At 61.0% G+C, this 49,585-nt stretch carries 49 protein-coding genes and 1 riboswitch (1 of these 50 running past the window's edge); of the genes, 29 read left to right on the forward strand and 20 right to left on the reverse strand.

Going from position 1 to position 49,585, the window contains the following annotated elements; all coding sequences use genetic code 11:
• Positions 1-177, reverse strand: partial view of a MarR family winged helix-turn-helix transcriptional regulator gene (locus tag LKX83_RS18720; RefSeq protein WP_227883814.1) — the 5' portion only. Its footprint begins 270 nt before the window's first position; 177 of the gene's 447 nt are visible here — the first part of the coding sequence; its start codon is at positions 175-177; its stop codon lies off the left edge, out of view.
• Positions 178-380: 203 nt separating this feature from the next.
• Between LKX83_RS18720 and LKX83_RS18725 the strand changes: the two genes are divergently transcribed.
• From LKX83_RS18725 to LKX83_RS18735, 3 genes are all read left to right on the forward strand, one after another.
• Complete coding sequence (locus LKX83_RS18725) at positions 381-1,388, forward strand: aldose 1-epimerase (protein ID WP_227883815.1); 1,008 nt, start codon at positions 381-383, stop codon at positions 1,386-1,388.
• 719 nt (positions 1,389-2,107) lie between these two features.
• Entirely contained in the window at positions 2,108-2,440 is a 333-nt protein-coding gene (locus tag LKX83_RS18730) for a hypothetical protein (RefSeq protein ID WP_227883816.1), read from the forward strand.
• Between the two features lie 48 nt (positions 2,441-2,488).
• A complete protein-coding gene (locus tag LKX83_RS18735; RefSeq protein ID WP_227883817.1) occupies positions 2,489-3,313 on the forward strand; it encodes a VanW family protein in 825 nt (274 codons plus the stop codon).
• 105 nt (positions 3,314-3,418) lie between these two features.
• Here LKX83_RS18735 and LKX83_RS18740 read toward each other — a convergent pair whose 3' ends face one another.
• Positions 3,419-4,258: a helix-turn-helix transcriptional regulator gene (locus LKX83_RS18740; protein ID WP_227883818.1), complete on the reverse strand. Its 840-nt coding sequence runs from the start codon at positions 4,256-4,258 to the stop codon at positions 3,419-3,421.
• A 153-nt stretch (positions 4,259-4,411) separates the two neighbouring features.
• Between LKX83_RS18740 and fabF the strand changes: the two genes are divergently transcribed.
• The 4 genes from fabF (at position 4,412) to LKX83_RS18760 (ending at position 7,163) form a co-directional block, all read left to right on the forward strand.
• On the forward strand, positions 4,412-5,659 hold the full coding sequence (fabF, locus tag LKX83_RS18745) for a beta-ketoacyl-ACP synthase II (protein WP_227883819.1): 1,248 nt from the start codon (positions 4,412-4,414) through the stop codon (positions 5,657-5,659).
• Positions 5,660-5,803: 144 nt separating this feature from the next.
• Positions 5,804-6,133: a DUF2087 domain-containing protein gene (locus LKX83_RS18750; RefSeq protein WP_227883820.1), complete on the forward strand. Its 330-nt coding sequence runs from the start codon at positions 5,804-5,806 to the stop codon at positions 6,131-6,133.
• A gap of 95 nt (positions 6,134-6,228) precedes the next feature.
• The gene (locus tag LKX83_RS18755; protein WP_370639099.1) at positions 6,229-6,717 is read left to right on the forward strand and encodes a MerR family transcriptional regulator; all 489 of its coding nucleotides are present in this window, start codon (positions 6,229-6,231) and stop codon (positions 6,715-6,717) included.
• Between the two features lie 2 nt (positions 6,718-6,719).
• Entirely contained in the window at positions 6,720-7,163 is a 444-nt protein-coding gene (locus LKX83_RS18760; protein WP_227883863.1) for an SRPBCC family protein, read from the forward strand.
• Positions 7,164-7,468: 305 nt separating this feature from the next.
• Here LKX83_RS18760 and LKX83_RS18765 read toward each other — a convergent pair whose 3' ends face one another.
• Both LKX83_RS18765 and LKX83_RS18770 read right to left on the reverse strand, forming a co-directional pair.
• Positions 7,469-7,621, reverse strand: a complete 153-nt coding sequence (locus LKX83_RS18765) for a hypothetical protein (RefSeq protein ID WP_227883822.1) — start codon at positions 7,619-7,621, stop codon at positions 7,469-7,471.
• 93 nt (positions 7,622-7,714) lie between these two features.
• The gene (locus LKX83_RS18770) at positions 7,715-9,313 is read right to left on the reverse strand and encodes an MFS transporter (protein ID WP_227883823.1); all 1,599 of its coding nucleotides are present in this window, start codon (positions 9,311-9,313) and stop codon (positions 7,715-7,717) included.
• A gap of 161 nt (positions 9,314-9,474) precedes the next feature.
• On the opposite strand from LKX83_RS18770, the gene LKX83_RS18775 reads away from it, so the two are divergent.
• Positions 9,475-10,362: a LysR family transcriptional regulator gene (locus LKX83_RS18775; protein ID WP_227883824.1), complete on the forward strand. Its 888-nt coding sequence runs from the start codon at positions 9,475-9,477 to the stop codon at positions 10,360-10,362.
• Between the two features lie 84 nt (positions 10,363-10,446).
• On the opposite strand, the gene LKX83_RS18780 is transcribed toward LKX83_RS18775, so the two are convergent.
• Positions 10,447-10,602, reverse strand: coding sequence for a DUF1540 domain-containing protein (locus tag LKX83_RS18780; protein ID WP_227883825.1), 156 nt, complete (start codon positions 10,600-10,602; stop codon positions 10,447-10,449).
• 158 nt (positions 10,603-10,760) lie between these two features.
• Here LKX83_RS18780 and purT point away from each other — a divergent pair, with 158 nt between their 5' ends.
• The 3 genes from purT (at position 10,761) to LKX83_RS18795 (ending at position 13,692) form a co-directional block, all read left to right on the forward strand.
• On the forward strand, positions 10,761-11,921 hold the full coding sequence (purT, locus tag LKX83_RS18785; RefSeq protein ID WP_227883826.1) for a phosphoribosylglycinamide formyltransferase 2: 1,161 nt from the start codon (positions 10,761-10,763) through the stop codon (positions 11,919-11,921).
• A gap of 132 nt (positions 11,922-12,053) precedes the next feature.
• Positions 12,054-12,476 carry an Rrf2 family transcriptional regulator gene (locus LKX83_RS18790; RefSeq protein WP_227883827.1) on the forward strand — a complete coding sequence of 141 codons (423 nt, stop codon included), beginning with the start codon at positions 12,054-12,056 and terminating at the stop codon, positions 12,474-12,476.
• A gap of 187 nt (positions 12,477-12,663) precedes the next feature.
• On the forward strand, positions 12,664-13,692 hold the full coding sequence (locus tag LKX83_RS18795; RefSeq protein WP_227883828.1) for a zinc-binding dehydrogenase: 1,029 nt from the start codon (positions 12,664-12,666) through the stop codon (positions 13,690-13,692).
• A gap of 102 nt (positions 13,693-13,794) precedes the next feature.
• On the opposite strand, the gene LKX83_RS18800 is transcribed toward LKX83_RS18795, so the two are convergent.
• The 6 genes from LKX83_RS18800 to LKX83_RS18825 all read right to left on the reverse strand — a co-directional run bounded on the left by LKX83_RS18800 (position 13,795) and on the right by LKX83_RS18825 (position 21,547).
• Positions 13,795-15,681, reverse strand: a complete 1,887-nt coding sequence (locus tag LKX83_RS18800) for an LTA synthase family protein (RefSeq protein ID WP_227883829.1) — start codon at positions 15,679-15,681, stop codon at positions 13,795-13,797.
• 420 nt (positions 15,682-16,101) lie between these two features.
• Complete coding sequence (locus LKX83_RS18805; RefSeq protein WP_227883830.1) at positions 16,102-16,710, reverse strand: PBECR4 domain-containing protein; 609 nt, start codon at positions 16,708-16,710, stop codon at positions 16,102-16,104.
• Between the two features lie 648 nt (positions 16,711-17,358).
• Positions 17,359-17,796 (reverse strand): MarR family winged helix-turn-helix transcriptional regulator, encoded by a 438-nt coding sequence (locus tag LKX83_RS18810; RefSeq protein ID WP_227883831.1) that lies wholly within the window; start codon positions 17,794-17,796, stop codon positions 17,359-17,361.
• A gap of 63 nt (positions 17,797-17,859) precedes the next feature.
• Complete coding sequence (locus LKX83_RS18815) at positions 17,860-19,956, reverse strand: multicopper oxidase family protein (protein WP_227883832.1); 2,097 nt, start codon at positions 19,954-19,956, stop codon at positions 17,860-17,862.
• Positions 19,957-20,078: 122 nt separating this feature from the next.
• Complete coding sequence (locus LKX83_RS18820; RefSeq protein WP_227883833.1) at positions 20,079-20,999, reverse strand: DUF4097 family beta strand repeat-containing protein; 921 nt, start codon at positions 20,997-20,999, stop codon at positions 20,079-20,081.
• Positions 20,996-21,547, reverse strand: a complete 552-nt coding sequence (locus LKX83_RS18825; RefSeq protein WP_227883834.1) for a DUF1700 domain-containing protein — start codon at positions 21,545-21,547, stop codon at positions 20,996-20,998. Before LKX83_RS18825 ends, LKX83_RS18820 begins: the two co-directional genes overlap by 4 nt.
• Positions 21,548-21,889: 342 nt before the next feature.
• Here LKX83_RS18825 and LKX83_RS18830 point away from each other — a divergent pair, with 342 nt between their 5' ends.
• From LKX83_RS18830 to cyoD, 5 genes are all read left to right on the forward strand, one after another.
• Positions 21,890-22,129 carry a hypothetical protein gene (locus tag LKX83_RS18830; RefSeq protein WP_227883835.1) on the forward strand — a complete coding sequence of 80 codons (240 nt, stop codon included), beginning with the start codon at positions 21,890-21,892 and terminating at the stop codon, positions 22,127-22,129.
• A gap of 266 nt (positions 22,130-22,395) precedes the next feature.
• The gene (gene cyoA / locus LKX83_RS18835; RefSeq protein ID WP_370639100.1) at positions 22,396-23,424 is read left to right on the forward strand and encodes a ubiquinol oxidase subunit II; all 1,029 of its coding nucleotides are present in this window, start codon (positions 22,396-22,398) and stop codon (positions 23,422-23,424) included.
• A gap of 14 nt (positions 23,425-23,438) precedes the next feature.
• Complete coding sequence (locus LKX83_RS18840) at positions 23,439-25,397, forward strand: cbb3-type cytochrome c oxidase subunit I (protein WP_227883836.1); 1,959 nt, start codon at positions 23,439-23,441, stop codon at positions 25,395-25,397.
• On the forward strand, positions 25,397-26,011 hold the full coding sequence (cyoC, locus tag LKX83_RS18845) for a cytochrome o ubiquinol oxidase subunit III (RefSeq protein ID WP_227883837.1): 615 nt from the start codon (positions 25,397-25,399) through the stop codon (positions 26,009-26,011). Before LKX83_RS18840 ends, cyoC begins: the two co-directional genes overlap by 1 nt.
• Position 26,012: 1 nt before the next feature.
• On the forward strand, positions 26,013-26,372 hold the full coding sequence (gene cyoD, locus LKX83_RS18850; RefSeq protein WP_227883838.1) for a cytochrome o ubiquinol oxidase subunit IV: 360 nt from the start codon (positions 26,013-26,015) through the stop codon (positions 26,370-26,372).
• Positions 26,373-26,829: 457 nt separating this feature from the next.
• Here cyoD and LKX83_RS18855 read toward each other — a convergent pair whose 3' ends face one another.
• Positions 26,830-27,618, reverse strand: coding sequence for an SDR family oxidoreductase (locus tag LKX83_RS18855; protein ID WP_227883839.1), 789 nt, complete (start codon positions 27,616-27,618; stop codon positions 26,830-26,832).
• 151 nt (positions 27,619-27,769) lie between these two features.
• On the reverse strand, positions 27,770-28,666 hold the full coding sequence (locus LKX83_RS18860; RefSeq protein ID WP_370639101.1) for a cation diffusion facilitator family transporter: 897 nt from the start codon (positions 28,664-28,666) through the stop codon (positions 27,770-27,772).
• 156 nt (positions 28,667-28,822) lie between these two features.
• On the opposite strand from LKX83_RS18860, the gene LKX83_RS18865 reads away from it, so the two are divergent.
• From LKX83_RS18865 to LKX83_RS18880, 4 genes are all read left to right on the forward strand, one after another.
• Positions 28,823-29,320 (forward strand): CcdC family protein, encoded by a 498-nt coding sequence (locus LKX83_RS18865; RefSeq protein ID WP_227883841.1) that lies wholly within the window; start codon positions 28,823-28,825, stop codon positions 29,318-29,320.
• A gap of 261 nt (positions 29,321-29,581) precedes the next feature.
• Positions 29,582-31,039 carry a circularly permuted type 2 ATP-grasp protein gene (locus LKX83_RS18870; protein WP_227883842.1) on the forward strand — a complete coding sequence of 486 codons (1,458 nt, stop codon included), beginning with the start codon at positions 29,582-29,584 and terminating at the stop codon, positions 31,037-31,039.
• A 14-nt stretch (positions 31,040-31,053) separates the two neighbouring features.
• On the forward strand, positions 31,054-32,004 hold the full coding sequence (locus LKX83_RS18875; RefSeq protein WP_227883843.1) for an alpha-E domain-containing protein: 951 nt from the start codon (positions 31,054-31,056) through the stop codon (positions 32,002-32,004).
• Positions 32,001-32,894 (forward strand): transglutaminase family protein, encoded by an 894-nt coding sequence (locus LKX83_RS18880; protein ID WP_227883844.1) that lies wholly within the window; start codon positions 32,001-32,003, stop codon positions 32,892-32,894. Before LKX83_RS18875 ends, LKX83_RS18880 begins: the two co-directional genes overlap by 4 nt.
• Before the next feature lie 121 nt (positions 32,895-33,015).
• Here the strand turns inward: LKX83_RS18880 and LKX83_RS18885 are convergent, their stop codons facing one another.
• A complete protein-coding gene (locus LKX83_RS18885) occupies positions 33,016-33,993 on the reverse strand; it encodes an aromatic ring-hydroxylating dioxygenase subunit alpha (RefSeq protein WP_227883845.1) in 978 nt (325 codons plus the stop codon).
• A gap of 318 nt (positions 33,994-34,311) precedes the next feature.
• On the opposite strand from LKX83_RS18885, the gene LKX83_RS18890 reads away from it, so the two are divergent.
• Positions 34,312-35,652, forward strand: coding sequence for a uracil-xanthine permease family protein (locus tag LKX83_RS18890; RefSeq protein ID WP_227883846.1), 1,341 nt, complete (start codon positions 34,312-34,314; stop codon positions 35,650-35,652).
• 189 nt (positions 35,653-35,841) lie between these two features.
• Positions 35,842-35,941: riboswitch (purine riboswitch) on the forward strand.
• Between the two features lie 214 nt (positions 35,942-36,155).
• Positions 36,156-37,592: an NAD(P)/FAD-dependent oxidoreductase gene (locus LKX83_RS18895; RefSeq protein ID WP_227883847.1), complete on the forward strand. Its 1,437-nt coding sequence runs from the start codon at positions 36,156-36,158 to the stop codon at positions 37,590-37,592.
• A gap of 371 nt (positions 37,593-37,963) precedes the next feature.
• On the opposite strand, the gene LKX83_RS18900 is transcribed toward LKX83_RS18895, so the two are convergent.
• A complete protein-coding gene (locus LKX83_RS18900) occupies positions 37,964-38,464 on the reverse strand; it encodes a DUF5946 family protein (protein WP_227883848.1) in 501 nt (166 codons plus the stop codon).
• Positions 38,465-38,661: 197 nt separating this feature from the next.
• On the opposite strand from LKX83_RS18900, the gene LKX83_RS18905 reads away from it, so the two are divergent.
• The gene (locus LKX83_RS18905; RefSeq protein ID WP_227883849.1) at positions 38,662-39,597 is read left to right on the forward strand and encodes a carbohydrate kinase family protein; all 936 of its coding nucleotides are present in this window, start codon (positions 38,662-38,664) and stop codon (positions 39,595-39,597) included.
• Positions 39,598-39,847: 250 nt separating this feature from the next.
• Here LKX83_RS18905 and LKX83_RS18910 read toward each other — a convergent pair whose 3' ends face one another.
• Positions 39,848-40,978: a YeiH family protein gene (locus LKX83_RS18910; protein ID WP_227883850.1), complete on the reverse strand. Its 1,131-nt coding sequence runs from the start codon at positions 40,976-40,978 to the stop codon at positions 39,848-39,850.
• 117 nt (positions 40,979-41,095) lie between these two features.
• On the opposite strand from LKX83_RS18910, the gene LKX83_RS18915 reads away from it, so the two are divergent.
• A complete protein-coding gene (locus LKX83_RS18915) occupies positions 41,096-42,013 on the forward strand; it encodes a LysR family transcriptional regulator (RefSeq protein ID WP_227883851.1) in 918 nt (305 codons plus the stop codon).
• 115 nt (positions 42,014-42,128) lie between these two features.
• Here LKX83_RS18915 and LKX83_RS18920 read toward each other — a convergent pair whose 3' ends face one another.
• Positions 42,129-42,770, reverse strand: coding sequence for a DsbA family oxidoreductase (locus LKX83_RS18920; RefSeq protein ID WP_227883852.1), 642 nt, complete (start codon positions 42,768-42,770; stop codon positions 42,129-42,131).
• 210 nt (positions 42,771-42,980) lie between these two features.
• Here LKX83_RS18920 and LKX83_RS18925 point away from each other — a divergent pair, with 210 nt between their 5' ends.
• Complete coding sequence (locus LKX83_RS18925; RefSeq protein WP_227883853.1) at positions 42,981-43,406, forward strand: RrF2 family transcriptional regulator; 426 nt, start codon at positions 42,981-42,983, stop codon at positions 43,404-43,406.
• Positions 43,407-43,524: 118 nt separating this feature from the next.
• Positions 43,525-43,839, forward strand: a complete 315-nt coding sequence (gene trxA, locus LKX83_RS18930; RefSeq protein WP_227883854.1) for a thioredoxin — start codon at positions 43,525-43,527, stop codon at positions 43,837-43,839.
• 134 nt (positions 43,840-43,973) lie between these two features.
• Here the strand turns inward: trxA and LKX83_RS18935 are convergent, their stop codons facing one another.
• Positions 43,974-44,684, reverse strand: a complete 711-nt coding sequence (locus LKX83_RS18935; RefSeq protein ID WP_227883855.1) for a hypothetical protein — start codon at positions 44,682-44,684, stop codon at positions 43,974-43,976.
• A gap of 263 nt (positions 44,685-44,947) precedes the next feature.
• On the opposite strand from LKX83_RS18935, the gene LKX83_RS18940 reads away from it, so the two are divergent.
• Positions 44,948-46,201: a molybdopterin-dependent oxidoreductase gene (locus LKX83_RS18940; RefSeq protein WP_227883856.1), complete on the forward strand. Its 1,254-nt coding sequence runs from the start codon at positions 44,948-44,950 to the stop codon at positions 46,199-46,201.
• A gap of 775 nt (positions 46,202-46,976) precedes the next feature.
• On the opposite strand, the gene LKX83_RS18945 is transcribed toward LKX83_RS18940, so the two are convergent.
• Positions 46,977-47,120, reverse strand: a complete 144-nt coding sequence (locus LKX83_RS18945; protein ID WP_227883857.1) for a hypothetical protein — start codon at positions 47,118-47,120, stop codon at positions 46,977-46,979.
• A 51-nt stretch (positions 47,121-47,171) separates the two neighbouring features.
• Here LKX83_RS18945 and LKX83_RS18950 point away from each other — a divergent pair, with 51 nt between their 5' ends.
• Both LKX83_RS18950 and ychF read left to right on the forward strand, forming a co-directional pair.
• Entirely contained in the window at positions 47,172-48,125 is a 954-nt protein-coding gene (locus tag LKX83_RS18950; RefSeq protein WP_227883858.1) for a DUF6612 family protein, read from the forward strand.
• A gap of 121 nt (positions 48,126-48,246) precedes the next feature.
• Positions 48,247-49,347, forward strand: a complete 1,101-nt coding sequence (gene ychF, locus LKX83_RS18955) for a redox-regulated ATPase YchF (RefSeq protein ID WP_227883859.1) — start codon at positions 48,247-48,249, stop codon at positions 49,345-49,347.
• On the opposite strand, the gene LKX83_RS18960 is transcribed toward ychF, so the two are convergent.
• The coding region (locus LKX83_RS18960; protein ID WP_227883860.1) for a hypothetical protein at positions 49,344-49,585 on the reverse strand (242 nt) is incomplete at its 5' end. The two genes, ychF and LKX83_RS18960, sit on opposite strands and share 4 nt — an antisense overlap.

The raw sequence follows: 49,585 nt of genomic DNA on the forward strand, positions 1-49,585 counted from the left end.
GCGTACCCGCTGCGCCAGCTCCCGCTGGCTCAGGCCGTCTTGCTCGCAGAGGCGGAACAGTACGGGAGGCTGGCCGGGGTAAACCTCGTATTCGTGGATGAGCCGATCGGTCTCCCGCCGGTGAAGCTTTAGGACGTGGCGCATCATATGGGTGAGCGAGTCCGGAAAGGGGGGCATGGCAGGCCTCCTATATTTAGTTAGTCGACTAATATAAATGTAGAAGGGAACCCGTCGTTTGTCAATCGGTACTTGCGCTGGCGGTTTGCTTCGTTTCGGCATGAAGTTTTGGCGGATCGGGATGTCCGGCAGGGGCATTTATGCTATGCTAGGGGGGATATGTACGTACAAGCACACTCATGGCGCAGGAGGAAGCGTTGACGATGGAAAATCGAGCATACGAGGGGATATACCAGGGGGAACGGGCCGTGTGGCTGCAGGCCGGCCCTTACGAGGCGGCGGTGCTGCCGGATACGGGGGCGAATCTGATCGCCTTCCGCGACAAGGAGCGGGGCTACGCGTTTCTTCGAGAGCCCGAAGCGGCGGAAATGGAAGCGTTTAAGGCGCGCCCGATCGTGCACGGCATTCCGGTGCTGTTCCCGCCGAACCGTTACGAGGACGGGAAGTTCGCTTGGGAGGGCCAGGTCTATCAATTCCCGGTAAACGAGCCGGATCGGGGCAATCATCTGCACGGTTTTTTGAGCGACATCCCGTGGCAGGTCGACCAATTCGGCGCCGACGGGCTGGAGAGCCGAGTGACGCTGTCCGTCCGGATCGATCCGTCCCACTCGGTATATGCCCGTTTTCCGCACGCCTTTACCGTCCAGCTGCAATATACGCTTAGCGCTCTAGGCCTGCATCAGCGCGTCTTCGTCCGCAACGACGGCGAGAACCGGATGCCGTGCCTGCTCGCCTTCCATACGACCGTGAACGCGCCGTTCGTGCCGGGAAGCACGCCCGCGGACCATACGTTCAAGCTGACGGTCGGCGAGCGCTGGGAGATGGGGGAAGACGGCCGCATGCTCCCGACCAAGCGCAAGCTCGCGCTCACGCCGGGCGAGGAGCGGATGAGAGACGGCGCCCAGTCGCCGTTCTTCGAGCCGATGGACAACCACTACACGGCACGGCCGCAGGACGGCCGCAACCGGATGGAGCTGCTCGACACGCGCGTCGGCGTGAAGCTCGTTTACGATATCGGCGCGGGCTACAAGCAATGGATGATCTGGAACGACGGCGCGAAGGGCGGCTATTTCTGCCCCGAGCCGCAGATCAATCTCGTCAACGCCCCGAACATGCAGCTCTCCGCCGAGGAGGCCGAAGCCGTCGGGCTGATCGGGCTCGCGCCGGGAGAAATCTGGGAAGAGACGAGCCGCTTGTACGTGATCGGTTAAGCCGCAAGTTCCAGCAACGCCGCAAGCTCGACCAACGAACCAAGCGCCGCGAGTTACTTCGCCGACGCTTGGTTCTTTTTCGCTATTAGAAGAGGCAGGATCTTTCCACTCATGACGGCTGCCTCGGACGCGTGGCAATCTGCGAGGCTGGTTTCGAATGAATCAGTTGGGTCTTGGTGCAAATTCGTCGGATTCTGGCTGATGGTTCGCCACTGGTGGATGCCAATGGGTCTTGTTTGCACACGGTTCGGGTCGCTCAGTCAATTAGTTGCATTCGTACATCTAATTAGGACCATTTCGGGAGGGTGGAGCGGTTTACTTGTAAAAGTGCATCTAATTAATCGTAAATCCGTCCTGTACGCAAAAAACGGATGATTTAGTTGTACGATTGCAACTAAATGATCGTTAAGCAGGCAATATAGCAAAATTAGATGTACATTTGCATCTAAATCGTTGATGCGGGATAGGCAACACGGAAAGCGGATTCCGGCGTTTTCTGCTTCGCGTCTGCCGAAGGTAAGAAGGGAGGTCGGAGGGCTTTCGCTTGCCCATCATTTGTTGAAGAAGGAAGCTGAACGCGACCGGGCCTTGTTTCGTCTGTATACACAAATAGGAATTGTGTACCACGCGAAGAAGCTTTCGATGGAGACGCTGGGGGTGCGCCATGAAGGGTAACGCTTGGAGAAAGAAGCTCGTTTATATGGTTCGGCGGGTTGGCGTTGCTGACGCTAATCGTCTTGGTGCTCGGCCGGATCGGGCATACGCAGTGGAACTTCGAGCGGCAGCTCCATCGGCAGTTGAACGCGCTGCATTCGCCCGATCAAGTAAACTACGTTTCCGACTTGTCCGCCATTCAAGAAATAAGCGCGGCCAAACGCCCCCTATCCGTCAGGATCGTATCCCAAGCTAAAGATTCGGAGCTGTACGCGCAAAATCTGGTCGTCGATATCGAAGGAAAGCGTTACGAGGTGAGATTGATTTGCTATACCTATCCATTTAGCCGCGCGTTTTTCGAAAAATGGACGTTGATCCAAATAAACGAGATCGTCTAGCTAGCTCCCTTGGTTCGTACCGAGAAAACTTGGAAAGGAGAATCGCGTTTGACCCCTTCGCTGAAACCGCTCAAGCGCAGCCCAATCCGCATTTATCTCGGCAAGAAATATTACCGGATGAAAAGATACGCCTCCTGGTACTTCGGCGGCAAGCGGTATGCCAAGCTGCGGGATCCGTCGAAACGGCTGCTCCACGTCGCGTTCGCGCACCGCACGGTGCTGCTGCGGAAGCTGCGGGCCGTGGATATGCAGCTTCAGATCAACAAAGCGGAAAATTTGCGGATCGCGGTCCGGCGGCTGGACGGCGTTGTTCTGCAGCCAGGCGAAACATTCTCCTATTGGCGCCTCATCGGCGATACGACGAAGCGCAAAGGGTATCTTGACGGGATGATTCTCTTTTACGGCAAGGTGACGACGGGCGTGGGCGGAGGGCTGTGCCAGCTGTCGAACCTCATCTATTGGATGACGCTGCACACACCCCTTACGGTCACGGAGCGGTACCGGCACAGTTACGACGTCTTTCCCGACGCAGGCAGAACCCAGCCTTTCGGCAGCGGGGCGACGTGCGCCTACAATTACCTCGACCTTCAAATTAAGAACGAAACCGATCAGCCCTATCAGCTCGCCGTCCGGGTGACCGATACGCACCTGGAAGGCGAATGGCGGACGATGCAGGCGCAGGATCGCCGCTACGAGGTGTATGAAAAGGAGCACTGGGTCACGCAGGAGTACTGGGGCGGCTATATTCGGCACAATCGCATCCACCGCAAGGTGTACGACCGCGCCCAAGCGACCGTAGACGACGAATTCGTCGCCGAAAATCACGCGATCATGATGTACGAGCCGATGCTCGGCGCCGGAAGCGAGTCCTGACGAAGCCCCGCCGGCGGCGGTATCCGCGGCTATTGCGGCGATGGCGAGGTCCCGTGCTTTGTACGAAGACGTACGAGGCGCGGGGCCTCTTTCCGTACGACGGCTTCATTCGCCGACGAGGCGCCGAAGCTTCGTCTCCGTCGGGGTATGGAACGCCGGCGTATAGACGCTCATGCGGAGGTCGGCGCTGCCGTGCACCTGCAGCGAGGTGAGGTCGAACAGCATTTTTCCGGCTTTCGCGTGGCGGAACTCGAGCACCACCTCGGGCGCGCTGTTGACGCGGCTGTCGTGCCACAGCCGCTCGAAGTCGGGGTACAGCCCGCTCATTTCGGCGAGAAACCTGTCGTACCAGTCGTCCTCCACGTACTGCCCGTAATAGGCGCGAAAAATCGCGAGGAACCCGCTCGCGAATTGCTCCCAATTCACCGCGAGCCGGCGGAATTCCTTGCGGGCGAACAGAAGGCGGATCATGTTGCGCTGCTCGGGCGGGACGGCGTCGAAGTCGAGAAAGACATGAGCGGCGGCGGCGTTCCAGCCGACGATCTGGCAGCGGCGGTCGGAGATGATCGTCGGGCAGTACCGCAGCTCGGCGAGAATCTTCTCGAGCGACGGCGTGACGCGCGGCGCCGGCTCGGGGACGTGGAGCGCGGTGCCGATGCCGCTGTCCGAAGCCAGCGCGATCAAGTACTTGCGCTCGTCCGGCGTCAGCCGCAGCGCTTCGGCGATGCTGTCGAGGACGGAGAGCGAGGCCTGGATGTCGCGGCCCTGTTCCAGCCAGGTATACCACGTGCTGCTCACGCCCGCGAGCTGCGCGACCTCTTCGCGGCGCAAGCCCGGGGTGCGGCGGCGGGTGCCTTCCGGCAGCCCGACCGACTGGGGCGTCAGCTTGGCGCGCTGGGCTTTGAGGAAGGCGGACAGCGCCTGCAATCTCGTTTGGGTGTTCATCGGGTGGAGACCTCCTGTGGACGAAGCCGGATGATGGTAGCTATTATACCAGGATAAACGATAACTTGTAATAGGATACTTCGTGTGGAAAGATGGGAGGTACAAGAGATCCGGGAACGCCCTGGCGCGAACTCGGGCAAGGAGGGAACCGATATGGAAAGAGTCGTTATTACCGGCATGGGCGCGATTACCCCGCTCGGCCAAGACGTCGCGTCGTTCTGGAGCAAGCTCGCCGGAGGGGAGTCCGGGATCGGCCCGATCGATACGTTCGACGTGTCCCGGCACAAGGCGAAAATCGCCGGCCTCGTGCGGGATTTCGATGCCGAAGGACGGTTCGGGCGCAAGGAGGCGCGGCGGATGGACCGCTTCTGCCAGTTCGCGGTCGCGGCGGCGGAAGAGGCGGTGGCGCAGGCCGGGATCGATATGGAGCGAATCGACCGGGAACGGATGGGCGTCTACGTCGGGGCGGGCATCGGCGGGTTGCAGACGCTGCTCGACAACGACGGCTTGCTGCGCGACCGGGGACCGGAGCGGGTCAGTCCGCTGCTCGTCCCGATGATGATCGCGAACATGGCCCCGGCGATGATCAGCATCCGGTTCGGCACCTACGGGCCGACGCTGGCGCCGGTCACGGCCTGCTCGATCGGCAACACGGCGATCGGAGAAGCGGCTCGTCTGATCCGCGGCGGAGAGGCGGACATCATGCTGGCAGGCGGGGCGGAAGCGGCCGTTACCGATATCGCGCTGGCCGCGTTCGGCAACTCGACGGCGCTGTCCTTGCGCAACGACGCCCCCGAACGGGCGAGTCGGCCGTTTGACGCCGGACGCGACGGCTTCGTCATGGCGGAGGGCGCCGGGATCGTCGTGCTGGAGTCGCTGTCCCATGCGCTGCGCAGAGGGGCCCGCATCCACGGCGAGGTGATCGGGTACGGCGCCAGCTCGGACGCTTATCATATCGTGGCGACCCATCCGGAGGGCCGGGGCGCCTACCAGGCGATGCGCGCCGCGCTTGCGAGCGCGGGCATCCAGGCGAAGGACGTGGACGTCGTCAGCGCCCACGCGACGAGCACGGACATTGGCGATCTCTCCGAGACCATGGCGATCAAGAAGCTTTTCGGCGAGGAGGCGTACCGCGTTCCGGTCACGGCGAACAAGTCGATGACCGGGCATATGCTGGGCGCGTGCGGCGGGATCGAAGCGATCGCCCTCGCGAAAATGCTGCAGGAGGGCGTCGTGACGCCGACGATCAATCTGGAGACGCCCGACGCCGAATGCGACCTGGACTACGTACCCAACGAGGCGCGCCGCGGATTGGATCTGCGCATCGGCTTGTCCAACTCGTTCGGCTTCGGCGGCCACAATGCCGTCATCGTCCTTCGACGATACGAGGAGAAGGCCTGAACCGCAGAAGATCGAATCGCTACAGCAACAAAGCCGTCCGCCGGATGCGGACGGCTTTGTTTTTGATGGGAATGACGCATTGCGAAAATAAGGTCCATGTAATATGATGTTTGGTAAATAACCAAACGAATTGAGGTAACGTCTATGAATTATTTCGAAAAACGCGTTTCGGTCACGGAGGCGGAGCGAGCGGAGCTGGTCCGGCGATTTTTCAAAGACGGTCCGGACGGCAGGCTTACCCATATCCCGAAGAAGGAGAAGCCGAAGCTCGTCGTTCTGCATCACGTGGTTCATCTATTCGAAACAGGCAGAACATATACGGAAAAGGAAGTGAACGCCCTGCTGCAAACGCGGTTCGAGGACTTTGCGACGCTCCGCCGGAATTTGGTGGATTATCGCTTTTTGGCCCGGGAGCCGGACGGCAGCCGCTACTGGCTGGCCTCGGACAAAAAAGAGGAGGGAGAAGGGGCTTGAGCATTACGCGACGTAATGGTTTATATTAGGGGTACCGGTAAAATACGATCGCGCGAATCGAGGGGATGATCATCTCAGGCCAAACCTATTGGAGAGTGGGAGAGTTGGCTAAGCTGACGGGGCTGACGATCCGGACGCTGCGGTATTACGACCAGATCGGATTGTTCTCCCCGTCCGGCTATTCGGAAGGCGGATACCGTCTGTACGACCGCTCCGATCTCCCGCGGCTGCAGCAGATTCTGGCGCTCAAGGAGCTGGGGCTCACGCTGGAGGAGACCAAGGCGATCCTGGCGGACCCCGGGTACGATCCCCTCGAGGTCGTCACGCTGCAGATCGCCCGACTGCGCGACCAGATCGGCCGTCAACAGCGTCTGATGAGAGCGCTGCTGAACGTCTCGGCGCGAATGCGCGCCGGCGAGCAGCCGACGGTGGAAGGATTCGCCCAACTGCTCTCCATGATGAACCAATCGCACGAATCTTACTTTGCGGAGCGTCGGACGAGCATCGACCGCAGGCTCGACCGGCTCGGCGGCTGGCTCGCCGGGGAAGCTCCGCCAACCCCACAAGAGGAGGAAAGACCATGACTATGTCCGATCGATTTGCCACGCATGACACGTTCGTCATTGAGAAGTCCTATGAAGCCGCGCCGGACCGCGTATTCGCCGCCTGGTCCGACGCCAAAGCCAAATCCGGCTGGTTCACGAAGGCCGACACGTTCGAGTTTCGCGTCGGAGGACGGGAGACCAGCCGCGGCGGACCGCCGGAAGGCCCCATTTTCACCTTCGAAGCGACCTATCACGAGATCGTCCCTGGCGAACGCATTGTCTATGGCTACACGTTGGATATGGGGGAGATCCGAATTTCCGCCTCCGTCGTCACCGTCGAATTCAAGCCCGCCGGCGCCGGGACGCAGCTGATCTTCACCGAACAGGGCGCCTTCCTCGACGGTCATGATTCGCCGAGCGCCCGCGAGCACGGGACGAACGTCATGCTGGACACGCTCGGTGCCCAGCTCCGGAACGCGGGTTGAACCCGGCTGGATCCTAGAACGGATCAATGAAGATATCGATGTGCCCCGATAGGACTCCAACAAACAACGATCACCTTCCACGTCCGTTTCGGACGTGGTTTTTCTGTCGTTTGGCGGAACGAGCCATTGGGGTGATGAACCCCGAATGAGGGTTCGTTCTGGTAATCGGTTAACTCTAACGGACGTAATAGCGCTTATTCAGCTCAAAATGCTCCTTTTCAATTTCTAACGGTTGCTGACGAGCTTATTCGGGCGGATATTCACCAAAGCACTCTAGTTTGTTCAAATAGCGTTGCTTAGAACCGTTAGAATTTTATAACGCTAATATTTCCAATGATAACCTCTCTGGCACCCGTTAAATAAACCGCACCAACTGCACCAACCGCACCAACTGCACCAACCAAACCTAAACTCAAACGGTTATAAAAGCCCTTATTCAGCTCAAAATGCTCCTTCATAACGATTGCTGTTGAGCTTTTTTATCGGTTTTTTCATCAAGAAAACCCGCAACCGTCGGTTGCGGGTTTTCGCCATTGGCGCCGGGTACGTTGTCAGCCTCTCGCCTCCGGCTGTGCGGCACCGACAGGCCGTCCGCCTAAAGACTCGGCGGCCGAACGGCGGCGCGCAGCTGCGAACAGCAGCACGACGATCGCCGCGCCCGCGATGGTCGCCGCGGCGGCAACTAGAAGCGAAGCGTGCATGCCGTCCACGAACAGCCGGCCGGTCTCCCTCGCGACCGCTTCGCGCGTCTCCGCGGGCAGCTGGGCCAGCGCTTCCCGCGGCAGGGCGCCGCTCTCGAGCTGGCCGGCGAGCCGCTCCGCGGCACCGTCCGGCAGCGGCAGACGGGCCAACGCGCCCGGAGCCGCCTCCCGGATCCGGGCGCTGACGATCGCGCCGGCAAGCGCGACGCCGAATACCGCGCTCACCTGGCGGAACGTATTCACGAGGCCGGAGGCGGCGCCGGCGCGCTCGGGCGGGACCGCGCTCATGAGCGCGACGGTCGAGGAGGAGCCGCACATCGAGATGCCGAGACCAAGCGTCGCGAGCAACCATGCGTAGCCGCCGTAGCCGACGCCTTCCCGGCCGATCAGCAGCAGTCCGGCGAGCGAGCCGGCGACGAACGTCATGCCGAGCGGGATGACGAACCGCGGCGGCAGCTTAGGTGCCAGCGTGCCCCCGAGATAAGAGAACAGCATGATGCTCGCGGTGAGCGACAGGAAACGCGTGCCCGTCTCGACGGGAGAGAGGCCGTACGCGTTTTGCCAGTACAGCGTGAGCAGGAAGATGACGCCGTAGAGGCCGAAAAAGCCGAGGAAGTTGGCAAGGGAAGCGACGGCGACGATCGGGTGGCGGAAGAGCGAGAGCGGAAAGAGCGGCTCCCGGCGGCGCAGCTCCCAGCGCACGAAGCCGACGAGAAGCACCCCGGCGGCGATCAGCGTGCCCGCGATCCGGGCCGAGCCCCATCCCCAGGCATTGCCCTCGATCAAGCCGTACGCCAGCAGGGCGAGCGCAGCGATGAACAGCAGCTGCCCGAGCGGATCCAGGCTTCGCGGTTGCCGGACGTCCGAGGGGCCCCGGACCCAAACCAGCGCCAACGTGACGGCCACCCCGACGGGGAGATTGATCCAGAAGATGCTCTGCCAGGCGAACCGTTCCACCAGCCATCCGCCCAGCACCGGTCCGGCCGCGAGCGCCACGCCGCCGACGGCGGCCCAGATGCCGATCGCTTTCGCGCGCGCCGAGGGCTGATCGTACATCGAGCGGATCATGGCGAGGGACAGCGGGATGAGCACGGCGCCGAAGACGCCCTGGAGCGCGCGGCCGGCGAGCAGCCAGCCGAGCGAAGGCGCCATCGCGCACAATACGGAAAATAGAGTGAAGCCGGCGATCCCGGCGAGAAACAATTTGCGCGGACCGATCGCGTCTCCGATCGCGCCGGAGGACAACTGCAAGCAGGCGAAAGTGAGCATATAGGCGTCGATCACCCACTGAAGTCCCTTCATCCCAACGCCGAAATGCTGCTGCATATCGGGAAGCGCGACGTTGACGATCGTGCCGTCGAGGTACACCATGAAGACGCCGAAACATAGCAAAAACAAAAGCCCTCCCCGTTTGCGGGGCGAGATCGTGGCGGTCGTGAGAGGGGGCATCGTCATCCATCCTTTACGAAGTCGATTCGGACGGGGCGGCGCCCGTTCGTTGTCTTCATTGTAGAAATTGACAACTCATTCTGTCTAATTTATCATTTGAATCAATATCATTAATTTTGTGCATATAATAGCTGGATCTCGCCGAGAAGGAGTTGCCGCGTTTGGAACTGAACCAGATGGAATATTTTTTGACGGTTGCCAGACTTCAGCACGTCACGCGAGCCGCCGAAGTGCTGTCCATTACGCAGCCGGCGCTGAGCCATTCGATTGCCAAGCTGGAGGAGGAGCTCGGGGTGCAGCTGTTCGAGCGCAGCGGCCGCAACGTGCAGCTGAATCGCTACGGCGAGCTGTTCGCCCGCCGGGTGGAGCGGGCGCTGCAGGAGATCGAAAAGGGCAAGCAGGAGGTCGAGGAGCAGACGAACCCGGAGTCTGGCGTCGTGTCGCTCGCCTTTTTGAACGTGCTTGGTACCCGTCTCGTCCCGACGCTCATTCGATCGTTCCGGGAGCGCCATCCGGACATCCGCTTCGAGCTGATTCAGGGCACCTGCCAATCCAATCTGCGGCAGTTGACGACCGGCGCGTGCGATCTGATCATCAATGCGCCCCGCTGCGGCGAGGAGGGCATTGCATGGGCGCCGATCAGCGATTTCCGAGTGGACGTCGTCGTGCCCGATGGACACCGGCTGGCCGGCAGAGATGGGGTAACGCTGGGGGAGATCGAGGGAGAGGCGTTTATCGGACTCAAAAATCAATGCGGGATGCGGATGGCGTTGGACCGGATGATCGCGCGGTGGGGGTTCGAGCCGCATGTCGTCTACGAGGCCGAGGACCTGCCGACTGTCGCCGGGTTTATATCGGCGGGGCTTGGCGTGTCTCTCCTCCCGCGGACGGCGGGCGTGAAACTGGACGGCATCTCGTGGGTGACGCTGGTCGCCGAGGACAACGTGTTCGAGGTCGGCATGGAATGGAAGGAAAAGCGCTACCTGTCTCCGGCCGCACGGCTGTTTCGCGACGAAGTGCTGGAAAAAAAGACGGCGCTTCGCTTTTGAGCCTGATAATAATTCTCAGTGATGGGCATAATGCAGGAAGAGGAAAGAAAGCAACCGTCCAAGGGTTGCTTTCCGGGTCGCGCGTCAGATTTTCGGCTCGAACGTTTTGCAGTCGGTCTCTTCGGAGTGTCTCGCTTCCTTGCCGCGGTTGCTGACCACATAGATCGAGGAAGCGGCGCATTTGTTGCCGTTCGCCCAATATTTGCACGAGTTCACTTCGCACAGCACGTCTTTGGCCATCGCTTATCGTCACCTCCCGTCTTCCCTAGGATGGGTGAAATGCGGAACGTTCATACCATCGGCGCGCCGCTTTCGCTTGTCTGGCGGGGCCGTTTGGGGTGCGCGTTTTTTGTTGTATAATGGAACTTATTCGAATGGCAGGGGGCTGGAGGGACGAGATGTACCAAACGAAGAAGCTGCTGATGCTCGGATCGGGCGAATTGGGCAAGGAAGTCATTCTGGAGGCGCAGAGGCTGGGCTTGACGACCGTTGCGGTAGACCGCTACGAGGATGCGCCGGCGATGCATGTGGCCGACCGCAGCTACGTCATCGACATGCTGGACCGGCAGGCGGTGCGGGAGCTCGTGCTGCGCGAACGTCCGGATCTCATCGTCCCGGAGATCGAAGCGATCGCGACGGCCGAGCTCGTGAAGCTGGAGGAAGAGGGATTCCGCGTCATCCCGACGGCCCGGGCCGCGCAGTTGACGATGGATCGCGAGGGGATTCGCCGGCTCGCCGCCGAGACGCTCGGACTGCCGACGGCCAAGTACAAGTTCGCCGATACATACGAGGAGTTCCAGGCGGCGACCCGGGAGATGGGCTTTCCCTGCGTCGTCAAGCCGCTCATGAGCTCTTCGGGCAAAGGCCAGAGCGTATGCCGCTCCGAAGATGAGATCGAACGGAGCTGGCAGATCGCCATGGAGGGCGGCCGCGTTCGTCAGGGGCGGGTTATCGTAGAGGAGTTCATCCGTTTCGAATCCGAGATCACGCTTCTTACCGTGCGAACGGTGCACGGCACGCTGTTCTGCGCGCCGATCGGGCACATCCAGCAGGACGGGGACTACATCGAGTCGTGGCAGCCGCATGACATGACCGAAGCGCAGATCGAGGAGGCGCGGCGCATCGCGCTGACGATCACGGACGCGCTCGGCGGCGCCGGTCTGTTCGGCGTAGAGCTGTTCCTCGCCGAGGACAAAGTGTACTTTAGCGAAGTGTCTCCGCGGCCGCACGACACGGGACTCGTCACGCTCGCCAGCCAGAACCTGTCGGAGTTCGCGCTCCACGTGCGGGCGATACTCGGCCTGCCGATTCCGGAGATCAAGCTGGTGGCGCCGGGCGCGAGCCGTCCGTTGAAGGCGGTTCAGGAATGGACGTCCTACCGGTTGGACGGCGTGGAGGAAGCGCTGGCCGTTCCGGACAGCCAGGTGCGCGTCTTCGGCAAGCCGGTCACCAAGGTCGGCCGGCGCATGGCCGTGGCGCTCGCTTCCGCCGAGACGGTCGAACAAGCCCGGGCCCGGGCGGCCGAAGCGCTCGGCAAGCTGCAGCTGCACGGCGAATAGGAACGTTTGGCAGGACGGGGGCCGTTGACAGCGGCATTCCCTGTAACTATAATGATGACAACTTAAGGGGCGCGGTCCGGCGAGGTCGAACCCGGCCGCATCGGCGCCTCAATGGCGAAAGGAGGCGCGCGCATGGCAGCCAACAGCCGATTTGCCGTCGCGGCGCATATCTTGTCCCTCCTGCACGTAAACGAAGGCAGCAGGATCACGTCCGAGTACATCGCCGGGAGCGTGAATACGAATCCGGTCGTGGTCCGGCGGATCATGGGCATGCTCGCCAAAGCCGGGCTCGTGCGAACGAGTCCGGGCGTGGCGGGCGCTTCGCTCGCCCGCCCGATCGGCGAGATCACGCTGCTTGATGTTTACCGGGCCGTGCAGGCCGAGGACGGCGCGCTGTTCGCCATCCACGAGCATCCGAATCCCGACTGTCCCGTCGGCCGCAATATCCAATCCACCCTGGAAGCGTCTTTCTTGCGGGCGCAGCTGGCGATGGAACGGGAGCTGGCGGGCATGACGATGGAGGAGGTCGTCTTGGATCTCGTAGGACGAACGTAAGCGAGCAGGCTTAAAAGGGCAGGATCGACGCGCAGCATATGCGATGGAAGGGAAGAGGCCATCCTCGGCAGACCGGGTCTGCGGAAGGATCGCCTCTTTTTGCGTTGGGGCGGGTAAATAACAGGGAAGAGGCAAACGAGAAACCGGACGAATCGCGGACGGGACGAGGGCGAAGGGAGGCGAAGGCATGCTGGAATCGCGCGCCTATGAAGTGATCGAGGTGCCGGCGTACGGAGGGAGCGAGGTGCTCCGGCCCGCGCGCTGGCAGGGCAGGGCCGCGGCGCCGTTCGAGGTGGCGCTGGAAATGGAGGCGGCCGGCGTCTCGCGGGCGGATGCGCTCATGCGGGAGGGGGCGTACGTGGGCGGTCCCAAGCCGCTGTTTGTGCCCGGCTACGACATCGTCGGGCGCGTTCTGGACGTCGGACCGAGCGTCACGACGGTCCGGCCGGGCGATCGGGTGGCCGCGCTTACGCTGTATGGCGGCTATGCGGAGATCGTCTATTTGCCGGAGTCGGAACTGTACCCGGTGCCGGAGGAGGTCGATGCCGCGCAAGCCGTCTCGATCGTCGCGAACTACATGTCCGCCTACCAGATGCTGCGGCGTACGGCATCGGTCCGATCGGGCGGTCGGGTGCTCGTCCACGGCGCGTCGGACGGCGTCGGGACGGCGCTGCTTCAGCTCGGAGCGCTGGAGAGCGTCCGGCTGGTCGGCTCGTCCCCGCCGGAGAGCGCCGCATGGCTGGCCGAGGACGGCGTGGAAGCCGTCGACAGCCGGCGGCGCGATCTGGACCGGGCACTGTGCGAGCTCGCTCCGGAAGGCTACGACGCGGTGATCGACGGGACCGGCAGTCCCCGGATCATGCGGTCGGTCCCCCTCGTCAGCCGCGGCGGCCGGCTGGTCGTCTACGGCGTTGCCCATCTGCTCGCCGGCGGACGTCAGCGCGTGCGGCAGGCGCTGCGCACATACGCGACGCTCGGCGCCTCCATGGTCCGCCTCCGGCTGCGTGGCGGGAAATCGTATTTTTACTCCTTAGCCGCCATGAAGAGACGTCATCCGGAGTGGTTCGCCGAAGATCTCGGCCGGCTGTTCGAGCTGCTGCGGACGGAGTGCATCGCACCGCCGATCGCCGCGCGCTTGCCCCTCTCCCAAGCCCGCAGAGCGCACGAGCTGCTCGAAGATCGGCGGACGACCGGCAAGATCGTGCTGGTCCCTTGAGGGCCGCATTCCGAGGCACTCGCGAAAAAAGCTTCCCGCCCACGACGATCGTGGACGGGAAGCTTTTTTGGAGTTCGTGCGGCCAAGGAGGGCTTGCGGCGGTCAGTCGCCGGATGGCGTCTCCTTCGCCCGATCCGGCAGCTGCTTCACGTAGCTGTCCGACAGCGTCAGCAGATCCAGCGCGCGCTCGTATTCGGACGGAGCCAGTCCGGCTCCGCCGGCCGGCATCGTCTCGTCGGTGTCCAGCGCATAGTTCACGCCGTCTTCGAAGCCGCTGCCGGGGATGAACAGGTGCCGGTCGTTGATGACCGAGCCCGAAGGCAGATAGTAGCGCTCCGGCAGCAGATTGCTTGTCTGGTTCATCAGATCCTGGCCGAAGTGAATCTGATTCGCGAGCGAGATGCCCGTCAGATTGGCAATGGTAGGCAGCAGGTCCACCTGGCCGCCGACCTGCGGAAGCGCTGCAGGGTAGGTCACCCCTTGGGACGCGATGACGAGCGGAATGTTGACCATGTCGGTATATCCGTAAGGCCGGCCGTAGATTTCCTCCATCAGCGTCTTCTCGGCGCCGTTCAGCGAGTAGATCGGCAAGCCCAGGTGATCGCCGTAGAGGAGGACGAGGCTGTCGTCCCACACGCCGTTGGCTTTCAGCTTGTCGATGAACTGGCCTAGCGCGTAGTCCGCGTAATTTTGCGATCGGATATAGTCGCCGACGAGCGTGTTCTCGAACCTTTCGGGCAGCTTCATCTTGTACTTGTCCTCGGGAATCGTGAACGGATGGTGCGCGCTCATCGAAATGACGTGCGCGTAGAACGGCTTGCTTGCCTGATCCATCCGCGCCAATTCGTCGGCCGTCTTGTCGTAGAGCACCTCGTCGGAAGATCCGAAGAAGACGGCGTCGTCCGTGCCGAAGAAGTCTTTGTCGTAGTACCGGTCGAAGCCGATGGATTTGTAGAGCTCGCCGCGGTTCCAGAACTCGACGACGTTGGTATGGAATGTCGCGGTGTCGTAGCCGTTGCTGCGCAGCAGCTTGGGCAGGCTGGGCAGTTCTTTGTTCACGTAGTCCATCGTCGCGGCGCCGTGCAGCGGAATATAGAGCGACGTGTTGACGACGTATTCGGCGTCGGACGTGTTGCCCTGGCCGACCATTTGATAGAAATTCGGGAAATAGAAGTTGTCGGCCGCGAGCTTGTTCAGGTTCGGCGTGATCTCCTGGCCGTCCAGCTTCAGCCCGACAAGGAAATTTTGAAACGACTCGAGTTGGATGATGATGACGTTTTTGCCCTTGGCGACATGCCAGTACTGCGGGATTTCCGGTTCCCGGATGCCTTTCAGCCCGTCGATCTTCGCTTGGGTGATCTCGGCCTTGTCTACGACCCTTTCGTTGTCCGGCGCCAGGATGGAATAGAGCTCGTAGTTCAAGATGCCCATCTCCTCGGCCTTGGTGCGCTCGTTCATGCTGGCCCGGTTCGGCAGCACGTTGAACAGGCACAGCCCGACGGAGACGATGAACAGCGCGGTGACGACTTTGCGGCTTTCCCGTTTCGAGGCGATCCGGCGCCATTCCTTGACCCGCTTGCTCGTAAAGAACATCACGCCGATGACGACGATATCGATGAAGATCAGGACGTAGTAAGGGTCGAGGAGAGAGAATACGCTGTTGCTGACCGCGGTAACCTGGTTCACCTGCTGCAGCGCGTGATAGGTCGCGATGACGCCGTAATATTTGTAATACATGAATACGGAGAATAAGATGGCGGTCACGACCAGATTCACGATTAAGTACAGGACAAACTTATGCTTGCGCGCGAACCACTCGATTAGGCAGAAGACGATCCAGAAGAACGGGATTTCGGTCATGATCGTCCGCCAGGACGGTCCGTTGTCGAAGATGACGAGCCAAGCGATACAGCTTTTGAGCAGCAGGACGACGGTGAAGAAGATGAACGGCTTGTTGCGCCACAGCCGCGCGGGCGGGACGAGTGTCATGTATGCGCCTTCCTTTCTTTTCAGACCTGTCTATTTAGGCAGTACCCCATTGCGCGCAGAAAAGCGTCAGGCCGAGCGTCATGCAGCCGCAGCCCGATTCTATAATTAAACCTATCTTATAGACCTTCCAAGCCGATGTCAAAGGCAACTAGCGCCAGCGCGCCGGGGCTCCAGACGGGAAGGGGAGGTAGCCGTGCCTTTGGCCGCGCGGTCGGCCATGCTCGATATCGGGGCGCAAAATTGGCTCTATAAGACAGGGCAGTTCGATAATCCATGCCTGTACTTTATGACTAATGATGTACTGACTGGCAGTAACGCCTAAATCCTCCAAACCTGCTTTTACGTACAATAAAAGGCGCTGCCGGTTAGATGGCAGCGCCTTTGCGCGTATACCTGTGCCTTGCGGGTATTTACCCTATTTTATTTCGCATCCCGTTTAAAGGAAATAATCCGAAGCGTTTGTTGCCCATCAATATGTTTTGTTCCGTACAACGGCGGTGTTTTGCCTTCCTCCAAAATGGTTCGCGGACACCAAGTTTTAAATTCGGTTTCTTCTCGCCTGGATATGCCAAGGTGTACGATGGCGTTATCAAAATCCCCATATATGAGTAATTCTGCCCCTAATTTATGAAATTTAATCATGGCTGTGTCGGATGTGAGGATGCGGGGAATGGAGAGAAAATAAATCCATTTTCCTTTCAGGCTATTAAAGTTCGGTTTGCCTGCGCGGGACCGCATATGATCCCGGTCAATCGTGCCGTTCTTTATGTTATCCCAGCCTTCCGGCCCCCGGTACAGTTTCAAGTCTTGAGGCCGTATTTTGCCCGTGACCATTTTTTCCAGACCCAGCAGGTGACAGAAGTTGTCCTTTTCAAAGTGCAGCTTAACAGGATCATGATTCTCAAGTTCATATGTAAACGTATAAGGGAGAAGATGCTGCTCATATAACTGCTGAAGCACTTGGAGGCTAATGTCCGCAATCAAGGGTTTGGTGGTTCGGGCAACTAATTCTTCGAGTGTTAGCGTCATAGAATCATGTCTCCTTGCACAAAAAAAGCTCTGATGTATCCACATCAGAGCCGCCTTGTTAAACTGATGGGTAGCAAAAACAGTCGGTAAACACGGAGATTATGGTCCCCCCGGCGGGGAACACCACGCTACCCGGTGGTGCGGATCGTTGGCGATCCCTTATTTGAGTGTTTCCTAATTCCTGCTATTTCATGTCATGTGGCAACAAGCGGTCGGTAAACACGGAGATTGTGGTCCCTCCGGCAGGGAACACCACGTTGCCTATGGTGCGAGCTTATGCTCCTATTTCTTTATGTTGCCTTCATATTATACAACGTAAGCCCGGATTGTGCAACGGACAGTTGGGATGGAGCGAAATCGTGCCGATATTCTTGACTATTAGGCGAAGCAGCGAGGAGTGAAATCTGTAGGAAGATTGTTCTTAGCGCAGGGGGCGAAGCCATGTCCGGAATCCGCCCAAGGATCGGGGCTTGGTCTTTCCATCTCCAAAAGCCTGATGGGCAAGATGGGCGGCACGCTGACGGCCGAGATGGACGGAGAGAAACTCATGATGAACTGCCGTTGGAGGCGGCAAGCCGGGACAAGGGAGCCCCCGGTTCGCGGGGAAACCGGGGGCTCGTAACGGTTGCGCTATGGATGAGGTGTCGTTCATTCGTTGTTCCGAAGAGGCTGATCGAGCAGCTTGCGGTAGATGGCCGCCATGAACTGGATTTCTTCGGGTTCGAGCGGGTCGAAGAGCTTGTCGGCCAGCGCTTCCTGCTTCGCCCGGACTTGCTTCATCGCCTCGCGGCCTTCCTCGGTGATCTCCAGCTTCACGATCCGTCGGTCGTTCGTGTCGTTCACGCGCCGGATCAGCTTTTGACGCACCAGTTTGTCCGAGATGACGGTCATGCCGCCGGAGGTCACTCCGACGATCTGTGACAGATAAGTGCTGGGCATGGGACCTTCCGAATTCAAAATATCGAGCGTTGTCGCCTGGCTCTGCGAAATCTCGAGCGGATTGTTCTTGCCCCACTCCGACGCCCAGAGCCGTGCATGCGTGCGCATCATGTCCAGCAGCTTCACCAATTCTTCGTGCTTGTTCACGCCTCTCCTCCCACACCAGCATCCCTTTTCGTCAGAATAGGCGAAAATGCCTGCGGAGTCAACTTATTCGGGCCGGTTGAACGAGGCGGAACCGACTTCGAACGGCGTGGTTACGCCCTCATACATCAGATGCATAGACATGCCGACGGCCGCGTGGGACAGATTGTGGCAGTGATCCATCCAAAGCCCCGGATTGTCGGCGACGAAGGCAACCTCGTAGACGTCTCCCTGTCGAACGTCCAGCGTGTCGGACCACCAGGGACTGCCGGTGCTTCGTTCCCCGTTGCGAGACAAGACGAGCATGTGGTGGCCGTGCAGGTGCATCGGATGATCGACTTGGCCGTGGTTCGCGATGGTCACGCGGACTTTCTCCCCTTGGCGGACCATGAACATCGGCGTCTTCGGGAATACTTTGCCGTTGATGGTGTACAGGTTCGTGAAGCTTCCATTATAAAAGCCGAACTTGTTGTCCAGCAGCATCGTGAAGTTCCGGTCGTAGGTCGTCTTGTCGTCGAAGGGAACGTCGGCGGGCTCACCGTAATGAAGAGGGTTGAATACGCGGGTCGCGGGGATGTCCGGAATCTCGCCGGTTCCGTCCTTGCTGAGCAGAATACCGCGATTTTTGGAGCCGCCGACACTCAGGAACACGGGATGATCCGGCATCGTGAAGACGAGATCCGCTCTGCTGCCGGTCGTGAGCTCGAGGTGCGTATCGGTCAGCTCGCCCGGCTTGTTCAGCTCCGTCCCGTCGATGGCCGCGACGCGAAATGGAGTGCCGACCAGCGTGAAGCGCCGGATGACCCAGTCATCCGTGCTGATCAAGCGAAGCCTTACCGGCGTGCCGGGGGCCACCGCCTCCCGGCGGATCGGGTCGGATGTTTGGAACGCCCGTTCGTTCGCGAGCGCGACGATGTCTTTGACCTTGGGGTCCTGGCCGGCGGCCGGCTCCACGACGAGCGGGCCGAACAGCCCGCGCTTCACCGCCTCTTGGGAATCCTGGTGGGAATGGTACCAAAACGTCCCGGTCTGCTCGGGGCGAAACCGGTAGACAAAAGATTCGCCGGGGCGCACGGCGTTTTGCGTGGCCCCGGCTACGCCGTCCTGCGCGTTCGGGATGTCGAGTCCGTGCCAGTGGATCGTGACGCCCTCGGCGATATCCCGGTTGGTCAGGACGACCTCGACCAGCTCGCCTTGGCGCATCCGCAGCTCTGGGCCCGGCAGCTGGCCGTCAAAGGTCCAGGCTTCCTTCGTTTTGCCGGAGCCGAGCTTCACTTGGGTTTTCTGGGCGGTGAGCGCGAAGCGGCGGTCCGGCGTGCCCGACACATCCCCGGTCAGCTCGGTGACCGGGACGGCGGGCGCGCCGGCGCTTGCGGAGGCCGCTTGGACTTCGACTTGTCCGGAGGAGACATGGGGGAAGTCCGTTCCGCCGCCGTAATCCATCGTGCCTTCGTCCATGCGCACATGATCCGGCAGACGGCTCGCCTGCGCGTTCAGCGCGATGCCGCCCGTCGCGATCGCGCCGACGACCGCCAGCATGGCGAGCGCGCGCATCGACCGTTTCCAAAGCGGAGGAAGCGTCGCGGCCGAGGCGTTGCGGTCGTTCAGCAGCCGCTTCCACCGGTGCCAAGCCAGGTTCGCCGCGAAGACGACGACAAGGCCCAGGATCATGAGCGGTAGCATGACGTCCGCCGGGACGAAGGGAACGGGAACGGCGAGGAAAAAATAGATGGCGGTCAGCGCGCACAGCGCGGTGGCGCGAAGCGGGACGACGAGCAGCGGATGGGACGCTTGTCGGAACAGCTCGGGGTCCAGCGGCGCTCCGGTCCGCCGCCCCGACTCCCGCGCGATCCAGTAGATCCGCGGAAGCACGCAGCCGATGACGAACAGGGTCGGCATTACGACGAGCGGCAGATGAACGCTCACGAAATCCTGGGAAAGCATCCAGGGCGAGTAGGCCCACACTTCGAGCGCCGACCAGATTTGCAATCCGATGGAGAGCAGCAGCAAGGCCATCCAGAGGACGGTCCTGCGGGTCTTGCGTTTCAGCCGCTCCGCCGAACCGCCGTATCTCAGCTTGGCGGCGCTAGCTCCGGCCCGCCAGGCGAAGAAGGCGACCAGGAACAGGGCGCCGATTTCCAGATTGCTCCACAGACTATACATAAAGGCGAAGCTCCTTCCGCACGGTATCTTGCTCACCATTCCATCTTAAGACGGACGCGGCGAAGACCGAACCGTCCGAAGCAGGGTTTTGAACCCCGACCTGAGGTGGAGGACGGGTCCGACTAAGGTTGCTCGATGCGGATGCTGCCGCTGTCCGTGCGTACCTTGATCAGCTCTTTGGTCTCCCGTTTGGATTCGGGGGCCTTGATGGAGCCCGAATCGGACTTCAGGTCGTAGAAGCCCCCGAAGCTGGAGGGAAGCTGGATCCGCACGCTGCCGGAATCCGTCTTGACGTCGACGTCGGACGTGTCTTCCTTTTGAACCCGCACGCTGCCCGACTGGCTTCTGACGACGACCGCGCCGGTGACGCCGCTCAGCTTGGTGCTGCCCGAATCGGCCGAAGTCTGAAGCTTGGCCTTGATGGACTCGCCCTGGATGCTTCCCGATTCCGACTTTACGGTCAGACTTTCGCCGGTGTAGCCGGCGAGTTGAATGCTGCCGGAGTCTCCGCCGACGGACCAGTTCGTGCCGGAGATGTTCGCCAGGTGCACGCTCCCGGAGTCGGATTTGACCGTCCCCTCGCGCGCCGAGGCGTCGTTCAGATGCACGGAGCCGGAGTCGGATTTGACGACCAAGGAGTCGAGCAGCGCCCCGTCGGCGAGCGCGACCGTGACCGTCTGCGATTCGTTGAACTTGACGAAATTGAAGTCGAAGACGAACCAGCGCGACTTTTCGTTCAAGTTCAGCGTCAAGGCGCCATTCGAAAGGCGGGTTTCCCGCAGGCGATCGGCGATCTCCTTTTCGACCTTGCCCTCGAAGAGGATGGTGTCCTTCCCGTCCTTGCTCGGAACGAATTTCACGTCGATCCGCTTGTAATCGTTGTAGACGTTCAGGGCGTGCAGCTCGTCCTTGTCGAACACCCATTTTTGCTCGTGAAAGGCCAGATCTTTCGATCCCTTGTTGCCGTAGTTCAGTTGGTAAAAGGCGAGTCCGCCCGCCCCGATCAAGATCAATCCGAGTGCGATCAATAGCCATCTTTTCATGCGTAAGTCCTGCCTCTCCATAAGTTCACGTTCCAGCGGAGATACTCCGCCGTCAGCCATATCCAAAGCTTGGATGCATAATAGGTCGCAACCATCAACAGCAAGCCGATCCCAATGGCGACGAGCGTCGCGAACAGGCCTACAGGGGGAATGTGCGCGTTGTTCAGCCAGCCGAGCACCACGACGCCCGGCGACAGCAGCAGACCCAGCGTGGCGGCGGCGACGCCGAGGAGCACGGACCAGAGGGCGGCGCCGATCGGCAGCATGACGACGTTGAGGAAGAAGAGCAGGATCGTCACGCCGAAGATGCGCGCCGGATCGCGCTGAGGCGGCGCCGGAGGCGGAGCGGGCGGGGAGGCGAAGCCCAGCGTCTGCGCGGCGACGTGCATCGGGTCGCCCAGTTCCGCGGCGATCTGCGCCTCGGACTTGCCGATCTGCTCGCCCGAAAGGAAGTAAGCTTCGATATCGTTGAGCATGCGTTCCCGGTCCGCGCCGGGCATCGGTTCGAGATAGCGGCTGAGCGTGTCTAGGTACTGGTTCTTGTTCATCGCGTTCTCCTTGTCGAGGGTCGTTGCGGCCGTTTCTTCGGACGACCGTTACCCCGTGTCGTTGCCTCCCATTGTAGTGGATTTCCAATCGATTCCGAACCGACGCCGGAACGGTTTTGAACCCCGACTTAAGTAGGGGGCGGCCGTCCGCTTCCGGTCTCGCCGTTTGATGCCCGGCCTGGAAGGGTAATCTGAGACGAAGGAACCTTCGATTTTCGATGCATGCTTATTCCTCGGTCGGGCAAGCCTATTTTTGAACGCCGACGCAATTTGGACTATATTTCGCCACATTTTTGTGATAAAATGTTCACATATAGCAACGCTTTCATAAGGAGGTTGGCTATGATGAAGAAGGACATGACCACCGCATTGAAGTGGATATCGGGCGTCATCATCGGTCTTGGCATCCTGTTCAGCGCCTTCAATATGCATCAATTCAGCGACGAGAATCTCGGTCTGATGATCGGGCTCGGCTTTTTGGTCGGGGGATTGCAGATTTTGCTCTTCGGGGTCGCCGCTCCGCTCATGATGAGAAAGTCGGAGCAAGCGTCTGACACGGACCCGTCGAAGGAGCCTGCCTGACCTAGCGCGTAATTGGATAATGACCCAAAGGCTGCCGCAGCGGAGAATTTTTTCCGCATCGCGGCGGCCTTTTTTCGCGCTTTTGTTTGAACAAAGGTCGAATTGGTGAACAAATTATTGCTAAATATCAAACAATGATTGACGCATTTGTTAACAGTAGAGAACACCGCTCGTCTTTTTGCTATGTTAAAGGCATAGCGCGGCACCCGGTCCGGATTCGGGTCTGTGCAAGCGAGCGCAAAGCGGCTATCGAGGAGTGGAAGCAAATGAAGTGGAAGGGAACGTACCGACGGATCGCGGCCTTCATGACGATGGTCCTGACCACCGTTCTTTTGGCAGGATGCAGCGACGTAGTCGTGCTTAACCCCAAAGGCTCCATCGGCCAGCAACAGATGGATTTGATCCTGATCTCTACCGTCCTATGCCTGATCGTCGTCGTCCCCGTATTGGTGTTGACGTTCTGGATCGCTTGGCGGTACCGCAAGAGAGATAAGAATCAAGCGGCCTATCAACCGAACTGGGATCACAGCACGAAGCTGGAGACGATCTGGTGGGGCATCCCGATCATCATCATCGCCGTCTTGGCCGTGATTACCGTTCAATATACGTACAAACTCGAGCCTTCGAAGCCGATCGAGCACGAAGCCGAGCCGATCGTCATCCAGGTCACCTCGCTCGACTGGAAGTGGATGTTCCTCTATCCCGAGCAGGGAATCGCGACGGTCAACTATTTGAAGTTCCCGGCGAACCGGCCGGTGCGATTCGAGCTGACTTCGGACGCGCCGATGAACTCGTTCTGGATTCCCCAGCTTGGCGGCCAGATCTATACGATGTCCGGCATGGCGATGAAGCTGAATCTGATCGCCGACGAGCCCGGGGAATACAAGGGCGCGGGCGCGAACTTCAGCGGCAAGGACTTCGGCCAAATGAACTTCGTCGCCACAGCGACGTCCGATGCGGATTTCGAAAAGTGGGTCGCGGACGTGAAGAAGTCCTATCCCGCGCTCACCAAGGAAGGATACGTGGAGCTCGCGAAGCCGGGCACGTCGCTCGTCCGTTCGTTCTCCTCGTTCCCGAAAGGCCTGTTCAACGATATCGTCATGAAATACCAGGTGGACGGATCGGGCCATCATCACGGCGGCGGCTCGGAAGCGGCCTCCGGCGCCAAGGAAGAAGGCGTCAAGACCGCCTCCGGCGCGCAGGGGGCGTCGGACCGCGACATGTCCGCGATGGCCGGCCACGACATGTCCGCTAAGACCGATCAAGGCATGACGTCGCACAATCATAACGGTTAAAGGAGGGGACCCACTTGAAAATCAACAGTTTATCCGATTTCTTCGTCACCGGGGACCCGCTGATCTACGGTGCGGACGTCGCCATCGGCTTGACGATGGTCGCGGTCGTTCTCGTGCTGACCCTGTTCAAGCGATGGGGCTGGCTCTGGCGCGAATGGCTCACGACCGTCGACCACAAGCGGATCGGCATCATGTACGTCATCGCGTCGCTCCTCATGCTCTTCCGCGGCGGCATGGACGCCTTGCTCATGCGGACGCAGCTCGCGATGCCGAACATGGAGTTCCTGAAGCCGGATCACTATAACGCGATCTTCACGACGCACGGCGTCATCATGATCCTTTTCATGGCAATGCCGCTAATGTTCGGCCTGTTCAACCTCGTCGTGCCGCTGCAGATCGGCGCGCGCGACGTCGCGTTCCCGTTCCTGAACTCGCTCAGCTTCTGGCTGTTCTTCATGGGCGCGATGCTGTTCAACCTGTCGTTCGTCATCGGCGGTTCGCCGGATGCCGGATGGCTCTCTTACCCGCCGCTGTCCGAGAAGATGTTCAGTCCCGGTGTGGGTCAAGACTTCTATATCTGGGGCATTCAGATTTCGGGGATCGGGTCGCTCATGACGGGGATCAACTTTATCGTCACGATCCTCAAAATGCGCGCGCCGGGCATGAAGCTCATGAAGATGCCGATGTTCTCCTGGTCGGTTCTCTCGAGCTGCCTGACGATCATCCTGGCGTTCCCGATCCTGACCGTCACGCTTGCTCTGCTGTTCATCGACCGCTACTTCGGCGCGCACTTCTTTACGCTCGACGGCGGCGGCAACCCGATGATGTACATCAACCTCATCTGGATGTGGGGCCACCCCGAAGTGTATATCGTCATCCTGCCCGCATTCGGGATTTTCTCCGAAGTGGTCGCGACGTTCTCGCGCAAAAAGCTGTTCGGCTACAAGTCGATGGTATTCGCGCTGATGAGCATCAGCTTGTTCTCTTTCTTCACCTGGGCGCACCACTTCTTCACGATGGGCTCGGGCGCGGACGTCAACGCATTTTTCGCCTTGACGACGATGCTGATCGCGATCCCGACCGGGGTCAAGGTGTTCAACTGGTTGTTCACGATGTTCCGGGGCAAGATCACGTTCGAGTCTCCGATGCTGTGGACGATGGGCTTCATTCCCTGCTTCGTCGTCGGGGGCATGACCGGCGTTCTGCTGTCCGTGGCGCCGGCGGACTTCCAGTTCCACAATAGTTACTTCCTGATCGCGCACTTCCACCAAGTGCTCATCGGCGGCGTAGCGTTCGGCTACTTCTCCGGGCTATACTACTGGTGGCCGAAGGTGTTCGGCTTCAAGCTGAACGAGAAAATCGGCCGATACGCCTTCTGGTTCTGGAACATCGGCTTCTACGTTTGCTTCATGCCGCAATACGTTCTCGGCCTCATGGGCATGACGCGCCGCGTCAGCACGTACGGCTGGGATTCCGGCTGGTGGGAGTGGAACTTCGTTTCCACGATCGGCGGCTTCCTAATGGGGATCGGCTTCCTGTTCCAGGTGTGGCAGATCCTGCACAGCATCAAATTCATGGAACGCGTCTCCGGCGATCCGTGGAACGCGCGCACGCTGGAATGGTCGATTCCGTCTCCTGCGCCGGCCTACAACTTCGCGACCATCCCGCACGTCCGGGAGCGCGACGACTGGTGGGCGACCAAGGAGCGCAAGGCGCAAGGTCTCCCCGAGGAGCCCCGCGCGCCGCTTGAGCCGATCCATATGCCGAAAAACTCGGGCATCCCGATCATCATGTCGGCCTGCTGGTTCGTCGCCGGCTTCGGCCTCGTATTCGACTGGCTGTGGCTCGCCATCCCGGGCTTCATCGGCATAGCGGCCAGCATGCTCGCTCACTCGTTCAACTACAATACCGATTACTACATTCCGGTCGATGAGATCGAACGCACGGAAGCTGCAGCAGGGAGGGTTGTCTAATGGCACACGGCGGAAATCACGCGGCCACGCATACGCACGGTCATGAAGGGCATCCCGACCAAGAAGCGCTGCGCATGATGGGCTTCTGGATCTTCCTGATCACGGACTGTATTTTGTTCGGCACGCTGTTCGCGACCTACGTCGTCCTGCATGGCAGCACCGCCGGCGGGCCGACGGCGTCCGAGCTGTTCGAGATGCCGGGCGTCATCGCCGAGACGTTCATCCTGCTGACGAGCTCCTTCACGAGCGGCTTGGCCGTCCTGGCGATGAACCGGGGCAACAAGCGCGGCCTCATCGGCTGGCTCGCCGTCACGGCGATTCTCGGCGCCAGCTTCATCGGGCTCGAAGTGACCGAGTTCGTGAAAATGGTGCACGAGGGTGCAACGATCGGCACGAGCGCATTCCTGTCGGGCTTCTTCACGCTCGTCGGCACGCACGGCCTGCACGTCTCGATCGGGCTCGTCTGGATGATCGCGCTGATGATCCAGCTGGGCCGCCACGGCATCAATTCGGTGACGAAGCGCAAGGTAGGCGTCGTCAGCTTGTACTGGCACTTCCTCGACGTCGTCTGGATCTTCGTCTTCACCATTGTGTATATGATGGGGGTGAAGTAAGATGGCGCAGCAGCATCCGCACTCGACGCACGGACATGACGCGCACGATTCGCATGGTCACGACAGCCACGAGTCGCACGGCTCCTTGAGGTCGTACGTCATCGGCTTCGTCCTGTCGCTCGTTTTGACGGCCATCCCGCTCATCGTCGTGCTGAACGACATGGTGACCGGCACCGCCGCGAACATCGTCCTGCTCGGCACCGCGATCCTGCAGTTCGTCGTGCAGCTCTTCTTCTTCATGCACCTGAAGGAAGAGAAGAAGCCGCGCTACAACCTGCTGGCCCTTATCCTCGGCCTCGTCATCGTTCTCACGATCGTGGCCGGCTCGATTTGGATCATGACCTACAACAGCGTGGGTTGAGCATAGCGAAAAAAGGGAAGAAGCGAGGGGGGCCTCGCTTCTTCCCTTTTTGTGTTGGGGGAAGGTGCGGTGGTTGTAGGGGTGCTGAGTGCAGCTGGGCAAATGGTTAGCTTGGCGAAATATCCGGCTGCGGCGTGCGGAAATTCCGCATAACTCCCACCGGACACGCCGCATTCCAACTGAGTTATCCCGAAATTCCGCACAACTCACACCCGACGTGCCGCATTCCCACCGAGTTATCCCGAAATTCCGCATAACTCCCGCCGGACACGCCGCATTCCAGCTGAGTTATCCCGAAATTCCGCATAACTCCCGCCGGACACGCCGATTCCAGCTGAGTTATCCCGAAATTCCGCACAACTCACACCCGACGTGCCGCATTCCCACCGAGTTATCCCGAAATTCCGTATAACTCCCGCCGGACGCATCGCGCGCCCGCTGCAACCCGTGCCAACCGCTAAATCGCCCGTACGGAGCCGCCGTCGACGAGCAGCGCTTGGCCGGTCATGTAGCTGTTGGCGGGGCTGGCGAGGAAGGCGACCAGCCGGCCGAATTCCTCCGGCGTTCCGTAGCGGCCGGCTGGGATGCCGGTTGCGGCGTCCGCCTGGACTTGGTCCAGCGGCCGGCCGGCGCTTTGGGCGTTTGCCCGGTCCAGCTCGACGATGCGGTCGGTGGCGAACCGGCCCGGACCGACCGTGTTGATCAGGATGCCTTCCCTCGCGAGATCGGCGGCGAGCGACTTGGCCAAGCCGACGACGCCGACGCGGAAGGTGGAGGACAGCATGAGGTTGTCGATCGGCTCCTTGATGGAGCTGGACGTGAAGTTGACGATGCGGCCGAAGCCCTTCGCCCGCATATGGGGCAAGGCCGCCCGGATGGCGCGGATATAGCTGAGCAGCGTCAGCTCGAACGCCGACTGCCAGTCCGCGTCGGACAGCTGGTGGAACTTGCCCGGACGCGGCCCGCCGGAGTTGTTGATCAGTATGTCGAGTCCGCCGAACCGGTCCACCGTTTCCCGCACGGCGCGCTCGATGTCGTCGGCGCGGGTGATGTCCGCGACAAGCGCGAGCGGCGGGCGCCCGACGCGAGCCGCGATCTCGTCCGCCGTCCGGCGGATCGTCGCCTCGTCCCGACCCAGCACGGCGACGTTGGCGTCCTCCAGCGCGAGCGCCAGGGCCGTCGCTTTCCCGAGTCCCTTCGAGGATGCCAGCACGAGTGCAGGTTTGTCCTTCAATCCTAAGTCCATGGCGATGCGCCTCCTAGGAAAACGTAATGGAATGCGACACGCTGCACGAATTCAAGCGTTTCTCCGCTCAAACGCCTTGCGTTTTTACGAATTCAAGTGTTGCTCCGCTCCCGCTCTCCCTCTGGCAGAGCGAGAACGAAGCCGTGCGGGACTACTCGCCTTCGTTCCACGGATTGAGGTGCACGAGCACCTCGACGACGTCGGGGTCGCTCTCCATGATGCGGCGCTTGATCTCCCGGCCGATGTCGTGGCCCTGCTGGATCGTGTAGTGGCTCGGCACTCCCACGCGCACGTCAACGATGATATAGTGGCCGTGCTCGCGCGCACGCACGCGGTCGATCCGCTTGATCTCGTCGAGCGAAGAGATCAAGCGCTCGTAGCCGCCAAGCTTCTCGGCCGGGACGTTGCGCTCCATCAGGATGTCGACGGCGTCCGAGCCCATCTCGTACGCGAGCTTGAGGACGAGCAGCGAAACGACGATACCGGCGACCGGATCGCCGTATCCCGCCCACGGCCAATTCAGCCGATGGCCCACGATGCCGACGCCGATGCCGATCACGGCGGCGAGGGAGGCGTACACGTCCGCCAAATGGTCGTAGGCGGTCGCGAGCACGCTTTTGCTCTTGGCCGCTCGCCCGACGCGGATCGTGTACATATATAGGGCTTGCTTCCAGACGAGCGAGATAACCGCCGCGACAAGCGGCAGGTAGCTGTGCTCGCCCTGGGGCGGCTCGGTCAGCGCCAAGATGGACTGATAGCCGATCCAAAGCGCGGCGGCCGCCAGGATGATGGCGACGAGCGCGGAGGCGACGACCTCCGCTTTGCCGTGTCCGTATGGGTGGTCTTCGTCCGCCGGTTTTTTGGACACCATCGAAGAGGTGAGGGCGGCGACCGTCGCGATGATGTCGCCAGCGTTGTGCACGCCGTCCGCGACGAGAACGGGACTGGCGAACAGGAGGCCGACGGCGATCTTTAAGACCGTTAATACAATGTTGCTGATCAGGCTGATCCAGATGGCCAGCAGGCCGGCGTGTTGCCTCGACGTCACCTTCATTGCTCCTTTGTAGCAATGGCTCCGCAAGCGGTCCTTTTGCGATATTTTACCACAGTCGATTCTCGTTACCTAATCCCGGGCGTTGCCCGCATACCCCGAGCGGCGGTACAATAGAAGCATCAGTCGGCATCGGGAAAGGAAGTTCCGCACATGAGCCTAACATCGAGCACGACCCAACTTTTTTCGCTGGTCGCTTCGCTCGCGGCCGGGGCGACCGTCATCGCGGTCCGCCTCCGCGCGACCAAGAAGCCGGCCACGCTAAGCAAGATCATCGCGCCTCCGCTCGGGATGGCGACCGGCTTTCTCATGTTCGTCTCGCCGCTCGTTCGGGTCCCTTGGCTATGGGCGCTGGGAGCGTTTCTCGTCGGCGCGCTGTTCTTTTCATATCCGCTCATCCTTACTTCGCGCTTCGAGGTGGCGAACGGGCACGTTTATCTGAAACGGTCGAAAATGTTCATCGTGATCATCGTCGCGCTGCTCGCCGTGCGCATCCTGCTGCACGACGTCGTGGAGCGGTATGTCAGCATTCCGCAGACGGCGGGGCTTTTCTTCCTGTTGGCATTCGGCATGCTGCTGCCCTGGCGCCTCGTGATGGTCAAGCGGTTCAAGGCGGTTGAGCGCCGCTTGCTCGGCTCGCCAACCGCCTAATGGGCCTCATGCGGACCCCTGGTCCGGCCGACGGCCGGATCTTTTTATGTCATTAATATTACATTTATAGTTATATCAATGTTATAATACAACTAAATTTCGTTATTTTATGTTATGAATGTTGACATAAATCTACGCAGCGCCTAAAATGACAATCAATACCATCCTTGCCGGAACGCACGGCAAGCTGCACGGATACCCACACAAAAGGAGGAAAGGCTTCTCTCCTCCGCGTCCGCCCGAAGGGGAGAGCCGCCCCGCATGGAACTATGGAACGCCATTGCTTCGTTGACCCCTTCCTCCTCCCGTTATTATGACGAGATGTACGACGGCGCCGCCGTCCGACCGCATTACGAACGGACGCAGAGTGTCCTGTCCCGCATGAGCTACGAAGAACGCGCCGCCCGGCAGCGCGCGATGAACCGACGTTTGCTGGAGGAGGGCATCACCTTCACGCTGCCGCAGCCCGATCAGGCGGACGGCCTCGAGCGGACGATCCCGTTCGATCTCGTCCCGCGCATTATCCCGAGCGAAGAGTGGGAAACGATCGAGTCGGGCGTCAGCCAGCGCGTGCGCGCGCTCAACGCATTTTTGCACGACGTTCATCACGAGCAGCATATTTTCCACGACGGACTCCTTCCTCGTCGCATGATCATGAGCAACCGCTATTTCCGCACCGAGATGATGGGACTTCGCGTTCCCGGCGGCAGCTATATTACGGCCTCCGGCATCGATCTGATCCGGGACGATAAGGGCGGCTACTTCGTGTTGGAAGACAATCTCCGAGCGCCGTCCGGCTTCTCCTACCTCTTCAAGAGCCGCTCGATCATGACGCACGATTTTCCCGAGCTGTATTTCTCCCATGCCGTCCGCGGCGTCGACCGCTCGCTCGACGCTTTCCGCTCGGCGCTGCGGGGGATGGCGCAAACCGACAAGAGCGATCCCGTCCTTGCGCTGCTCACCCCGGGCAGCTACAACTCCGCCTACTTCGAGCATACGTTCCTCGCGCAGCAGATGGGGCTTGAGCTGGTGGAGGGGCGCGACCTCGTATGCCGCGACCATAAGATATATATTCGCGGCTTGAACGGCCTGCGCAAGGTCGACGTCCTGTACCGGCGCATCGACGACGACTTTCTCGATCCGCTGGCCTTCCGGCCGGACTCGATGCTCGGCGTGGCGGGGCTCATGAACGCTTACCGGTTCGGCAACGTCGCCATCGCGAACGCGCCGGGGACCGGTGTGGCGGACGACAAGGCGATCTATACCTTCGTCCCCGACATGATCCGATATTACCTGAACGAGACGCCGATTCTCCCAAACGTGCCGACCTACCTCATGAGCCGGCCGGAGGAACGCGAATACGTCCTCGGGCGGCTGGAGGAAATGGTCGTGAAGGAGACGTCGCTCTCCGGCGGCTACGGAATGCTGGTCGGCCCTTCGTCGACCGAACGGGAGCGGGAGCGCTTCGCGGCCAAAATCCGCGAGAACCCTGACAACTACATTGCCCAGCCGACGATCCGGCTGTCGACGGCGCCGGTCTGCCTGGACGGTCAGTTCGTCTCTCGGCATATCGACCTGCGGGTGTTCGCCCTGATGAACGGCGGGCAAGTGCATGTGCTGCCGGGCGGACTGACCCGCGTCGCGATGAAGGAAGGCTCGCTCATCGTCAATTCGTCCCAAGGGGGCGGCTGCAAGGATACATGGGTATTAGCGCGATGAAGGAGGGGGACGCGATGCTGGATCGCATGGCGGAATCGTTGTTTTGGTTGGGACGTTACGCGGAAAGGGCGGAGAATCATGCTCGGCTGATCGACGTGTATTATCATCTGCGAGAGGACGCCGACGGCTCCGACGAGGCGGTGTGGAGGCGCATCGTGGGCGCGATCGGGGATCGGTCCGCCTACGAAGGGAAGTACCAGACATACCGGGAACGGGAGGCGATCCACTTCCTGACGCTGGACGCGAGCCAGGACAACGCCCTGATCGTTTGCGTGGCGCAGGCGCGCGACAACCTGAAGAAGATCCGGGAACGCCTGCCCTCGGAGCTGTGGAATCTGCTGAACGGCTTCTATCTCTGGCTGCGTCAATCCGACGCGGACGGGGTGCTTCGGGATCCGCACCGCTTTTTCGAACGGGTCAAGGAAAGTCTTGCCGCCTTTCAGGGAATGTCCGTGTCCATCGCGCTGCGGGACGCCTCCTGGCACCTGATGGAGAGCGGCAGGTACCTCGAACGATCGGAGAACATCGTCCGGCTGCTCCAGTCGATGCGGCAGACGGCGGCGGAGTCGGGCGGCTCCTCCTACGCCTATCTCATGGCGGTGCTGAAGTCGGTCGGCGGCTACGAAGTCTATCGGCGCCTCGGCGCCGAAGAGATGAGTCTGGAGGAGGTATCCTCTTTCCTGCTACTGCAAGAGCCTTTTCCGCGATCGGTGCATTATGCGCTGGCGGCGTTCGAACGGGAAGTGAGGGCGGTCCGGGGCGGCGCGGACAAGACGGGCGCCGGGCTTGAACGCATCATCCGGCTGGCCGGCAAGGCGCGGTCGGAGCTGGATTGGCTGGAGCGTCAAGATCTCGCGGGCGAGATGCTGGACGGTATACTGCTGCAGCTCTCCGGAACGAACCGGCAGCTCGGCGAGGCGATGGCGAAAACCTTTTTTTCCTCCGGAAAGGAGGTTATCGCATGAAGCTCGAGATCTGTCACGTGACGAAATATCGCTACGGGGCGCCGGTGGCGGACAGTGTCAATGAGCTGCGCCTCGCGCCGCGCACGGATGAGCGCCAGGCTTGCTACCAGCACGTCCTGACAGTCGAGCCGAACGTGACGATGATGTCTTACGAGGATTACTTCGGCAACCGCGTTCATGCGTTCACGGCCGGCGAGCCGCATCGCGAGCTCGCGATCGCGTCGCGCTCGACAGTCGTCACTCGTGATTCGGAGATAAAGCGCCAGACAGAGGAGGCGCCGGCCGCGTCGTGGGCGCGCGTCCGCAGCGACGCGTTCGCGGACAAGTTCGCGGAATACTTGCTGCCGAGCGCGTACGTGACGTTTCAGTCGGCGACGTCGTCCTACGCCGCTGGCCTCGTCGCCGGCGAAGGGGGCGTCTTCGACTTCGTCAAAGGGGCATCGGCGAGAATATACGGGGACTTCGAGTACAAGCCGCTCTCCACCGGCGTCCAGACGACGGCGGACGAGCTGATCGGCATCGGCGCGGGCGTGTGCCAGGACTTCGCGCACCTCTTGCTTGCCGTCTGCCGCATTCGCGGCGTGCCCGCCCGTTACGTCAGCGGCTATCACTTCGTCGGGGATCTGCAAGGGCGCAATGCCGACTTCGAACAGGCTTCCCACGCCTGGGTCGAAGCGTACGTTCCGGGCGTCGGCTGGCTCGGCTTCGATCCGACGAACAATGGGCTCGCGGACTGGCGATACGTCAAGCTGGCACATGGGCGGGACTATCAGGACATCGTGCCGGTTAAGGGCGTCTATCGCGGAACGGGCGAGCAGGAGCTGACCGTGAAGGTGGACGTTCAATTGGCGGCGGGGGAAGTCGAAGAGGAGCGCGTTACTCCGGGCTAATGGCAAACGGGGCAGACATTATGGGGCTGATGAATCGCATGCAAAAGGGCCGCTCCGCGTCCCCGGTCGTTAGTGACCGGGAGCGGGAACGGCCCTTTTCGTCAGACACGCGATTCGGGCGTCAAGCCGTGCCCAAGGTCACGCCCATCTTGCGAAGGTATTGCCGGTAAGCGATGCTGACGCGGTCGCAACGAAGCGACAGTTCGGCTTGCAGATCGAGCGGCAGATTCTCGGGCTTTTGGTTCTCGACGATCGGCTTGTCCTGGGCAAAGATCATGTCCTGAAACGCGACGATCTCCTCGTCGGTCGTTCCCGTGTCGTAGTTGAACGAGAGGATGCCGTAGGCGACGGACTTGCCCTCGGAGACGGGGCGGATCGTGAGCAGGATGGTCATCAGGTTGCCCGTCTCGCGGTCGCGCTTGGTGAAGCGGACGGTGAGAGGACGCACGATCGCATACGTGTAGTAGACGTACTTGGCCTGACCGGAGCCGTCCGGGTCCGGCTGGAAGACGGCGATCTCCTCCGAACGGATGCCGTCCTCGTCCTCGATCATCCGGTAGTCACCGACGACCGCATGCTCCGGGACGCCGAGGTAGCCCTGGTGGATGAAGGCCAGATGGCCGACGTCGAGGAAGTTCTCCGCGATCCGCGGAGGATTCGCCAGCACCTCTTGCGGTCCCCAGATGACGCTGCGATAGGAGGCATCCTCGTATTCGGGATAGAGAAGGAGAGGAGCGTCGCTGCCGCCGAGGTTCACCCAGACGAGCCCGTACCGCTCCTGGCAGGCATAGGTGCTCGCCTTGGCCTTGAGCGGAATGGCCTGCCCTTCGGAGAGTTGCGGGATTTTGGCGCAGGCGCCGTCCGTCTCGTACTCCCACTCGTGGTACGGGCAGACGAGGCGGCCTTCGCGGACGCAGCCGAGCGAGAGGGCGGCGCCGCGGTGGACGCACAGATCGGCGAAGCAGTGGATGCCGCTCTCCGCGCGAAACAGCACCAACCGTTGGCCCAGCATCGTGACCGGCACGGGGCGGTCTTGGACGTCCGAAGCGCGGCAGGCGACGATCCAATCGGCAGCCAGGACGGGGTCGAGCGTGTTCATGAAAGGGTCCTCTTTTCCTGATTCGAATGAGTATGCCTCAATTTTAGGACAAGGTGACGATGAGGTCAACAAATACGAACAATTATTTCTATAGTTGTAACAAACGTACGTAAATTCTCTATACAGCTTGTCGAAATTCGTCTATAATCAGACGAGTCAAGTAAAAACGGCTTTGTCGTCTTCCTGGACGGCGACATGTTTTTATCGGAGGTCACAGAAATGGATAGGGTAAAACTTATACATTCTGTATGACCAAGGAAAAACGGTTCCGTGGTTCCAAACATTCCGTTCCCCATCCAAGGAGGTAACCCCCGCGCCATGCAAGGTGAATCGGTAAGCCAAGCGCCCGGCACCAATCTGATCGTCGGCGTCGACGACAAAATCAGCTACCCCAAAGCGTTTCTTCTAGGACTGCAGCATGTCCTGGCGATGGACCTGTACATCGCCCCCATCATCATCGCCGGTTTGCTGTCGCTCAGTACCGGAGACACCTCGTTCTTCATCCAGATGTGCTTCTTGGCCACCGGTATCGGCACGCTGATCCAGACCGGATTCGGCCTGCGGCTGCCCGTCGTCCAAGGCCCCTCCTATATCCCGATCGGCGCGATGTCGGCCATCGGCGGCAAGCTCGGGCTTGCGGCGATGACAGGCAGTCTCCTTCCCGGCGCGCTCCTTATCGCCATCCTCGGCGTGCCGCTGAAAATCTTCGCCAAAGCGGTGCGCAAAATCGTTCCGCCGATCGTCGGCGGCACCGTCATCATGGTCGTCGGCGTCACCTTGATCCCTTCCGCCATGAACTCCATCTTCACCTATTCGGGCAACATGGGGCACAACGTCATCGTCGCGGCTGCATCCGCCGCCGTTCTCGTCACCTGCATCCTGCTCGGCGGCAAGATGAAGGGCTACGGCACGTTTTTCCGCCTGATGGGCGTCATTATCGCGATCGTGGTCGGCACCGTCGTCGCTTCGTCCTTCGGCACGGTCGACTTTTCGCCGGTCCGCGAAGCCGCTTGGTTCTCGCTGCCGAAGTTCTTCCCGTTCGGCACGCCGACGTTCGACTGGAGCGCGGTGCTCACGATGGCGTTCGTCTATCTGATCGTCCTGCTCGAAACGACCGGCACATGGTTCGTCGTTTCGTCGGTTACCGGCAGCGAGTTGAGCGAAAAACGGCTGAACCGCGGCGCTTTCGGCGAAGGCCTCGGCTGCTTCGTCGGCACCCTGTTCGGCGGTTCGCCGATGACGGGCTACTCGTCCAACGCGGGTCTGATCGCCATTACCGGCGTGGCAAGCCGCATGGCGATCATGGCGGCAGGCGTCATCCTGCTCGCACTCGGTCTTATTCCGAAACTGTCCGTTCTTATCACCTGCATCCCGGATACGGTCATCAACGGCATTTTCGCCATCGTGTGCGTCGCCATCTTCATGAACGGCCTCAAGGTTGTCCAGCCTCTCAAGATCAACGACCGCAATATGATGATCATCGGCATCCCGATCGCCCTGACGCTAGGCTGTACGGTGTTCCCGAAGGACGTGCTGTACACGCTGCCCGACTTCGCGAATTACATCCTGTCATCCGGAACGGCTGTAGGCGCGATTGCGGCGCTTGTCCTTAATCTCGTCATCCCGAAGGGCAAGGAGCAGGAAGGCGAAGCGGCCTGAATCGGAACGTTCGGTTTTTAATGTTCGGATTTTAGGTATATCAATGAACTAAATGGACAAACGATATTCGTATTTTCGAAAAAACACGAATGATCGTGACATCCGATACTTGACGTGTGCGGATAAATAGCGTACGATGGGGTTCGTGATCCGCGATTCGGGTGCGTTGTCCGATTCCGCGAACATGACCTAACGATATCGACGTCCATTCGTATATTCTCGGCAATACGGGCCGAGAGTCTCTACCGGGAACCGCAAATTCCTGACTACGAAGGAGGTGGAGCTTTCCACATCCTTTGTCGGTCGGGAATTTTTTTTGGTCATACAGAATTTATAAGTTTTCACGTCTTTCCATTTCTGTATGACCGACGATAAAAACGTGTAGCCGTCTAGGAAGACGGCAAAGCCGTTTTTACTTGCATGCGCATCTTTACTCTTCTAAGACCGGACGCGCCGCCGCTCCAGCGGGAGGCGGACCGTCCCATTCGGGAGGCTGAACATTCATGAGCGCTTATGATGTCATCGTCGTCGGAGCCGGCCCGGCCGGTATTTTCACTTGTTATGAGCTCACGCGCAAAGCGCCGCACCTCAAGGTGCTGTTGGTCGACAAAGGCCACGAAATCCGCCGCCGCAGCTGTCCGATCCTCGAGGAGAAGATCCAGCTGTGCCCGCCTCCCGCGGGGAAAAAGGAGTTCGCCGGCTGTCTGCCCGCATGCTCGATCACGGCTGGCTTCGGCGGCGCGGGGGCGTACAGCGACGGGAAGTTCAACATCACGACGGAGTTCGGCGGCTGGATGACCGACTATCTGGCGCCTTCGCAGGTGCTTAGCCTCATTAAGTACGTGGACGAGGTGAATCTCGAGCACGGCGCGACCCACACGCTGACGGACCCGACGACCGAGGTGGTCAAAGGCATCGAGCAGCGCGCTTACGCGGCGGGGCTGAAGCTGCTGCGGGCGCAAGTGCGGCACCTTGGCACCGAACAGAACCTGGAAATCCTCAAGTCCATTGCGAACTTCCTCGAGGACAAGATCGAGATGCGCTTTAAGACGGAGGTCGCGGACCTGCTCACGGTCAAGGAGAACGGCGGGCATACGGTCAAGGGCATCCTGCTCAAAAACGGGGAAGAGCTGTATGCGGATCAAGTCGTCGTCGCGCCGGGACGCGACGGTTCGGCTTGGTTGACCGAGGTGCTGAAGAAGCGCCGCATCAAGATGCACAACAACCAGGTTGACGTGGGCGTGCGCGTGGAAACGAGTGACGTCGTCATGCGGGAGATCAACGAGCATCTGTACGAAGGCAAATTCGTGTTCAACACGTCGGTCGGCACGCGGGTGCGTACGTTCTGCAGCAATCCGTCGGGTCACGTCGTTGTCGAGAACCATAGCGGCGTCATGGCCGCCAACGGCCACGCGTTCAAGGATCCGGCGCTCGGATCGGCCAACACGAACTTCGCGCTGCTCGTCTCGCACAAGTTCACCGAGCCGTTCGACAAGCCGAACGAGTACGCCCGGGAGATCTGCAAACGCGCGAACGACCTGTCGAGCGGCGGGGTCATCGTGCAGAAGTACGGCGATATCCTGCGCGGCCGCCGCTCGACGGCGACGCGCATCCACGAGGGCTTCCTAGAGCCGACGCTGAAGGAAGCGGTGCCGGGCGACCTCGGCCTCGTGCTGCCTTACAACACGATGAAGAGCCTGGTCGAGATGGTCGAGGCGCTGGACAAGGTGACGCCGGGCATTGCCTCGGAGCACACGCTGTTCTATGGCGTGGAGGCGAAGTTCTACTCGGCGCGGCCGCAGCTGACCGACAAGTTCGAGACCGAGATCGCGGGCCTCTACTGCGGCGGCGACGGCGCGGGTATCACGCGCGGCCTCGCGCAAGCAGGCGCGGCGGGCGTGTGGGTGGCGCGCGCGATCGCGGAGCGCAAGCTGGCGTAACGCCGCGGGGCGTGCGGCGTGGGCGAAGGCCGGACGGCGTGCAGGCGAGCCGCGTAGCCAAGGGCGGCTGAGGGAGGGCTGGCGCTGCGTATGGGGAGGCGCGCTGGCGGGCTGCGGGTGGCGAAGGCGCTAGCGAAGGCGGGTCGACGCGCAGGCAAGCCGCTTACGCCGGAGGCGAGAGCGAAGGTTGGCCTCATGCGTGAGTAAGATCTTATCAGCGGCATATCCGCCGTATAGGTGGTACTGGATGGAATGGTTTTATAGGTAAAGACGAGAAGGGCGATCGATCGGAGCCGCGGGGGCTTTGTTGATCGTCTTTTTTGCTTTGGTACAAGGAAAGAGAGGGTCCAGGACTCCTACATAGCTAGATGCTAACCGAGCCACTCGCGAGTCCGTTCCCGGACCCAGGCGTGTCGATGCGACCAGGCTGTCCAAGTTTCTCGCATCCAGTGTTCGAGCATGGCTTCGCGTCCGGCTTCCGTTTTTTCCTCCACGACAGTGTGAACGGTGACAGTATACATGGGCGCGGGTGCCGGAAGGAGCGATTCCCAGTTCCGTTTTTGGCTGCCGAGAATGGCGTGGACGCGCTGCACCTGACGCCCGTCGAAGCTGTGCTCCAAGGCGTAATAAAGCCCGATCAGCGAGAAGGCGACGGTAATGTTCTTCATCCCCGCTCCCGCATGCTGAGCTTGGTAAGTATCGAGCGAATGTTGGTGAATAAAGCGGTCGTCGCTAAGGCTCAGGGTGTAGAAGCACAGCGACTGGTACGCTTCAAAGCAGGCGCCGGAGGCCTGCAAGCCTTTGGGAGCTTCGGACGGCGAGGGGCCGTGCGGCCACCCGCATCCCGGACAGCGGATCGGCGAATGGGACATTGGATTTCTCCTTTTCACAGGTGGGGCGGAGATCGTATTCGGCTCAACGAGCATATTTACCGCGATGGCACCGATTGGTATAGTCAAGCTATAGCAAACGTCAAACGACTGTCGTTTCGACGAAACGTTCCCGTTTTCCTTTCGGGAGGGGCGGTCCATCAACGGCAAAGCGATCTGAAGAAGCGGGGGAGAAGCAAATGAAAATCGCGGTCATCGGCGAACTGAACGTAGACATCATCGTAACGGGGAAAGACGTTATGCCGGCATGGAACCGGGAAAAGCTCGTGGAGACGTTCGATGTCGTCATGGGCTCGTCTTCGGCGATTACGGCGGCTGCGCTGGCTTCGTTAGGCGCGGAGGTGAAGTTCGTCAGCATTGTGGGCGACGACGATTTCGGGCGGTTGTGCATCCGCGAGCTCGGGCGTTTGGGCGTGGACACGAGCGGCGTCTTGGTGGATCCCGCGTTGAAGACGGGGGTTACGCTATCCCTTTCGACGCCGCAGGACCGCGGGCTGCTCACTTTTCCGGGGACGATCCCGCTGTTGAACCCGAGCCAAGTCCCCGATTCGCTGCTCGGAAAGGTGGAGCACGTGCATTTTGGGTCGTATTTTCTCCAAGACGGGATGAGGCCGCATTGGGCAGAGCTGTTCCGCAAGGCACGGGCGCTGGGCGCGAGCACCTCGTTCGACACCGGCTGGGACGTGAGCGGGACCTGGGAACGCGGCGGCATCGACCGTCTGCTGCCGGAGACCGACTTGTTCCTGCCGAGCGAGGAGGAGTTCCTCCAGCTATACCCGGCAGAGTCGCTGGACGCGGCGTGGAGGCTGCTGCCCGAGGGGACGAATGCCGTGGCGGTGAAACGAGGCGGGAGCGGCGCTTCGCTCTATCGTCCGGAAGAGCCGGTACGGTCGGTGCCGGCCTTTGCGGTGGAGGTGGCGGATACAACGGGAGCGGGCGACAACTTCAACGCCGGCGCCATCTTCGCCTACCGGCGCGGCCTGCGTGGAGAGGAGCTGCTGCGGTTTGCCTGCGCTTGCGGCGCGATCGCGGTGCAGGGCGTCGGCGGCACGGGACAGCTGGCCACCGTCGCGGAGGCGGAACGCCTGATTCGGGAGGGCGAAGCGAGGGGCTAGACCGCGATAGCGTGCTGCTTGATGGCGTTAAGCAGTAAGGAGGTTAACCTTAGGTTCCGCGGTCGCTTGGCGGCGGGATGCCGGGGAAGCTGGCGATAGTCGAAAAATCGACTAACGGCGCACTTGAGTCGGGTTTCGGGCGGATGATCGTCGAAAAAATCGACTAAAGGTGCCGTTTAGGCATATGCGAAAAGGGAGATCGCCGAAGAAGTCGACGATCTCCCTTCCTTTTTCACGCTGTTAATCGAATTTACAGCAAGGTAACCAGCGTCAATACGGACAGCAGGACGGACACGATCAGCAGGACGATCAGCGGGCGCACGGCGGTGCGGAGCTCGCGAACGTTCACGTTCAGGCCCATGCCAGCCATGGCCGTCGTCAGCAGGACCGACGTAAGCGTCGACATGCCGCCCATCCAGCCGTCGGGCAGCGGCAGCCAGTGGCCGGGCGACGTCGCGCCGAACGCGCTCATGGCGAGGAAGCCGAGCAAGAACCAAGGGAACGAAGCCGCCGCCCGAACCGCCGGCGCGGCTGCGGCACCCGCATCGCCTTCCCCCGCGCCGCCCGCCTCGCGGGCCGCAGCCAAGGCGGCGGCGTCCCGCCGTGCGAGCTGCCGCTGCCGCAGATGCAGCGCCAGGCACAGCGGGACGAGCAAAAACACGCGGCTCAGCTTCGCCAGCATGCCGCTGGCCATGGCGTCCGATCCGCCTGCGGCCGACGCCATGGCCACGTGAGCGATCTCGTGCAGCGTGAGGCCCGACCAGAGGCCGTAGGCCGCGCTCGGCAAGGGCAGGATCGGCTCCAGCAGCATATAGGCGATCGCGAAAAGCGTGCCTGCGGCGGCAATCAGACCGGCGCCCATGGCGGTGCGCTGCTCCTTGGCGGCGAGCAGGGGCGAAACCGCTGCGATCGCGGCCGCGCCGCAAATGCCGGTGCCGACGGCGAGCAGCAGCGTCAGCTGCCGGTCTGCCTTCAGCAGCTTGCCCAACAAGAGGCCGGCGGCCAGCGAGAAGGCGAGCGTGCCGGCTGCCTGGGCCAGCAGCGGCAAACCCTGCTGCAGCACGACGTCGATCGGCAGCTTCAACCCGAACAGGACGATCGCGGCGCGCAGCAGCGTCGTGGTGGAAAAGCGGACGCCGGGGCGCAGCGCCTCCGGCAGGCCGAACAGGTGGCGATAGGTCGCGGCGAGCAGCAGGGTGCACGCCATCGGACCGAATAGCGAAAGGCCGGGCAAGCGCGCCAATTGCCAGCCGGCCAGCATAAGAATAAGCGTCAGGACCAAGCCGCCGACGATGCCGGCCGGACGGCTCTTTAACGTATTTAACCCCTTTAACGAATCGGGAGCGGAATGCGGGATGTGCTGTGGGACGGTGGCGTTCATGCGAAGCACCTCTTTCAGATCGGTTGGTTCCATCTTACGCGCGTTGCGACGATAAGGAAAATGAATTATTATTATAGTTACGATAAGTAATAACTTATATGAAAAGGAGGTCATGCGTTGGATATCCAGTTGCAAGTGTTCTCCGCCGTTGCCGAGCTGCGGAACTTTTCCCGGGCCGGCGAACGGCTGCACATGACGCAGCCCGCCGTCAGCCAGCATATCCGCGGGCTGGAGGAAGCGATGGGGGTACGTCTGCTCGAGCGCAATAACAAATCGGTGACGCTGACGAGAGCGGGCGAAATCGTGCTGCACCACGCGCGCGAAATCAACGGACTGTACGCCCGCATGCGGGAAATGATCGACGAGCTGGTGGGCAGCGCGCACGGTCCGCTAGCGGTCGGCGCCAGCTATACGTTCGGCGAATACATGCTGCCGCTCGCGCTGGCCCGCTTGCATGAGGCGTATCCGGACATTGCGCCGTCGATCACGATCGCCAATACGGCCGACATCGCGGATCGCTTGCGACAAAGAGAGCTGGATGTCGGCATCGTGGAGGGTGAGGAGATCGGCACGGGGCTCGAGGCGTTCCGGCTGGCGGAGGACGAGATGGTCATCGCCGCCGGCCGCCATCATCCCCTGGCCAACGAGACGTCGCCCGTGTCCTCGGAGCGGCTTGCCGCTGAGCCGTGGATGGTGCGGGAAGCGGGCTCCGGCACGCGCGCGGCGATGGAAGGGATGTTCGCAGCATGGGGCATCCGTCCCGCCCGGCTCATGGAGCTCGGGAGCACCCAGCTAATCAAGGAGACTGTCGAAGCCGGTCTCGGTCTTACGCTTCAGTCCCGTTGGGCACTGCGCAAGGAGTTAGGGCTCGGCTCGTTGCGACTGGTACCGGCTGCGGGACTTCCCGTCCGCCGAAGCTTTCACGTGCTGCTGCGCAAAGGCGATCTGCGCACGCGGGCGATGGACGCCTTTCTCGAGACGCTGCGCGCCGAGACCGGCAAGCTGCTGGCCAGCGGGGAGGAGACCGACCGTTAGGGGCCGGATCGCTGTTTCGCTCGCCGCCGCTCGCCGCAAATCCAAAAAGCCGTCCTAGCAGCCATTGGCTGCCAAGACGGCTTTCCGTGTTTCGTCCTTCAAACAAAACGCAACGTTATCCTTGCGCTTGCGCGGAGATTTTCTCGAACGCCCGCAGAAACTCCGAAGCGGGATAGGCGCCGGACAGGCCGTACTTGTTGTTCAGCACGAAGAACGGCACGCCCGAGATGCCCATCGCCGAAGCATGGTCGAGGTCCTGCTGCACTTCTTCGGTCCCTTTCCCTTCGGCCAGGGCGCTCTCCATCTCAAAGGAGGAGAAACCGAGATCGGCGGCGATCTCGAGCAGGACTTCCCGCTGCGCGATGTCGCGTCCGTATTCGAAGTAGGCGGTCATGACCGCGTCGATCCAATCTTCGCGGCGGTCCTCCGGCACCAGATAGGTCAGCCGGTGGGCGAGCACGGTGTTCGGCATGCGCGTGACGCGGTCGAACCGGAAGGTGACGCCGACGGCGGCGCCCGCTTCGGTGACCCGCTGCAGCATTTCCGGAATGCGGTCGGCTCCGCCCATTTTCCGGGACATCGAGGCCTCGAACGGCAGCCCCTCATCCGGGACGGTGGGGTCCAGCAGGTAGGCATGGTAGCGGATCGCGACTTCTTCCCCGGACTTGGCCGTCCATTCGGCGACGGCGTCCAATACGTTTTTTTTGCCGATGCGGCACCAAGGGCACACCATGTCCGAATAAATATCGATTTGCAAATTCAACACCTCAATCATGGATGATGGGGGTTTGGTTCGAAAGCTAATGGAACGTTCACCCTGAGTATGACAGAATGCCAAAGCCCGTACAAACGCCCCCGGCGCGAGGATATTCGCAAGCTGGCGGCGGCATACTACACCTTGGCCCCCTTGACAGCTTCAACTGTAACTGCTAATATTACAGTAACCACCCGGGGAGGCGGTGTCAAGATGAACAGCGAATTTATCATTGCCGTACACAGTCTCGTGCTCCTCGCTCACAAGCCGGACTGCATGGCTTCGAGCGAAGAGATCGCGGCTAACGTATGCACCCATCCGGCCCGCGTGCGCAAAGTTCTCGGATTTCTGCGCAAACGGGGATACGTGGCGACGCGCGAAGGCTCCGGCGGCGGATACAAGCTGCTCAAGGATCCGTCCGACATGACGCTCGCGGACATCTACCGCGAGATGGCCGCAGGCTCGCTGACGCCCACCTGGTGCAGCGGCAACCCCGAGATGGACTGCATGGTCGGCTCGAACATGCAGGATGTCATGAATTCGGTTTTCTGCGGCGCGGAGCAGAAGCTGGAGTCGTATTTCGCCGAGATCACGATCGGCCAGATGCTATCCCGGATCAAGGAGCGTCAGCACGCTTAGCCTGGGGTAAAGAGGTCTGTCGCCGCACGGATGCCGCGGGCTACGGCGATTCGCCGCACGCGCCCGATCATCATATCGAGATAGGCATACATTTATTCTTAAGAAGGAGTGGATTCACATGGCAGTAGCTGTAACCACCAAAGACAATTTCAACGCTACGGTCGGCGAAGGCGTATCCCTGGTGGACTTCTGGGCCCCTTGGTGCGGACCTTGCAAAATGCAGCTTCCGATCGTCGAAGAACTTTCGGGCGAACTGGAAGGCACCGCTACGATCGCGAAAGTGAACGTGGACGAAGAGCCGGAGCTCGCTTCCCAATTCGGCGTCATGAGCATTCCGACCCTGATCGTCTTCAAAGACGGCCAACCGGTCGACAAGCTCGTAGGACTGCAAAGCAAAGACTCCCTCAAAGCCAAAATCCAAAGCCGTCTGTAAGCCGCAAGGCCGACCGACGACCGAAAAAGCGCATCCGTCCGAGACGGATGCGCTTTTTTTTGACGTGCCAGGGAACATGGAGGCTCGAAACGGTGTTCGTCGCTTTGGATCACGGGTTCGGTCGGACCGCAAGATCAGATGGTCCACTGCGAATGTGAAATCGCGACGAGGCGCCATTCGCTCCCGTCCGGCACCAAAGTCAGAATGAGGCTCTCCCAATCCATCCCGTCCAGCTTGCTGTCGAAACCGGGATAGTGGAATTCGACGAACGAAGCGTTCGGGTAGATGTCCTTGCCGTTGTACGCGCTGTTCCCGCGGGAGACGAGCTTGTTGACGCTGACGGTCGGCGCGCTGGCGAAGTCCTGGTCGTACACGAACTTCTCGAAATATTCCCGGAAGGTCAGGTCGATCTTTTCGCCGGAGCCGTCCATCGTTCCCCAGTTCAGCTTGTCCGCGGACTTGAAGGAGGGCAGCTGGTCCTTGGCGAAAACCTGGTCCCCTTTGTCGTCCATATGGGCGTAAGGGGAAAACCGAAGTCCCCGCTCGGGGTCGACCAAGGAGGCGAGCCGCTTCAGATTGCGGTCGCGTAAGGCTTCGGCGGCTTCAGTCGCCGTTTGCTTCAGTTGGGCTTCCTTGGATGGCTCCACGGAGGGAGCGGGGGCCGAGGGCGATCCGTCGGGCGAAGCGCCCTTTGGATCGGTGGACGGAGAGGCTGACTGAGAAGCTTCTGCAGAGGCGGTTGGGTGGTTGGCCGAGGACGGATTCGATCCGGTCCCGGCTGCGCCGCAGCCCGCCAATTGAAGCGCAAGAACCACCGCGGTCAGCAGCGGAAGCCATTTGCGCATCCTGTACATTCCTCCTACACCAATATTTAGAATTATGAAACTTTTTAAGTACATCGTTAGACGCAAATATCCCGCAGATGTTCCGGTGGTCGTTTGGACAACGAGCATTTTTTTTCGCGGACCGCCGGATGCGAGAAGAACGGTTAGGGCGGGCGCGGGACGGATGCTATAATGAGCATAGCAATGTTTGGAAATGACGGTCTGCGAACAGGGTCAGTCTTCGGATGGGGAAAGGAAGAATGAGGCTGCGGGGAGGGGATCGGATGAGCGAACGGAAAAAGCCGGGGCCGGGCAAGCAGCTGGCGGACCTGCATCGCTGGAATGCCTGGCTCGTCGTAGCGCTGGCCGTATCGGGATTGGTGCTGTCTTGGGGGGCCGCCCGGGGTTGGCTCGGAGAAGGGCGCGTTTGGCTGAAGCAGTTGCATATCTACTTCGGGCTGGTCGTCGTTATCCTGCTCGCGCTTTACGGTCCGTTGATGCGCCGCCATGTCAAAGCCCTCCGCCAGCGTCCCCGGCAGCGCGGCAACTTGGCGTTCGTCCTGCTTCTCTTAATCGGTTGGCTGCTGTCCGGCATCGTGTTGTGGCAATTCCGGCATTTGCCGCCGAGGTGGGCGAACGCCGCGCTGGTTGTGCACGACCTGCTGACGTGGGTAGGCTTGCCCTATATCGCCTATCATTCGATCGCCCGGCTGCGCTGGATGCGGCGGCCGGAACGACGCGCTATTCGTGCCGATGCGGAGGAAAAGGCCACGGAGGCCGGCGAACGTGCGGTGTTGCATCCGGCGGCTTCGCCGCAAGCTTGGATGACCAGGCGGCAGTTCGTCCGCTTGTCCGTCGGTATCGCGCTGACGGCGGCGGTCGCACCTTCCTTTTTGCGCTGGCTGGGCGGCAGCGTCCTTTCTTCGGGCGGAGGCGACATCGCATCGGGCGAGTCGGACCCGAACCGGATGGTGCCGGCGCCCGAGCCGCTGCCGGACTCGCGGCAGCTGATCGGAGGCGGGGCCGAGGGCCGCTTTCGGATCTATACGGTGACCCCGCTACCCCATTTCGATTCGGAGACGTGGCGGTTTGCGCTGGACGGACTGGTCGACCGGCCGGCGAACTGGACTTGGGCGCAGTTTCTGGACCTGAAGCGTCGCGTCCAGGTGAGCGACTTTCACTGCGTGACCGGGTGGTCGGTATACCGCAACACGTGGGAGGGCATCCCGCTGGCCGAGCTGCTCCGGGCGGCGGGCGTAAAGCCGGAGGCGCGCTTCGTAAAGTTCTATTCGGGCGACGGAGAGTATACGGACGCGCTGTCGCTGGAGCAAGCCAACATGGACGACGTGATCGTGGCGCTACTCCACGACGGCAAGCCGATCCACCGGGATTACGGCGGTCCCGTGCGGCTCGTCGTCCCTCAAATGTACGCGTACAAATCGGTCAAATGGCTAAGTCGCATCGAGTTGATCGATCGCCCGCACATCGGCTACTGGGAGGAACGAGGCTACGACAACGACGCTTGGGTGCGGGGATAGTTTCATTTGTCGGCGGGCTGTCAAAGCACCCTTTGGGGTGCTTTTTTTTAGGTGGGAGGAGATGTACAGAAAAACCGCATAACGTCGTGGGCAAGAGGGGGAAACGAGCCGAGATGTACGGAAAAACCGTATAACGCCGGGGGGAAGTGGAGGATTCGAGCCGAGATGTGCGGAAAAACCGCATAACGCCGTGAGTACAAGGGGATTCGAGCCGAGTTGTGCGGAAAAACCGCATAACGCCGGGGGCAAGTGGGGGATTCGAGCCGAGTTGTGCGGAAAAACCGCATAACGCCGGGGGCAAGAGGGGGATTCGAGCCGAGATGTACGGAAAAACCGTATAACGCCGGGGCCAGCGAGGGAATCGAGCCGAGTTGTGCGGGAAAACCGCATAACGCCGGGGGCAAGAGGGGGATTCGCGCCGAGAAGTGCGGAAAAACCGCATAACGCCGGGGGCAAGAGGGGGAAACGAGCCGAGATGTACGGAAAAACCGCATTACGCCGTGGGTAAGAGGGGGTTCGAGCCGAGATGTACGGAAAAACCGCATAACGCCGGTCGCGGCCTCGCATGCGTTTTTTACATACGCCAGCTCCCCCGCATAACCGCCTGGCTGTGCCGCCCGCGCCGCCTCCCTCGGCCGCGCTGGAGGAAAGTGGATCGACAAGAAGGTTGTGAGGGGAAAACCGGCTATGGTACCGTAGAGGGACGCATGCCGACCCATTTACTGCCCGCCAAAAAAAGCAACGGCCGGCGGCCGTTGCTGCGTCGCATACGGAATCAATCGGATTTTTTCTTCTTGTGGGGAACCGGGGCGACCGACTTGGTCCGCTCGAGTGTGTCGTTGACGAAGGCCATATCCTGGGTTTTGGCGTGCATGTTCGTCGTGCCTTTGTAGTTGCCTTGATGGCTCTTGTTCTCCATGGGGCATCCCTCCTCGCGATGTAGGGTAACCGATAAAAGGAGGCTATAACCGTGAAATGCCATCATCCTTCCCGCCCCTGGGCGGCGATCGGGCTGCTCGCCCTGACCGTTCTGCTGTCGGCGTGCTCGAATGAGGCGCCCGCGGCGTCCGGCAGCCCGGCGCCGCCGTCCGCGACCGGAACTTCGTCTCCCGCCCAGACGCCCATGGCCGCGCTCGCGCTGCTCGAGGAAGCGGCCAAGGCGGCCGAGAACATCTCGAATTACGCCTACACGCTGCACCTTTCTCAAGACCTCAGCGGGGGCGCGGCGGAAGCGTCCCATTTGCAGGTCGACAACGAAGGCAAAGTCGAACGCAGCCCGCTGCGGATAGACCAGACGGTGACGAGCGAGATGGACGGCGAGAAATCGTCCCTGCGCGCGATTCTGGAGCCTGGGGCTTACTATGTTTACGACCCGGACCTGACCGAGTGGGGCAAGCTGGCGAAAGACCAGGCCGACCAAGTCGCCGAGACGCTCTCGGACTATCAGACGAATCCGGCGCAGGCGCTGCGGGAGATCGCGAAGCTCGGCGGCGGACTATCCTTGACGCGCCAGGGCGAGCATGACGTCCTGCGCTACGAAGGGAGCGGACCGGAGGCGGAAGCGTTTCTGAAACGCGTACTCGAAGGGACGTTGGATCTGGGCAGCCTGGACGAGCAGGTTCGAAACAGCGTGGACGTGAAATCGCTGACCGTGATCGTTACCCTCGACGACGCCAAGCGGCTGCCCGTCGCCTACAGCATCGCCTCCGAGATGACGATCGAATACGAGGCGGGGAAGCCGTCCAAGCTCCTCCAGACGCTGTCCGGCACGTATGACAAGGCGGACGCCATCTCGCCGATCGTCGTGCCCGAGGCGGCCAAGCAAGCGCCCGAGCTGGACGCGCCGATCGACGACCCGGCCGCCGACGACGGAAACCTGGGCTCTATCGACGATCTGGAAGACCCGACGGTTCTGAATCCTTGACCCCGGCGGGTGGACGGACCGAGCGTCGTTCCGGTATAATGTCGGTTAGAATTGAACAGCTTGACGGCCGCAGCGGACACTCGCCGCGCGCGGGACCGCAAGGAGTCAGGAGCGTGTATTCATGCCACTGTCCTGTGGTATCGTAGGCTTGCCCAATGTCGGCAAGTCGACGTTATTTAATGCCATTACGCAAGCGGGGGCCGAATCGGCCAACTACCCGTTCTGCACGATCGATCCGAACGTCGGCGTCGTCGAGGTGCCTGACGAGCGGCTGCAAAAGCTGGCCGACATCGTCACGCCGAACCGGATCGTACCGACCGCGTTCGAGTTCGTCGACATCGCAGGTCTCGTCAAAGGCGCCAGCCGCGGCGAAGGCCTCGGCAACAAGTTCCTCGCCAACATCCGGGAGGTCGACGCCATCGTGCACGTCGTCCGCTGCTTTGTGGACGAGAACATTACGCACGTCGCGGGCAAGATCGATCCGATCAACGATATCGAGGTCATCAATTTGGAGCTGATCCTCGCCGACATCGATTCCGTCGAGAAGCGGATGGAGCGCTCCCGCAAAAACATGAAGGGCGGCGACAAGAAGTACGCCCAGGAGATCGAGGTGCTGGAGCGCATCCACGCGGCGCTGCTCGAGGAGAAGCCGGTGCGCAGCGTCGACCTCTCCGACGAAGACAAGCTGATCGTGCGCGATCTGCATCTGCTCACGATCAAGCCCGTGCTGTACGCGGCGAACGTCAGCGAGAGCGAAGCCGCTGGCGAGAGCGACAACGAGTACGTCCGGCGCGTGCGCGAGTTCGCGGCGGCCGAAGGCTCCGAAGTAGTGCCGATCAGCGCGAAGGTCGAATCCGAAATCGCCGAGCTGGAAGGCGAAGACCGCGAGATGTTCCTCGAGGAGCTCGGCCTGTCCGAGTCCGGCCTCGACCGTCTCATCCGCGCCGCTTACAAGCTGCTCGGCCTGTATACGTACTTCACCGCCGGCGTGCAGGAAGTCCGCGCCTGGACGATCCGCAAGGGAACCAAAGCGCCTCAGGCGGCCGCGGTCATCCATACGGACTTCGAACGCGGCTTCATCCGCGCGGAGGTCGTCTCCTACGAGGATTTGGTCGCCTCCGGCTCGATGGCGGCGGCCCGCGAGCGCGGCCAGCTGCGCCTCGAAGGCAAGGAGTACGTCGTCGCCGACGGCGACGTCATGCATTTCCGCTTCAACGTCTAATCCTGCCTCCAGCGACGCCTGCCCTTCCATAGGGCAGGCGTTTTTTTGGCATGTAGAAACCTCGGCCCAGTCCCAGTGTGCAGAATTCTGTTCAAAATCTCATACAAAAGTAGTTCCTGAGATCGTGAAATCGCAAAATAAGCATGAAAAATCGAATACAATCCCGCTTTTGAGCGCGAATAGGGCAGAAATTTTGCAAACAAAGTGACATCCTTTGCTTGTTCTCCTGCAACTGCGT

It is taken from the genome of Cohnella baijiui, assembly GCF_020731285.1.
Lineage (GTDB): Bacteria > Bacillota > Bacilli > Paenibacillales > Paenibacillaceae > Cohnella.

Excerpts from the sequence above, each read along its gene's own strand:
- LKX83_RS18870 (WP_227883842.1), top strand. The coding sequence starts at position 29,582 with ATGGAACTATGGAACGCCATTGCTTCGTTGACCCCTTCCTCCTCCCGT.
- LKX83_RS18890 (WP_227883846.1), top strand. The coding sequence starts at position 34,312 with ATGCAAGGTGAATCGGTAAGCCAAGCGCCCGGCACCAATCTGATCGTC.
- fabF (WP_227883819.1), top strand. The coding sequence starts at position 4,412 with ATGGAAAGAGTCGTTATTACCGGCATGGGCGCGATTACCCCGCTCGGC.
- LKX83_RS18725 (WP_227883815.1), top strand. The coding sequence starts at position 381 with ATGGAAAATCGAGCATACGAGGGGATATACCAGGGGGAACGGGCCGTG.
- LKX83_RS18895 (WP_227883847.1), top strand. The coding sequence starts at position 36,156 with ATGAGCGCTTATGATGTCATCGTCGTCGGAGCCGGCCCGGCCGGTATT.
- LKX83_RS18760 (WP_227883863.1), top strand. The coding sequence starts at position 6,720 with ATGTCCGATCGATTTGCCACGCATGACACGTTCGTCATTGAGAAGTCC.
- LKX83_RS18925 (WP_227883853.1), top strand. The coding sequence starts at position 42,981 with ATGAACAGCGAATTTATCATTGCCGTACACAGTCTCGTGCTCCTCGCT.
- LKX83_RS18875 (WP_227883843.1), top strand. The coding sequence starts at position 31,054 with ATGCTGGATCGCATGGCGGAATCGTTGTTTTGGTTGGGACGTTACGCG.
- LKX83_RS18855 (WP_227883839.1), bottom strand. The coding sequence starts at position 27,618 with ATGGACTTAGGATTGAAGGACAAACCTGCACTCGTGCTGGCATCCTCG.
- LKX83_RS18820 (WP_227883833.1), bottom strand. The coding sequence starts at position 20,999 with ATGAAAAGATGGCTATTGATCGCACTCGGATTGATCTTGATCGGGGCG.
- LKX83_RS18805 (WP_227883830.1), bottom strand. The coding sequence starts at position 16,710 with ATGACGCTAACACTCGAAGAATTAGTTGCCCGAACCACCAAACCCTTG.
- LKX83_RS18750 (WP_227883820.1), top strand. The coding sequence starts at position 5,804 with ATGAATTATTTCGAAAAACGCGTTTCGGTCACGGAGGCGGAGCGAGCG.
- purT (WP_227883826.1), top strand. The coding sequence starts at position 10,761 with ATGTACCAAACGAAGAAGCTGCTGATGCTCGGATCGGGCGAATTGGGC.
- LKX83_RS18770 (WP_227883823.1), bottom strand. The coding sequence starts at position 9,313 with ATGCCCCCTCTCACGACCGCCACGATCTCGCCCCGCAAACGGGGAGGG.
- LKX83_RS18765 (WP_227883822.1), bottom strand. The coding sequence starts at position 7,621 with ATGAAGGAGCATTTTGAGCTGAATAAGGGCTTTTATAACCGTTTGAGT.
- LKX83_RS18945 (WP_227883857.1), bottom strand. The coding sequence starts at position 47,120 with ATGGAGAACAAGAGCCATCAAGGCAACTACAAAGGCACGACGAACATG.
- cyoA (WP_370639100.1), top strand. The coding sequence starts at position 22,396 with ATGAAGTGGAAGGGAACGTACCGACGGATCGCGGCCTTCATGACGATG.
- LKX83_RS18780 (WP_227883825.1), bottom strand. The coding sequence starts at position 10,602 with ATGGCCAAAGACGTGCTGTGCGAAGTGAACTCGTGCAAATATTGGGCG.
- LKX83_RS18905 (WP_227883849.1), top strand. The coding sequence starts at position 38,662 with ATGAAAATCGCGGTCATCGGCGAACTGAACGTAGACATCATCGTAACG.
- LKX83_RS18865 (WP_227883841.1), top strand. The coding sequence starts at position 28,823 with ATGAGCCTAACATCGAGCACGACCCAACTTTTTTCGCTGGTCGCTTCG.
- LKX83_RS18825 (WP_227883834.1), bottom strand. The coding sequence starts at position 21,547 with ATGAACAAGAACCAGTACCTAGACACGCTCAGCCGCTATCTCGAACCG.
- LKX83_RS18800 (WP_227883829.1), bottom strand. The coding sequence starts at position 15,681 with ATGACACTCGTCCCGCCCGCGCGGCTGTGGCGCAACAAGCCGTTCATC.
- ychF (WP_227883859.1), top strand. The coding sequence starts at position 48,247 with ATGCCACTGTCCTGTGGTATCGTAGGCTTGCCCAATGTCGGCAAGTCG.
- LKX83_RS18740 (WP_227883818.1), bottom strand. The coding sequence starts at position 4,258 with ATGAACACCCAAACGAGATTGCAGGCGCTGTCCGCCTTCCTCAAAGCC.
- LKX83_RS18900 (WP_227883848.1), bottom strand. The coding sequence starts at position 38,464 with ATGTCCCATTCGCCGATCCGCTGTCCGGGATGCGGGTGGCCGCACGGC.
- LKX83_RS18885 (WP_227883845.1), bottom strand. The coding sequence starts at position 33,993 with ATGAACACGCTCGACCCCGTCCTGGCTGCCGATTGGATCGTCGCCTGC.
- LKX83_RS18935 (WP_227883855.1), bottom strand. The coding sequence starts at position 44,684 with ATGCGCAAATGGCTTCCGCTGCTGACCGCGGTGGTTCTTGCGCTTCAA.
- cyoD (WP_227883838.1), top strand. The coding sequence starts at position 26,013 with ATGGCGCAGCAGCATCCGCACTCGACGCACGGACATGACGCGCACGAT.
- trxA (WP_227883854.1), top strand. The coding sequence starts at position 43,525 with ATGGCAGTAGCTGTAACCACCAAAGACAATTTCAACGCTACGGTCGGC.
- LKX83_RS18880 (WP_227883844.1), top strand. The coding sequence starts at position 32,001 with ATGAAGCTCGAGATCTGTCACGTGACGAAATATCGCTACGGGGCGCCG.
- cyoC (WP_227883837.1), top strand. The coding sequence starts at position 25,397 with ATGGCACACGGCGGAAATCACGCGGCCACGCATACGCACGGTCATGAA.
- LKX83_RS18790 (WP_227883827.1), top strand. The coding sequence starts at position 12,054 with ATGGCAGCCAACAGCCGATTTGCCGTCGCGGCGCATATCTTGTCCCTC.
- LKX83_RS18940 (WP_227883856.1), top strand. The coding sequence starts at position 44,948 with ATGAGCGAACGGAAAAAGCCGGGGCCGGGCAAGCAGCTGGCGGACCTG.
- LKX83_RS18795 (WP_227883828.1), top strand. The coding sequence starts at position 12,664 with ATGCTGGAATCGCGCGCCTATGAAGTGATCGAGGTGCCGGCGTACGGA.
- LKX83_RS18910 (WP_227883850.1), bottom strand. The coding sequence starts at position 40,978 with ATGAACGCCACCGTCCCACAGCACATCCCGCATTCCGCTCCCGATTCG.
- LKX83_RS18815 (WP_227883832.1), bottom strand. The coding sequence starts at position 19,956 with ATGTATAGTCTGTGGAGCAATCTGGAAATCGGCGCCCTGTTCCTGGTC.
- LKX83_RS18830 (WP_227883835.1), top strand. The coding sequence starts at position 21,890 with ATGATGAAGAAGGACATGACCACCGCATTGAAGTGGATATCGGGCGTC.